The following is a 56918-nucleotide window of genomic DNA, read 5'->3' on the forward strand; positions in this document are numbered from 1 at the left end:
GTGCTGCACCGGCAGCAGGTTCAGGTAACCCTGGCGCGCACGGTCGAAGCGGTGGCCCGCAGGGCACACCACGCCGTTGTCGAGCGGTGTCAGGGCTGCCTGGCAGAGGGGGCAGGCGAGCATCAGGCGAGCAACCGGACCAGGGTCTGGTAGTAGATCTCGGTCAGCAAGTCGAGGTCGCTGGCCAGGATCCGCTCATCGACCTGGTGAATGGTGGCGTTGACCGGGCCGAGTTCGACCACCTGGGTGCCCATGGTGGCGATGAAGCGGCCGTCCGAGGTGCCGCCACTGGTGGAGGGGTGGGTATCACGGTCGGTGACGGCCTTGATGCTGGCCGACACGGCATCGAGCAACTCGCCCGGTTCGGTGAGGAACGGCAGGCCAGACAGCGCCCACTCGACGCTCCACTCAAGCTGATGCTTGTCGAGGATCGCCGCTACCCGCTGTTGCAGGCCTTCGACGGTCGACTCGGTGGAGAAGCGGAAGTTGAACAGCGCGGTCAGTTCGCCGGGTACCACATTGGTGGCGCCAGTGCCGGAGTTGAGGTTGGAGATCTGGAAGCTGGTCGGCGGGAAGAAGGCGTTGCCTTCGTCCCAGTGTTCGGCCGCCAGTTCTGCCAAGGCGGGGGCGGCGAGGTGAATCGGGTTGCGCGCCAGGTGCGGGTAGGCCACATGGCCTTGCTTGCCACGTACGGTCAGCTTCGCGCCCAGCGAGCCGCGGCGGCCGTTCTTGACCACGTCGCCGAGCAGGTTGGTGCTCGAAGGCTCGCCGACGATGCACCAGTCCAGGCGCTCGTTGCGCGCTTTCAGGCGCTCGACCACGGCCTTGGTGCCGTGGTGGGCCGGGCCTTCTTCGTCGCTGGTGATCAGGAAGGCGACCTTGCCGCGGTGGCCCGGGTAGTCACGCACGAAACGCTCGCTGGCCACCACCATCGAGGCCAGGCTGCCTTTCATGTCGGCGGCGCCACGGCCGCAGAGCATGCCGTCGGTGTCGATCAGCGCTTCGAACGGCTCATGCTGCCACTGCTGCACCGGGCCGGTCGGCACCACGTCGGTGTGGCCGGCGAAGCACAGCACCGGGCCTTCCTGGTTGCCATGGGTGGCCCAGAAGTTGTCGACGTCCTCGATGCGCATGGGTTCGAGGGTGAAGCCCACGGCGCCCAGGCGACTCATCATTTGTGCCTGGCAGTCGGCATCGACGGGGGTGACCGAGGGGCGACGGATCAGGTCGCAGGCCAGTTGAAGGGTAGGCGAGAGCTCGGCAGGGGCCGTCATGGGGAACTCCGGGGCAAGGCAAGGCGGAAAAACGAGGGGCGTTATCTTATATCAAACAAGCAGGCCGATGGGGCGCAAAGCGCCCCCGGATTTTCAGGCCTGCTGTGGCTGCGCAACCTTGTCCGCAGGCTTTGGCAGCGAAGACAGCAACGCCATCACCAACGCCGCCAGATACGGCAACGACTGCACCAGCAACATCGCCACCCAGAAGCGCATGTCCGAGCTTGGCAGCCCTTGCACCAGGAAGATGCCCAGTGCCGCGCCCCAAAGCAGCAACATGATGAACAGCTCTTCACGCGCTTCGGAGAGGGCCACCAACACCCCGTGGCTGTCGGCGTTCTTCGGCGTGCGGAAGAACGGCATGCTGCTGGTGAAGAACCCGTACAACACCGCCTTGGCGATGGTGTGCGACAACGCCAGCCCCGCCAGCGCCGCGGCGAAGGCATCCTTGAGGTTGACCCCGACCGCCCGGCGGTACAGGAAGATGATCTTGCCGACCTTGAAGAAGAACAGCGCCAGGGGCGGGATGGCGAAAATCATCAGCGGCGGGTCGACCCGGTGCGGGACGATGATCATCGCCGCCGACCACAGCAATGCGCCGACGGTGAAGAAGATGTTCATGCCGTCGGCCACCCACGGCAGCCAGCCGGCCAGGAAGTGGTAGCGCTGGCCACGGGTCAGCTCGCTGCCCTTGCCGCGCAGCAGGGCGCCGGCATGGTGCTTGATGATCTGGATGGCGCCATAGGCCCAGCGGAAGCGCTGCTTCTTGAAGTCGATGAAGGTGTCGGGCATCAGGCCCTTGCCGTAGCTGTTGTGGGCGTAGGCGGCCGACAGGCCTTTCTCGAATACCCGCAGGCCCAGTTCGGCATCCTCGCAGATGCACCATTCGGCCCAGCCGAGTTCTTCCAGGACTGTGCGGCGGGTCATGGTCATGGTGCCGTGCTGGATGATCGCGTCACGGTCGTTGCGGGTCACCATGCCGATGTGGAAAAAGCCCTTGTATTCGCTGTAGCACAGCTTCTTGAAGGCGCTTTCGTGCTGGTCGCGATAGTCCTGCGGCGACTGCACCACGGCGATCTTCGGGTCGGCGAAATGCGGCACCATGTGCTTGAGCCAGTTGCGGTCGACGCAGTAGTCCGAGTCGATCACCGCGATCACTTCGGCGTCCTTGGCGGTGTGCGGGAGCAGGTAGTTGAGTGCGCCGCCCTTGAAACCGGCCAACGGCGCGACGTGGAAGAACTTGAAGCGCTCGCCAAGCTTCTCGCAGTGCGCCTTGAGCGGCTCCCACACGGCCGGGTCCTTGGTGTTGTTGTCGATCACCAGCACTTCGTAGTCGGGGTAATCCAGCGCGGCCAGGGCATCGAGGGTCTGCTTGACCATCTCGGGCGGCTCGTTGTAGCACGGTACATGCACCGACACCTTGGGCCGGTAGGCGCTGTCGGCCTGCACCGGCAGGAACTCGCGCCGTCGCTTGTGAATCCATACCGCCTCCGCCAGTTCGTGGGCCTCGGTCATCAGCACGATGAACACGCCCAAGGCCCCCAGCGCCAGCAGCACGCCGACGGTCAGGCTGAACCAGGTGCTGTATTGCTGGCTGTAGTCGTAGGCGATCCACACCAGCACCGACCCACACAGGAAGGTGATGAAGGTCAGGAAGGTGCGGCCACGCTGGCGCAAGGCCGAACCGTCGATCAGCAGCACGGCCAGGGCAATCATCGCCAGTACCACCGACGCCACGGCCAGGGCCCGCCACTGCGGGATGGCGACCACGGGGCCATCGAAGTTGAACTTCTGCTGGCGTTCGGCGTTGAACACGCCCCAGTAGGCGCCTACCGAGCCTTCGTCACTGGCTTTCCAGGGCTGGTCGTAGGCCTCGATGACAAAGTAGTTGTAGCCACGGCGGTTGAGGGTGTTGACCAAGGTGCGCAGGTAGATGGCCTGGTCGGCCTGGGTGGCATCGGCGCCGCCGCGCATACGGCCGTTGCTTGGCCAGCCGACTTCCGACAGCAGCAGTGGCTTGCGTGGGAACTGCTGCTTGAGCTCGCGGGCGCGGTCGAGCACGAATTCCACCGAGTCCTTCATCGGCACGAATTCCCAGTAAGGCAGGATGTGCGCGGCGATCAGGTCGACGTGCTTGGCCAGCTCCGGGTTTTCCTTCCAGATATGCCATTGCTCACTGGTGGTGACCGGCACCTTGACCGCCGCGCGTACCCGGTCCAGGTACTGGATCAAGGCTTGTGGGGTGACTTCTTCGCGGAACAGCGCCTCGTTGCCCACCACTACCCGCACCACACTGCGCGAGGTGTTGGCCAGTTCAATGGCGCTGGCGATTTCGCGCTCGTTGCGCTCAAGGTCCGGGCTGATCCAGATGCCCAAGGTCACCCGCAGGCCGAATTCTTCGGCCAGGCGCGGGATATCGGCCTGGGTGCCCTCTACGGTATAGATGCGGATGCTGTCGGTCAGCTTGCTCATCTGCTCCAGGTCCTGGCGCATCTCGTCGTCGTTGGGGTATTGGCCCTTTTGCGGGCTTTCGCCCAGACGGAACGGCGAATACGAGAAGCCGGAGATCTGTTCCGGCCAGGCAGGCGCGGACACCGGGCGGTTGATCAGCGCCCAGAACCCGGTAAATAGCGCAGCGATGGCCAGGACCACGACCAGGTTGAGGCCGAATTTGCGTGATGACATTGTCGTCCAAGTCTGTCGAATTGAGTGAATATTAAAGCAGGATTGGTAGGCACTTTCCTAACGATGGAGGCTACGGGCGCCATTGGCATATAATGCGCGCCGTTTTTTGGGGTATGAGCTTCGGGGTAGCAAGATGAGCACAGAAGATCCACGCTTCGCCGGCGTTGCCCGGTTGTACGGCGACGATGGCCTGCAACGGCTGAAGTTGGCCCATGTAGCTGTCGTCGGTATCGGCGGGGTCGGCTCTTGGGCGGCCGAAGCATTGGCCCGCAGTGGCGTGGGCGAAATCACCCTGTTCGACCTCGACGATGTCTGCGTCAGCAATACCAACCGCCAGGCCCATGCCCTGGAAGGGCAGGTGGGCCGGCCCAAGGTCGAAGTCATGGCCGAGCGCCTGCGGGCGATCAACCCGGCGTGTACGGTGCATGCGGTAGCTGACTTCGTGACCCGCGAAACCATGGCCGAGTACATCACCGAAGGGCTCGACTGTGTCATCGACTGTATCGACAGTGTCATGGCCAAGGCCGCACTGATCGCCTGGTGCAAGCGCCGCAAGATCGCCATCGTCACCACCGGTGGCGCAGGTGGGCAGATCGACCCGACGCAGATCCAGGTCGGTGACCTCAACAAGACCTTCAACGACCCGCTGGCCTCGCGGGTACGCTCGACCTTGCGCCGCGACTACAACTTCTCGCGCAATGTCAGCCGCAACTACGGTGTGCCCTGTGTGTTTTCCAGCGAGCAGCTGCGCTACCCCAAGGGGGATGGCAGCGTTTGCCTGCAGAAGAGCTTCGTCGGTGAAGGCGTGCGCCTGGACTGCTCGGGCGGGTTTGGCGCGGTGATGATGGTGACTGCGACCTTTGCCATGGTGGCGGCGAGCAAGGCCGTGGAAAAGCTGGTGGCAGGTGCCAGGCGGCCTTCGGAGCGGGTCAAGCCCGAGTAAGGCGCACGATCTGTGCAGCATTTTTCGCCCGTTAACTCATTGATGAGCGTGTTCTTGTGGGAGCGGGCTTGCCCCGCGAAGCATCCGACGCCGATTCAACTGACAGAAACCAGCTCGGCCATGCGCTGCAACACCGCATGTAGCCCATTGCTGCGCGAGGGTGACAGCTGCCGTTCTAGCCCTAGCTGGTGGAACCAGGCCCGCAGATCCAGGTCAGCCAGCTCGCTGCTGGCCAAGCCCTGCACCCGCACCAGCAGCAACGCCAGCAGCCCGCGCAACAACCGTGCATCGCTGCTGGCCTTGAACTGCCACTGGCCGTCATGCTGCTCAGCCACCAGCCACACCAGGCTTTCACAGCCATGCACGCGGTTGCGCTCGCATTTGTCCGCATCGCTCAGCGGCTCAAGCCGATCACCCCACTGCATCAGCAGCCGTGCACGTTGTTCCCAGCCACGGGCCTGTTCGAACTGTTCCAGTGCTTCGCGGGCAGGTGTCGGCACATTCATCGCAACAACTCCAGCCCTTGATCCAGCGCCTCGAAGAAGCGCTGCAGGTCATCGCTGTCGTTATACAGCCCCAGCGACACTCGAATCGCCCCCTCCAGCCCCAGCCCCTTGAGCAGCGGCATAGCGCAATGATGGCCGGCACGTACGGCGATGCCTTGTTCGGTCAGCAGGTGGGCGATGTCTGCGTTATGCACCCCCTCGATGACGAAGCTGGCCAACGCCGTCTGCGGTGCACCGAGCACCCGGATGCCATCGCGGTCGGCCAGGCCACGCAGCAAGTGCTGGTGCAAGCTGGACTCATGCCGTTCGACCGCATGGGCATCGAGGCTGGCCAGGTAATCGAGTGTCGCGCCCAGGCCGATAACACCTGCGATGGGCGGGGTTCCGGCTTCAAACCCCAGTGGCGCGGGGCGGAAGCTGGCACTCTGGTACTCGGCCAGTTGCACCATTTCACCGCCAAATTGCCAGTGACGCAGCAACGCCAGCGCCTGGCTGCGGCCGTAGAGCACGCCGACACCTTCCGGGCCGTACAGCTTGTGGCTGGAAAACACGTAGTAATCGCAGGCCAACTGCTGCACATCATGACGGCCGTGCACCACGCCTTGGGCGCCATCGACCACGGTCAGCGCGCCTTGCGCCCGGGCGTGGGCCAGCAAGGCTGGCAGCGGTTGCCAGGTGCCGAGCACGTTGGACAGCTGGCTGACCGCCAGTACCCGCGTGCGTGGCCCGATCAGTTGCAGTGCCTGGTCGAGGTCGATACGGCCCTGCACGTCCAGCGGCAGGATCACCAGGCGCAGGTTGCGTCGCCGGGCCAGCTGTTGCCAGGGCAGCAGGTTGGCATGGTGCTCCAGGGCGCTGACGGCGATTTCGTCGCCGGCTTCGAAGCGGTGTTCCAGGCCGTAGGCCAGCAGGTTCAAGGCCGAGGTGGCGCCGTGGGTGAAGATGATCTGCTGCGAGTCGGCGGCATTGAGCCAGGCGGCAACCTTGTCGCGGCTGGTTTCGAACGCCTGGGTCGCCAGTGCGCCGGGCAAGTGCTGGGCACGGTGCACGTTCGCCGCGCCATGGCCGTAGTAATGGCTCAGGGCATCGAGCAGGGCTTGCGGTTTCTGGCTGGTGGCGGCGCTGTCCAGGTAGGTCTGGTGCTGCCGTTGCAGGGCGTCGATGGCGGGGAAATCGGCACGCCAGGGGGAGGGCTGGAACATGTTCGCGGGGCCTGGAATGAAAAACGGGTCTGGCATTACGCCAGACCCGATCTTATCACTTCAAACCGTGGAAGGTTCTCAGTTATGGGCGTGCAGCGCCTCGTTCAGCTCGATGGCCGACTTGTGGGTCTTGCACTCCACAGCGCCGTTCAGCGAGTTGCGGCGGAACAGCAGGTCGGTCTGGCCGGCCAGGTCGCGGGCCTTGACCACTTTGACCAGCTCGTTGTGCTCGTCCAGCAGGTTCACCTTGGTGCCGGCAGTGATGTACAGGCCGGCTTCGACGGTGTTGCGGTCGCCCAGCGGGATGCCGATACCGGCGTTGGCGCCGATCAGGCAGCCTTCGCCAACCTTGATGACGATGTTGCCGCCGCCGGACAGGGTGCCCATGGTCGAGCAGCCGCCGCCCAGGTCCGAACCCTTGCCGACGAACACGCCTGCCGACACGCGGCCTTCGATCATGCCCGGGCCTTCGGTGCCGGCGTTAAAGTTGACGAAGCCTTCGTGCATGATGGTGGTGCCTTCGCCGATGTAGGCGCCCAGGCGCACACGGGCGGTGTCGGCGATGCGCACGCCGGCCGGGACCACGTAGTCGGTCATTTTCGGGAACTTGTCTACCGAGAACACTTCCAGCAGCTCGCCCTTCAGGCGCGCTTCCAGTTGCAGTTGGGCCAGCTCGGCCAGGTCGACGGCGCCCAGGTTGGTCCAGGCAACGTTCGGCAGCAGCGGGAAGATGCCGGCCAGGCTCACGCCGTGCGGCTTGACCAGGCGGTGCGACAGCAGGTGCAGCTTGAGGTAGGCCTCTGGGGTCGAGGTCAGCGCTGTGTCTTCGGCCAGCAAGGTGGCGACCAGCGGCTTGTGGCTTTCGGCCAGGCGGGTCAGCAGGGCGGCCTGGGCGGCATCGACACCTTTCACGGCTTCGGCCAGTTGCGCCGCTTGCCCGTTGCTGAACGCAATGGCCTGGTTACCGCCTTCGTAGCCCAGGATCGGGGCAACGGCGGCGATCAGGTCGGCGCTTGGGTTGACCAGAGGTTGGGCGTAGAAGACTTCCAGCCAGGTACCCTGGCGGTTCTGGGAGCCGACACCGAAGGCCAGGCTGAACAGAGTATTGGACATGTGATTACCTCGTGCGAAATAGGGTATTGAGCGGTGACGGGCTCAGGCCAGTGCGGCGGCGTACAGGTCCGGCTTGAAGCCGACCAATGTGCGCGTGCCAAGGTCGAGTACCGGACGCTTGATCATCGACGGCTGGGCCAGCATCAGTTCGACGGCCTTGGCTTGGTCAATGTCGGCCTTGCTGGCGTCGTCGAGCTTGCGGAAGGTGGTGCCGGCACGGTTGAGGATGACTTCCCAGCCGTGTTCGTCGCACCAGCGGTTCAGGCTGTCACGGTCGATGCCTTGGGTCTTGTAGTCGTGGAATTCGTAGCCGATGGCTTTGTCTTCGAGCCAGGTGCGCGCCTTTTTCATGGTGTCGCAGGCTTTGATGCCGTAGAGCGTGTAGGTCATTGTGTACATTGAGGCCACAGGCTGCCCCAATCTCTCCATTTTCGAATGTCAGTCGCGGGATTATGCGTGAACGATCCTCGCGGCGCCACGCCCGTGGCGCCCCTGATCAGGGTGTGTCTCAAGCGACCAGGCGCTGTACCGCCCCGATGATCTCGTCGCCATGTCGCTGTTCGGCAGTTCGCAGATCAAAAGTACTCTGCAGGTTGAGCCAGAATTCAGGGGTGGTATCCAGGCAGATGGAAAGACGCAGCGCCATGTCGGCAGACACGCCGCCCCGTTCGCGCAGAATATTGTTGACAGTTGGCGTGGCGACGCCCAGCGCCCTTGCCAACGCGGCAGCACTGAAGCCCATTTCTTTCTGAAAGTCCTCACGCAGGACTTCACCGGGATGTATTGGACGCATACCGTTCTTGAGCATGATGCACCTCAATGGTAATCGACTATTTCAACGTTAACCGGACCGTTTTCGGTCCAGATAAAGCACAAGCGCCACTGGTCATTGACGCGAATACTGTGCTGGCCGTCCCGATTGCCGCTCAACGGCTCGAGACGGTTGCCAGGTGGCGAGCGAAGGTCCCGCAGCGCTGCTGCGGCATCGAGCATGGCGAGTTTGCGCTCCACAACAGACTTGATATCCGACCATCGCTGCGTCTTTCCAGTGGTAAAGAGTGCTTCCGTGTCAGCACAACTGAAGCTTCGAATCATCGGGCTTAATGCTTAACGTTATTCGTTATGCATGAGTATACGTTTATACGGCATCATTTCAAGTCTGCGGGCGCGCATCGGCATCGATACGATAGCCAAGTATCATCATGTTACATATTCAGTCGCTACCTGCGACTATCGTGCAGCGGCCTCGTTTCAGCAGTCCCCGCTAACATAGTGTTTCGTGGCGATGTTTCGCCTTGTTTGAGTTCTGGTTCACAAAGGAAGCTTTAACGGATGCAGTCAGCCTATACCGTCCTCATCCTGCTGACGCTGGTAAGCGTGTCAAAACTGGTCGGCCGAATCATTCCGCTGCCGCTGCCCTTGGTGCAGATCGCCGCCGGTGCCTTGTTAGCCTGGCCGACCCTGGGCCTGCACGTGGCCCTTGACCCTGAACTGTTCCTTTTCCTGTTCCTGCCACCGCTGCTGTTTGCCGACGGCTGGCGCATTCCCAAGCGCGAGCTGTGGCGCATTCGTGGCCCAGTGGTGGCGCTGGCCGTGGGCCTGGTGCTGTTCACCGTGGTGGGCGCTGGTTACTTCATTCACTGGCTGCTGCCCAGCATCCCGCTGGCAGTCGCCTTCGCCCTGGCGGCCGTGCTGTCGCCGACCGATGCCGTGGCGGTCTCGGCCATCGCCCAGGACCGCTTGCCGACACCGCTGATGCACATGCTGCAGGGCGAAGCGTTGATGAACGATGCCTCGGGCCTGGTGACGTTCAAGTTTGCCCTGGCCGCAGCGATTACCGGGGTGTTCTCGTTGGCCGATGCCAGCTTCAGTTTCGTCCTGGTTGCCCTCGGCGGCCTGGCGGTCGGCGTTGCGCTGAGCTGGCTGATCGGCCGGCTGCGCACCTGGATGATCGCGCGGGGCTGGGACGACCCGGCTACGCACGTGGTGTTCATGCTGCTGCTGCCCTTTGCCGCTTACGTACTGGCCGAGCGCCTGGGTGTGTCCGGCATCCTCTCGGCGGTAGCTGCCGGCATGATGCAGAGCTGGCTCGACCTGCTGCCACGCCAGACCAGCACCCGCCTGCTCAACCGCAGCGTGTGGTCGTTGCTGGAGTTTGCCTTTAATGGCTTGATCTTCCTGCTGCTCGGCTTGCAGTTGCCGGACATCATCAAGGCCGTGGTGAGCCACGAGCCCACCGTGTGGCCGACCCTGGCCTGGCGCTGCCTGGATGTGCTGGCGATCTTTGCCGCGTTGATCCTGCTGCGGTTCATCTGGGTGCAGAGCATCTGGCGGGCCATCGGGGTGGTGCGCCGTTGGCGCGGCAAGCCGGCGTTGGTGCTGATGCCAACGGCGCGTTCCTGCTGGTTGCTGACCCTTGGTGGCGTACGCGGTGCGGTCACCTTGGCCGGTGTGATGTCGGTGCCGCTGCTGATGGGGGCGGGCAAGGCCTTCCCCGAGCGTGACCTGCTGATTTTCATTGCGGCCGGGGTGATCCTGTTGTCGCTGATCAGTGCCTGTATCGCCTTGCCGATCTTGCTGCGCGGTGTGACCAAAAGCCCCGACGAGCGCCTGCATCAGGAAGTACTGGAAGTCTGGCGACGTACCGCAGAGGCTGCGATTCATGCGCTGGAGGCGGAGGAGGTAATCGACGCCAATGCACCGCAGGATGCGGCCCAGGCGACCTTGGCAACCGAGCTCAAGGCGCGGCTGATGGCGGAGTACCGCGACGAGCTGAACAGTTACAACGACACGGCCGAGGCGCGGGCCCTGGCTGAGCAGATGGACTTGCTTGAGCGGCGTTTGCGCTTGCGTGCGCTGCGGGCGCAGCGTCTGGAGTTGTACAACCTGCATCGCCAGCACCTGGTGGGCGATGAGGTGGTGCGGCAGGTGCTGGGGGAGTTGGATATGAGCGAGGCGAACCTGGGGGCCATCAGGTAGGTAGCGAAAGGGGCGCCAAGCGCCCCCTTCAGCTCAATCAGCGATTCTGCAGGAACGCGCGAATTCGCTCAGCCGCCTCGATGCATTCGGCCAACGGCGCAACCAGCGCCATGCGGACCCGGCCAGCGCCTGGGTTGACGCCATCCACTTCACGCGACAGGTACGACCCGGGTACCACGGTCACATGCTCGGCTTCGAACAGGTCGCGGGTGAACGCAGCATCGCAGCCCGGTACCTTGGCCCACAGGTAGAAGCTGCCATCGGGCCGCTGCACATCCATCACCGGCTGCAGGATATCCAGCACGGCAGCGTACTTGGCCCGGTACTGGTCACGGTTGTCGCGCACATGCGCCTCATCCTGCCAGGCCGCGATGCTGGCCAGCTGGGTTTGCACGGGCATGGCGCAGCCGTGGTAGGTGCGGTACAGCAGGAAGGGTTTGATGATTTCGGCATCACCTGCCACGAAGCCCGAGCGCAGGCCAGGCAGGTTGGAGCGCTTGGACAGGCTGTGGAACACCACGCAACGCTTGAAGTCGCTGCGGCCAAGCTCGGCGCAGGCGCTGAGCAGGCCCGGGGGTGGCGCGTCTTCGTCGAAGTACAGCTCGCTGTAGCACTCGTCGGCGGCAATCACGAAATCGTGCTCGTCGGCCAAAGCGATCAGTTTCTTCAGGGTGTCCATCGGCACCAGCGCGCCAGTGGGGTTGCCCGGCGAGCACAGGAACAGGATCTGGCAACGCTGCCAGACATCCGCTGGCACGGCATCGAAGTCCGGGTTGAAGCCGTTGTTTTCAAGGCACGGCAGGTAATGCGGGGTGGCACCTGCCAGCAGGGCCGCGCCTTCGTAGATCTGGTAGAACGGGTTCGGGCTGACCACCAGGCCATCATCGGCGCGGTTGACCACGGCCTGGGTGAAGGCGAACAGCGCTTCACGGGTGCCGTTGACCGGCAGGATGTGGCGGTCGGCATCCAGCCAGCCGGCCGGCACGCCGAAACGACGTTCGCACCACTGGCCGATGGCCTGGCGCAAGGCTGGCAGGCCGAGGGTGCTGGGGTACACCGCCAGCTTGTCGAGGTTGTCGGTCATGGCCTGGGCGACGAACGCTGGCGAGGCGTGCTTGGGCTCGCCGATCGACAGGGCGATGGCGCGTTTGTCCGCCGCAGGCTTTACGCTGCCCAGCAGGGCACGGAGTTTCTCGAACGGGTAGGGCTGAAGCTGGGTCAGGGCATGGTTCATCGGCGCAAGGTCTCGTCAATCGTTAAAAGGTCACGCGGGTAGGGCTGGCATCGCTCGCCTGGCCGGCCTGCAGCTGCTGCACGATAGCCTCCTGCAGGCGGCTGCACAGCTGCGGGTCGGACAGCGGCTGGTTGTCGGCGTCGGTGATGAAGAACACGTCTTCCACGCGCTCGCCAAGGGTGGCGATCTTGGCGTTCTGCAGCGACAGATCAAACTCCAGGAAGATGCGCCCGATCCTGGCCAGCAGGCCCGGGCGGTCGGGGGCGGTGATCTCGAGGATGGTCACCGGCCGCTGGGCATCGTTGAGGATAGTGACCTGCGGCGGGAAGTTGAAGTGCTTGAGCTGGCGCGGCACCCGGCGCTGAATGATCGTCGGATAGTCCTCGGGGTTGCGCAGCGCTTCGGTCAGGCCGTCGCGAATCTGTTTGACCCGCTGCGGGTTGTCGCCGATCGAGCCACCGTCGTTGTCGAGCACGATATAGGTGTCGAGGGTGAACTGGCTGCTCGAGGTGATGATCCGCGCGTCATGGATGTTCAGGTTGAGCTGCGACATGGCCGCCACGGTCACGGCGAAGAAGTCGTGTTGGTCGGGGGCATAGATGAAGATCTGCGTGCCGCCCTCGAACTCGCGCGAGGTGGTTTCCTTGATCAGCACCAGTGGCCCACCGTCAGCGGGCTGCTGGAGGATGGCGTCACTGTGCCAGGCCACGTCGGCAGCGGTGTGCTTGAGGAAGTAGTCGTCACCCAGCTGTGACCAGAGCTGCTCCACGTCGTCCGGGTCGGTGCCCTCGCGGATCAGGATGTCCAGTGCCGCGCTCTGGGTCTGGCGAATCTGCTCTTCACGGTCCAGCGGGTTTTCCAACCCACGGCGCAGCGCGCGCTTGGTTTCGGTGTAGAGCTGGCGCAGCAGGCTGGCACGCCAGGAGTTCCACAGGCTCGGGTTGGTGGCGTTGATGTCGGCCACGGTCAGCACGTAGAGGTAGTCCAGGCGGGTTTCGTCACCCACGTGCAAGGCGAAATCGTTGATCACCTGCGGGTCGGACAGGTCCTTGCGCTGGGCGGTGGTGGACATCACCAGGTGGTTCAGCACCAGCCAGACGATCAGGCGGCTGTCCCAGGCGGGCAACTGGTGGCGCTCGCAGAACGCTTGCGCGTCCACCGCGCCCAGCTCCGAATGGTCACCCTGGCGGCCCTTGCCGATGTCGTGGTAAAGCCCGGCCAGGTAGATAAGCTCGGGTTTGGGCAGGCGGCCCATGAGCTTGCTGGCCAGCGGGAATTTTTCGGAAACCGGCGTGTACTGCAGTTTGCGCAGGTGCTTGATCAGGTTGAGCGTGTGCGCATCGACCGTATAAATGTGGAACAGGTCATGCTGCATCTGCCCGACGATCAGGCCGAACTCCGGCAGGTAGCGGCCAAGAATGCCGTAGCGGTTCATCCGCCGCAGGTTGCGGTGGATGCCGATCTCGCACTTGAACAGCTCGATGAACAGGCTGGTGTTGCGGATATCGTGGCGGAACGTTTCGTCGATCAGGTGGCGGTGTTCGCGCAGCAGGCGCACGGTGTCGGCACGTACCCCTTTGATCTCCGGGTGCTGGGCCATCAGCACGAAAATTTCCAGCATGGCGAATGGCGTGCGCTTGAACACGTTCGGCTTGGTCGCTTCTATATAGCCGTCGTGCAGGCGGAAGCGCGCATTCAGCGGCTGAGTAGTGCCACTGTCCTCGTCGGCGAGGATGACTTCCTCGAAGTGCTGGATGATCAGGTCGCACAACTGGCTGATGCTCATCACCACCCGGTAGTACTGCTGCATGAACTGTTCAATCGCGCGCTTGGGGTTTTCGTCGCTGTAGCCCAGCAGCGCGGCGATGCTGCGCTGGTGATCGAACAGCAAGCGGTCTTCGGCGCGCCCGGCCAGCATGTGCAGGGCATAGCGCACTTTCCACAGGAAATCCTGGGACGAGGCCAGCAGTTCGTTCTCGCTTTCCAGCAAGAAGCCTTCGCCTGCCAGTGCGTGCAGGTTCAGGGTGCCGTATTGGCGGCGGGCCACCCACAGCACGGTCTGGATGTCGCGCAGGCCACCGGGTGAACCCTTGACGTTGGGCTCAAGGTTGTACTCGGTGTCGTTGTACTTGTGGTGGCGGGCCTTGAGCTCGGCACGCTTGGCCAGGAAGAACTCCTTGCTCGGCCACATGTGCTCGGTGCTGGTAACTTCGAGCATGCGCTGGCGCAACGCTTCGGGGCCGGCAATCGTGCGGCTTTCCATCATGTTGGTGATGACCGTGAGGTCCGCACGCGCCTGTTCGGCACATTCGTCGACGGTGCGCACGCTCTGGCCCACTTCCAGGCCGATGTCCCACAGCAGGGTAAGGAAGCGCTCGATGGCCTCGCGGTACTGCTCGTGCTCGGCGGCGCCCAGCAGGATCAGCAGGTCGATGTCCGAATGCGGGTGCAGTTCACCGCGCCCGTAGCCGCCCACTGCGACCAGGGCGATACCGTGCTGGTCGCCCCAGTCGAACTGGTTCCAGGCCTGCTGCAGGATGTTGTCGACGAGCCAGGCGCGGTCCTCGATCAGCCGGCGGATCTCGCGGCCATCGCGAAAACGCTTGTCGAGCACCTCGCCAGCCTGGCGGATGGCTTTCTTGAAGGCGGTGATAGGGCTCGCCTTGAGGGCCAGTTCCGCCTGGAACTGGCCGCGGTCGAACAGCTCGGGATCCACCTGGGGCATTGCGTCGCGTTCCTGTCGTGGGGTGCCTGGCGCGGACTCAGGCCGAGGTGCGCGCGATGGTGTCGTCCTTGCGCAGGGTAAAGATCTCGTAGCCGGTAGCGGTCACCACCAGGGTGTGCTCCCACTGGGCCGAGAGCTTGCGGTCCTTGGTGATGGCGGTCCAGCCGTCGCCCAGCACCTTGGTGTCGGCCTTGCCCTGGTTGATCATCGGCTCGATGGTGAAGGTCATGCCTTCTTTGAGTTCCATGCCGGTGCCGGCGCGGCCGTAGTGAAGAATTTGCGGTTCTTCGTGGAACACCTTGCCGATGCCATGGCCACAGAATTCGCGCACCACCGAGAAACCGTTCTTTTCAGCGTGCTTCTGGATCACTTCGCCGATGTCGCCCAGGCGGCAGCCAGGCTTGACCAGTTCGATGGCCTTGTACATGCATTCCTGGGTGACCTGGGACAGGCGCTCGGCCCACACGGGTACCTTGCCGACGTGGAACATGCGGCTGGTGTCGCCGTGATAGCCGTCCTTGATCACGGTGACGTCGATGTTCAGCGTGTCACCGTCCTTTAGTGGCTTGTCGTTGGGGATGCCGTGGCAGACCACATGGTTGATCGAGGTGCAGATCGACTTGGGGTAGCCCTTGTAGTTGAGCGGCGCCGGGATGGCCTGCTGGACGTTGACGATGTAGTCGTGGCACAGGCGGTCCAGTTCTTCGGTGGTGACACCGGGCTTGACGTGCGCTTCGATCATTTCCAGCACGTCGGCGGCCAGGCGGCCGGCGATGCGCATCTTCTCGATGTCTTCTGCGGTCTTGATGGTGACGGTCATTACAGGCTCTCTACGGCGCCGTGCACGGCGCGAACAAACGGGAAAGGCCGGATTCTAGCAGAGCAGGGCGGCAATCGGTCGGGATAAAGGCGGCCAAGCTGCTGTCTATAGAGGGCATTCTGGCCTGAAAGCCTGGGTGCTGCAAAAGCCGCTGACGGACGCAACAGTATTCGGGTTCCGTTCGCTCGCGGTCTGTGGTATAAAATGCGCCGCTTTCGGGGTAGACCCCGTTAGCCTTAAACCCACACACGTGTCGACACGATGACCTGGGTGCCCCGAATTGCAGAATTTGCGGGTTGGTCATTGGGATGCGTGGAGGCCCAACCCGACTTACCAAGGAACTATCATGTCCCAAGTCAACATGCGCGATATGCTGAAGGCCGGTGTGCACTTCGGTCACCAGACCCGTTACTGGAACCCGAAAATGGGCAAGTACATTTTCGGCGCGCGTAACAAGATCCACATCATCAACCTGGAAAAAACCCTGCCGATGTTCAACGAGGCTCTGGCCTTCGTAGAGCGCCTGGCCCAGGGCAAGAACAAGATCATGTTCGTCGGCACCAAGCGTTCCGCCGGCAAGATCGTCGCCGAGCAAGCTGCTCGTGCCGGTTCGCCATACGTTGACCACCGCTGGTTGGGCGGCATGCTGACCAACTACAAAACCATCCGTGCTTCGATCAAGCGTCTGCGCGACCTGGAAACTCAGGCCGAAGATGGCACCTTTGCCAAGCTGACCAAGAAAGAAGCCCTGATGCGTTCGCGCGATCTGGAAAAGCTGGACCGCAGCCTGGGTGGTATCAAGGACATGGGCGGCCTGCCTGATGCCCTGTTCGTGATCGACGTTGACCACGAGCGCATTGCTATCACCGAAGCCAACAAGCTGGGCATCCCGGTTATCGGCGTTGTCGATACCAACAGCAGCCCGGAAGGTGTTGACTACATCATCCCAGGTAACGATGACGCCATTCGCGCTATCGAGCTGTACATGACTTCGATGGCTGACGCCATCATCCGCGGCCGCAACAACGTTGCTGGCGGCACCGAAGTCTACGCTGAAGAAGCGGCTGCACCTGCTGCTGAGTAATTGACGCCTGGCGTCTACTTGGCACGCAAAAAGGGGGCTCTGCCCCCTTTTTGCCACCTTGAAATCCTGCTGTCAGCAACGGCCCCGCACTATGGGCCTGCTGAGACGAAAACAGCGGATTTGCAGAATTGAACGCCCGTGACGAGCGGGTGGAATGGTTGAAAAACTTTCCAAGAGGATTTTGAAATGGCAGAGATTACTGCGGCGCTGGTCAAAGAACTGCGCGAGCGTACCGGCGAAGGCATGATGGATTGCAAGAAGGCGCTGACCAAGGCCGGCGGCGACATCGAAAAAGCCATTGACGACATGCGTGCCTCCGGCGCCATCAAGGCTGCCAAAAAGGCTGGCAACGTTGCTGCTGAAGGCGCTATCGCCATCAAGGCCGACGAAAAGTCCGCCGTTCTGCTGGAAGTGAACTCGCAGACCGACTTCCTGGCCCTGCAAGACGACTTCAAGAACTTCGTTGCTGAAAGCGTCGAGCAAGCCTTCGCCGAGAAGCTGACCGATGCCGCTCCGCTGATCGCTTCCCGTGAAGCGGCTCGCGAAGCCCTGGTTGCCAAGGTTGGCGAGAACGTCAACATCCGTCGCCTGGTGCGCGTTGAAGGTGACGTTGTCGGTACCTACCTGCACGGCAACAAGATCGGTGTTGCTGTTGTGCTGAAGGGCGGCGACGTTCAACTGGCCAAAGAAATCGCCATGCACGTGGCTGCCAGCAACCCAGAGTTCCTGCTGCCATCGGAAGTCTCGGCTGAGGCTATCGAGCGTGAGAAGGCGGTCTTCCTGCAACTGAACGAAGACAAGATCAAAGGCAAGCCTGAGAACATCGTCGAGAACATGATCAAAGGCCGTATTTCCAAGTTCCTGGCCGAAGCCAGCCTGGTTGAACAGGCCTTCGTCATGAACCCGGAAATCAAAGTCGGCGAACTGGCCAAGAAAGCCGGCGCTGAAATCGTTTCCTTCACCTACTTCAAAGTAGGCGAAGGCATCGAGAAGCCGGTCGACAACTTCGCTGAAGAAGTTGCTGCTCAGCTGGCTGCTGCCAAGCAGTAAGACAGACCCGTCTGTCGCCCCAAAGAGGCTGCCCGCTCACGCGCGCAGCCTCTTTGTCAAAGCGGGAGTGGTTTTCAGAACCGTTCCTCGCTGACGCAGTCGCTGCGTCACGTTAGAGTTACACGCAGGCTCAAACAGCCCGCAGAATTTTACAAACGCCGCAGGAGAGATTCGCAATGGCTCAGCAGGGCAGTGGTTATCAGGCTCGCTATAAACGCATTCTACTCAAACTTAGCGGCGAGGCCCTGATGGGCTCGGAAGAGTTCGGGATCGACCCCAAGGTCCTGGATCGCATGGCGCTGGAGGTCGGCCAGCTGGTCGGCATCGGTGTTCAGGTAGGTCTGGTAATCGGCGGTGGCAACCTGTTCCGTGGTGCGGCGCTCAGTGCAGCCGGCATGGATCGCGTCACCGGTGACCACATGGGCATGCTGGCGACCGTGATGAACGCCCTGGCCATGCGCGACGCGCTGGAGCGGGCAAACATTACCGCCATCGTCATGTCGGCCATTTCCATGGTTGGCGTAACCGATCACTATGATCGCCGCAAAGCCATGCGCCACCTCAATGCCAAAGAGGTCGTGATCTTCGCTGCCGGTACCGGCAACCCGTTCTTTACCACCGACTCCGCCGCTTGCCTGCGCGCCATCGAAATCGATGCCGACGTGGTATTGAAGGCAACCAAGGTCGATGGTGTATACACTGCAGATCCATTCAAGGACCCGCATGCCGAGAAGTTCGATCATCTGACCTACGATGAAGTGCTGGATCGCAAGCTGGGTGTGATGGATCTGACGGCAATCTGTCTGTGCCGCGACCACAAGATGCCGTTGCGCGTCTTCAACATGAACAAACCCGGCGCCTTGCTGAACATCGTGCATGGCGGCGCGGAAGGAACTCTGATCGAGGAAGTTCAAAAATGATCAACGCTATCAAGAAAGACGCCCAGGACCGCATGGGCAAGTCCATCGAGGCGCTGGGTCGCCACCTGGCAGCTATCCGCACCGGTCGCGCCCACCCAAGCATCCTGGACAGCGTCAAGGTGACTGCCTGGGGTAGCGAGATGCCGCTGAACCAGGTGGCTGCGATTTCCGTCGAAGACGCCCGCACCCTGAAAATTGTCGCCCACGACAAGAACCTCAGCGCAGCCATTGAAAAAGCCATCCTGACTTCCGACCTGGGCCTGAACCCGTCCAGCGCCGGTACCACCATCCGCGTACCGATGCCGGCCCTGACCGAGGAAACCCGCAAGGGTTACACCAAGCAGGCCAGCGGCGTTGCCGAAGATGCCAAGGTTGCCGTGCGTAACGTGCGCCGCGATGCCCTCGCCGACCTGAAGAAGCTGACCAAGGACAAGGAAATCAGCGAAGACGAAGAACGTCGCGCTGCTGACGAGATCCAGAAGCTCACCGACAAGTTCGTCGCTGACATCGACGCGGCGTTCAAAGCCAAGGAAAAGGACCTGTTGGCCGTTTAAGGCCGAGGTTTTTTAATGGAAAAGACCAAGCCAGCGGCGCCGTCCTCGGTGCCGCGACACGTCGCGATCATCATGGATGGCAACAACCGTTGGGCGAAGAAGCGCCTGTTGCCCGGTGTTGCCGGGCACAAGGCTGGCGTCGATGCCGTTCGCGCGGTCATCGAAGTCTGTGCCGAATCGGGGGTCGAGGTCCTGACCCTGTTCGCCTTCTCCAGCGAGAACTGGCAACGCCCCGCCGAAGAGGTTGGTGCGCTGATGGAGTTGTTCTTCTCGGCCCTGCGCCGTGAGGCTCGCCGCCTCAACGAGAACAACATCTGCTTGCGCATCATCGGCGATCGCTCACGCTTCCATCCCGAGCTGCAGGCTGCCATGCGTGAGGCCGAAGCGCTGACCGCCGGCAACAAGCGCTTCATCCTGCAGATCGCGGCCAACTACGGCGGCCAGTGGGACATTGCCCAGGCTGCCCAGCGCCTGGCGCGGGAAGTACAGGCCGGCCATCTGCGCCCGGACGACATTACGCCGGGTCTGCTGCAAACCTGCCTGTCCACGGGCGAGTTGCCGCTGCCCGACTTGTGTATCCGTACCGGCGGCGAGCGGCGCATCAGCAATTTCCTGCTGTGGCAGCTGGCCTATGCCGAGCTGTATTTCTCCGACCTGTACTGGCCGGACTTCAAACACGAGGCCATGCGCAATGCCCTGGCCGATTTCGCTTCGCGCCAGCGCCGCTTCGGTAAGACCAGCGAGCAGGTCGAGGCTGGAGCTCGTGCTTAATGCTTAAACAACGCATCATTACCGCGCTGATCCTGTTGCCGGTCGCGCTGGGTGGCTTCTTCCTGCTCAATGGTGGGGATTTCGCCCTGTTCATCGGCTTCGTGGTCACCCTCGGGGCCTGGGAGTGGGCGCGCCTAGCCGGTTTGATGGCCCAGCCGCTGCGCATTGCCTATGCCGCCGTCGTCGGCGGTGCGCTGATGCTGCTGCACCTGATGCCTGACCTGGCGCCCTGGGTGCTCGGTGCGTCGGTGATCTGGTGGGCACTGGCTACCTGGCTGGTGCTGACCTACCCGCGCAGCAGCGAACTGTGGGCGAGTGCGGCCTGTCGCCTGCTGATCGGCCTGCTGGTATTGCTACCGGCGTGGCAGGGCCTGGTGCTGCTCAAGCACTGGCCGCTGGGCAACTGGCTGATCCTGTCGGTGATGGTGCTGGTATGGGCCGCCGACATCGGTGCCTATTTCTCCGGTCGGGCCTTCGGCAAGCGCAAGCTGGCGCCGCAGGTCAGCCCGGGCAAGAGCTGGGAAGGCGTCTATGGCGGCCTGGCCGTCAGCCTGGTCATCACCCTGGCAGTCGGTATCAGCCGCGACTGGGGCATCGGCCAGATTTTGCTGGGTCTGCTGGGCGCCGCGCTGGTGGTCATGGCCTCGGTGATCGGTGACCTGACCGAAAGTATGTTCAAGCGCCGTTCCGGCATCAAGGACAGCAGTAACCTGCTGCCCGGCCATGGTGGCGTACTTGACCGCATCGACAGCCTGACCGCAGCCATCCCGCTGTTTGCGGTGCTGCTGTGGGCTGCCGAATGGGGTGTGATGTGAGTGCGGTGCAACGCATCACCGTGCTTGGCGCCACAGGCTCCATTGGCCTGAGCACGCTGGATGTGATCGCGCGTCACCCCGAGCGTTACTCGGTTTTCGCATTGAGCGGTTACTCGCGCATCGATGAGCTGCTGGCGTTGTGCGTGCGCCATCGTCCCGAGTTTGCGGTGGTGCCAAGTGCCGAGGGGGCTGCACGTTTACGTGACGGCCTGGCGGCAGCGGGTTGTGCCACGCAGGTGCTGGAAGGCGAGGCGGGGCTGTGCCAGGTGGCTGCGGCGGCGGAAGTGGATGCGGTCATGGCGGCAATCGTGGGCGCGGCCGGGCTGCGACCGACCTTGGCGGCCGTCGAGGCGGGCAAGAAGGTGCTGCTGGCCAACAAGGAGGCGCTGGTGATGTCTGGCGCGCTGTTCATGGAGGCGGTGCGGCGCAGTGGTGCCGTGCTGTTGCCGATCGACAGCGAGCACAATGCGATCTTCCAGTGCCTGCCGGGTGACTATGCCCGTGGCCTGAGCCAGGTGGGTGTGCGCCGCATCCTGCTCACCGCGTCGGGCGGCCCGTTCCGCGAAACACCGCATGCGGCGCTCGCCGATGTCACTCCGGAACAGGCCTGTGCCCATCCCAACTGGTCCATGGGTCGCAAGATTTCCGTGGATTCGGCCAGTATGATGAACAAGGGCCTGGAGTTGATCGAGGCGTGCTGGTTGTTCGATGCCTCGCCCGCCAAGGTCGAGGTGGTGGTGCACCCGCAGAGCGTGATCCACTCGCTGGTGGATTACGTGGACGGTTCGGTCCTCGCCCAGTTGGGTAACCCCGACATGCGCACGCCTATCGCCAACGCGCTGGCCTGGCCAGAGCGTATTGATTCCGGGGTTGCCCCGCTGGACTTGTTCGCCATCGCGCGTCTGGATTTCCAGGCCCCTGACGAACAGCGCTTCCCTTGCCTGCGCCTGGCGCGGCAGGCTGCCGAGGCCGGCAACAGCGCGCCCGCAGTGCTCAACGCGGCCAATGAAGTGGCGGTCGAGGCATTTCTGCAGCGGCGTATCCGCTTCCCGGAGATCGCGGGTATGATCGAACAGGTGCTCGATCAGGAGCCCGTAGTGCCACTGGCATCGTTGGACGCGGTATTTGCCGCCGACCAGCGTGCCCGGGAGTTGTCCCGCGAGTGGTTGAGGCGTCACGGTCACTGATGCAGGCCTGCCAGGGCTTGTGCGAAACGTCGTTCTGCTGAACGTCATCTGGAGAAAGATATGACTGCGCTCTACATGATTGTCGGCACCCTGGTGGCGTTGGGTGTTCTGGTCACGTTTCACGAATTCGGCCACTTCTGGGTGGCCCGACGCTGCGGCGTCAAGGTGCTGCGTTTTTCGGTAGGCTTCGGCACGCCGCTGCTGCGCTGGCATGATCGGCAGGGTACCGAGTTCGTGGTGGCAGCGATCCCGCTGGGTGGCTACGTCAAGATGCTCGATGAGCGCGAAGGCGATGTACCGCCTGCGCTGGCCGACCAGTCGTTCAACCGCAAAACCGTGCGTCAGCGCATTGCCATCGTCGCAGCAGGGCCGATTGCCAATTTCCTCTTGGCCATCGTGTTCTTCTGGCTGCTGGCCATGCTCGGCACCCAGCAGATCCGCCCGGTCATCGGTGGGGTCGAGGTAGACAGCCTGGCAGCCTCGGCAGGCCTGGCCGCCGGTCAGGAAATCGTATCCATCGATGGCAAACCGACCAGCGGTTGGTCAGCGGTCAACCTGCAACTGGTGCGCCGCCTGGGCGAGAGCGGCACCCTGCAGGTGGGCGTGCGCGATGAAGGCGCCAGCGCCGAGCGTCAACTGCAGATCAAGCTGGACCACTGGCTGAAAGGCGCTGACGAACCGGACCCTATCCAGTCCCTGGGCTTGCGCCCCTGGCGCCCGGTGATCGTGCCGGTGTTGGCCGAAATCGAATCGAAAGGGCCGGCCGCAGCGGCGGGCCTGAAGACGGGTGACAAGTTGCTGGCCATCGACGGTGCGGTCGTCTCCGAATGGCAGCAGGTGGTCGATGCCGTACGCGCCCGCCCGCATGCCAAGGTGGTGGTACGTGTCGAGCGCGACGGCGCTGCCCTGGATGTGCCGGTAACCCTGGCGCAGCGGGGTGAGGGCAAGGCCTCGGGCGGCTACCTGGGGGCAGGGGTAAAAGGTGGCGAATGGCCTGCCAACATGCTTCGCGAAGTCAGTTATGGCCCGCTGGAAGCGGTAGGCGAGGGCTTGTCGCGCACCTGGACCATGAGTGTCCTGACCCTCGAGTCGCTGAAGAAAATGCTGTTCGGAGAGCTCTCGGTAAAAAACTTGAGCGGACCGATAACCATTGCTAAAGTGGCGGGCGCTTCAGCCCAGTCCGGCGTGGGGGATTTCCTGAATTTCCTGGCCTACCTGAGCATAAGCCTGGGGGTTCTTAACCTGCTGCCCATTCCAGTACTGGATGGGGGGCATTTGCTGTTTTACCTGGTTGAGTGGGCGCGCGGTCGTCCGCTGTCGGACCGGGTACAAGGTTGGGGGGTCCAGATCGGTATCAGTTTGGTCATAGGGGTGATGTTGCTCGCCCTGATCAACGATCTGGGTCGACTTTAAAAGCTTCGCTCAATTGCGAACCCGCCGTCTTTTCGCGGCGGGTTGTTTATTGCCAGTTGGAATAAAAGGACTTCATGAAACGTCTGCTGCTAACTGCGGTCCTCTCCGCACTGATGATCGCTGAAGTTCACGCCGAGTCCTTCACCATCTCCGATATTCGTGTCAACGGCCTGCAGCGGGTATCCGCCGGCAGCGTCTTCGGTGCCTTGCCCCTGAACGTGGGCGACCAGGCCGACGATCGGCGCCTCGTGGACTCGACCCGTTCCCTGTTCAAGACCGGTTTCTTCCAGGACATCCAGCTGAACCGCGATGGCAATGTCCTGATCATCAACGTGGTCGAGCGCCCGTCGGTGTCGAGCATCGAGATCGAAGGCAACAAGGCGATCAGCACCGAAGACCTGATGAAGGGCCTGAAGCAGTCGGGCCTGGCCGAAGGTGAAATCTTCCAGCGCGCCACCCTCGAAGGTGTGCGTAACGAGCTGCAGCGCCAGTACGTGGCCCAAGGCCGCTACTCGGCCGAGGTCGACGCCGAAGTCGTGCCGCAGCCGCGCAACCGCGTCGCGCTGAAAATCAAGATCAACGAAGGCACCGTCGCCGCCATCCAGCACATCAACGTGGTGGGCAACAACGTCTTCGACGACGAAGAGCTGTCGCAGCTGTTCGAGCTGAAAACTACCAACTGGCTGTCGTTCTTCAAGAACGACGACAAGTACGCCCGTGAAAAACTGTCCGGTGACCTGGAGCGTCTGCGTTCCTACTACCTGGACCGCGGCTACATCAACATGGATATCGCCTCTACCCAGGTGTCCATCACGCCAGACAAGAAGCACGTCTACATCACCGTCAACATCAACGAAGGCGAGAAGTACACCGTCCGTGACGTGAAGCTCTCCGGTGACCTCAAGGTCCCTGAAGACCAGGTCAAGTCGCTGCTGCTGGTGCAGCCGGGCCAGGTATTCTCGCGCAAGGTGATGACCACCACGTCCGAGCTGATCACCCGTCGCCTGGGTAACGAAGGCTATACCTTCGCCAACGTCAACGGCGTGCCGCAGCCCAACGATGAAGACCACACCGTCGATATCATGTTCGTGGTCGACCCGGGCAAGCGTGCCTACGTCAACCGCATCAACTACCGCGGCAACACCAAGACCGAAGACGAAGTGCTGCGTCGCGAGATGCGCCAGATGGAAGGCGGCTGGGCTTCGACCTACCTGATCGACCAGTCCAAGACCCGTCTTGAGCGTCTGGGCTTCTTCAAGGAAGTCAACGTCGAAACGCCACCGGTGCCTGGCACCGATGACCAGGTCGACGTCAACTACAGCGTCGAAGAACAAGCCTCCGGCTCGATCACCGCCAGCGTCGGTTTCGCCCAGAGCGCCGGCCTGATCCTCGGCGGCTCGATCAGCCAGAGCAACTTCCTGGGTACCGGTAACAAGGTGTCCATCGGCCTGACCCGTTCCGAGTACCAGACCCGATACAACTTCGGCTTCGTCGACCCCTACTTCACTGCCGACGGCGTCAGCCTGGGCTACAACGCCTTCTACCGCAGCACCGACTACGACGACCTCGATGTCGACGTTGCCAGCTATGCGGTCGACAGCCTTGGCGCCGGCGTCAGCCTGGGTTACCCGATCAGCGAGACCTCGCGCCTGACCTACGGCCTTAGCGTGCAGCAGGACAAGATCAAGACCGGCAAATACACCGTTGACGAGATCTTCAATTTCCTCGAAGAAGAGGGCGATAGCTTCCTCAACTTCAAAGCGTCGATCGGCTGGTCCGAGTCGACCTTGAACAAAGGCGTGTTGGCTACCCGTGGTCACTCCCAAAGTTTGACCCTGGAATCCACCATTCCGGGCAGCGACCTGTCGTTCTACAAGCTCGACTACCGTGGCCAGCTGTTCAAGCCGATCAATAACGACTACACCCTGCGCCTGCACACTGAACTGGGCTATGGTGATGGTTTCGGTGGCACTTCCGGCCTGCCGTTCTACGAGAACTACTACGCGGGTGGCTTCAACTCCGTCCGTGGTTTCAAGGACAGCAGCCTGGGCCCGCGCAGCACGCCGAGTAAGGGTACCAACCCGGGCACTATCGAAGACCCGGATCAGGACCCGCTGCCGTTCGGTGGCAACGTGCTGGTCCAGGGTGGTGTAGAACTGCTGTTCCCGCTGCCGTTCGTCAAAGACCAACGTTCGCTGCGCACTTCCGTGTTCTGGGACGTGGGTAACGTGTTCGACACCAATTGCGGTTCCAAGCCTGATTGCGCCAAGGTCGGTTTCTCGGACATGGCCAGCTCCGTGGGCCTGGGTGTGACCTGGATTACTGCGCTGGGCCCGTTGAGCTTCAGCCTGGCGATGCCGATCAAGAAACCGGACGACGCCGATACCCAGGTGTTCCAATTCTCTCTGGGCCAGACCTTCTAAGGTCGGCCCTTGCATAACGACAACGGTTTATCCAGGAGTGCATCGTGCGTAAGTTGACTCAACTGGCCATCTTGGCCGCGGCGCTGGTCGCCACCCCGGCTTTCGCCGAAATGAAGGTTGCCGTCCTGAACTATCAGATGGCCCTGCTTGAATCGGATGCCGCCAAGAAGTACGCGGTCGATGCCGAGAAAAAATTCGGCCCGCAACTGACCAAGCTCAAGAGCCTGGAAAGCAGCGCCAAGGGCATCCAGGACCGCCTGATCAAAGGCGGCGACAAGATGCAGCAGCAGGAGCGTGAGCGCCTGGAGCTCGAGTTCAAGCAAAAGGCCCGCGACTTCCAGTTCCAGTCCAAGGAACTGAACGAAGCCAAGGCCGTTGCTGATCGCGACATGCTCAAGCAGCTCAAGCCCAAGCTGGACGGCGCTGTCGAGGAAGTGATCAAGAAGGGCGGTTTCGACCTGGTCCTTGAGCGTGGCGCGGTCATCGATGTCAAACCTCAGTACGACATCACCCGCCAAGTCATCGAGCGCATGAACCAAGCCCGTTGATATGACCTTGACCATGACGCTTGGCCAGCTGGCCGAAGCCCTCGGGGCCACCCTCAAGGGGCCCGAGGCGCTGCAGATTACCGGGCTGGCCACCTTGCAGGAGGCCGGGCCCGGTCAATTGAGCTTCCTCGCCAACCCGCAGTACCGCAAATTCCTGGATAACAGCCAGGCGGCAGCGGTACTGCTGAAGGCTGCGGATGCTGAAGGCTTTGCCGGCAACGCACTGATCGTCGCTGATCCGTACCTGGCCTATGCACGCATTTCCCATCTGTTCGATCCCAAGCCCAAGGCTGTGGCGGGAGTTCATCCCAGCGCCGTGGTAGCTGAAGATGCGCAGGTGGATGCCAGTGCCAGCATCGGCCCGTTTGCGGTCGTCGAGAGCGGTGCGCGGATTGCGGCCAATGTCAGCATCGGTGCTCATTGCGTGGTCGGTGCCCGCTGCGTCATCGGCGAGGGTGGTTGGCTGGCGCCACGGGTCACCCTGTACCATGACGTGACCATCGGCAAGCGTGTCGTCATCCAGTCGGGTGCGGTGATCGGTGGCGAAGGCTTCGGCTTCGCCAACGAGAAGGGCGTGTGGCGCAAGATTGCCCAGATTGGCGGCGTGACCATCGGTGATGATGTGGAAATCGGCGTCAATACAGCCATTGACCGTGGTGCGCTGTCTGACACGCGCATTGCCGACGGGGTCAAACTCGACAACCAGATCCAGATCGCCCATAACGTCCAGATCGGCGAGCACACGGCCATGGCTGCCTGTGTTGGCATTTCCGGCAGCACGCGCATCGGTAAGCACTGCACCATTGCTGGCGGTGTCGGCATGGTGGGCCATATTGACGTCTGTGATAACGTTTTCGTGTCTGGCATGACCATGGTGACCCGATCGATCACCGAACCGGGTGCCTATTCTTCCGGCACAGCCATGCAGCCATTGGCTGACTGGCGCAAGAGCGCCGCGCGTATCCGCCACCTGGACGACATGGCCAAGCGTCTCCAGCAGGTGGAAAAGCGCATCGATACCGTGACCTCAGGTGGCCAGCCGGCATCAGAAGGCTGATACCATTCCCTGAGCAAGAGTGAACAGACGCTAGCTGGCTCCTCTTTGGACTGCAAAAGGAGCGCGTGGTCAGCACCTGCGCTCCCTATTCTTATTACAGGCTTCCCCCCGAAATGATGGACATCAACGAGATTCGCGAATACCTGCCTCACCGTTACCCGTTCCTGCTGGTGGACCGCGTGACGGATCTGGACTTCGAGGCCCAGAGCATTCGTGCCTACAAGAATGTCAGCATCAACGAGCCGTTCTTCAATGGCCATTTCCCGGCCCACCCGATCATGCCGGGCGTTCTGATCATCGAGGCCATGGCCCAGGCGGCCGGTATTCTCGGTTTCAAGATGCTTGATGCCAAGCCGGCTGATGGCACCCTGTACTACTTTGTCGGTTCCGACAAACTGCGTTTCCGTCAGCCGGTATTGCCGGGTGACCAGCTTGTGCTGGAAGCCAAGTTCCTCAGCCGCAAGAGCATGATCTGGAAATTCGAATGCCGCGCCCTGGTCGACGGCAAGCCTGTATGCTCGGCACAGATCACCTGCGCGGAACGCTCCCTATGAATTCGATTGATCCACGGGCCATCATCGACCCATCGGCCAAGCTGGCCGATGGTGTCGAGGTGGGCCCGTGGTCGATCGTAGGCCCCGATGTCGAAATCGGGGAGGGCACCATCATTGGCCCGCATGTGGTGCTCAAAGGGCCGACCCGTATCGGCAAGCACAACCGTATCTACCAGTTTTCCTCGATCGGCGAAGACACCCCTGACCTCAAGTACAAGGGTGAGCCGACCCGTCTGGTGATTGGCGATCACAATGTGATCCGCGAGGGCGTGACCATTCACCGCGGTACCGTTCAGGACCGTGCCGAAACCACCCTGGGCGATCACAACCTGATCATGGCCTATGCGCACATCGGTCACGACAGTGTCATCGGCAATCATTGCATTCTGGTGAACAACACCGCGTTGGCCGGGCATGTGCACGTCGGCGACTGGGCGATTCTGTCCGGGTACACCCTGGTGCACCAGTACTGCCATATCGGTGCTCATGCGTTTTCTGGCATGGGTACGGCGATCGGTAAGGACGTGCCGGCCTTCGTCACGGTGTTCGGCAGCCCGGCCGAAGCCCGAAGCATGAACTTCGAAGGCATGCGCCGCCGGGGTTTCAGCGACGAGGTCATTCATACCCTGCGGCGTTGCTACAAGATCGTCTATCGCCAGGGCCTGACCGTCGAAGATGCAATCAAGGCGCTGGACGAGCCGGCAGCCCAGCACCCCGAGGTCGAGCTGTTCCGTCAGTCGATCCTTAATTCCGCACGCGGCATCACGCGCTGACATGGCCCAGCTTTGCGTAGCCCTGGTCGCGGGTGAGGCCAGCGGCGATATTCTCGGTTCCGGCTTGATGCGCGCCCTCAAGGCCCGCCATCCCGACGTACGGTTCATCGGCGTTGGCGGCCCCTTGATGGAAGCCGAAGGCCTGCAGTCCTACTTCCCCATGGAACGCCTGGCCGTGATGGGCCTGGTCGAAGTGCTGGGGCGCCTGCGCGAGCTGCTCAAGCGCCGTAAACTGCTGATCCAGACGCTGATCGCCGAAAAGCCCGATGTGTTTATCGGCATCGACGCCCCGGATTTCACCCTCAATATCGAATTGAAATTGCGTCAGGCCGGCATCAAGACCGTGCACTACGTCAGCCCTTCCGTGTGGGCCTGGCGGCAGAAGCGCGTGCTGAAGATCCGTGAAGGCTGCGACCTGATGCTGACACTGCTGCCGTTTGAGGCGCGGTTCTACGAAGAGCAGGGTGTGCCGGTGCGCTTTGTCGGCCACCCGCTGGCCGACACCATCCCCCTCGAAGCGGATCGGCAGGCGGCGCGCAGTGAGCTTGGCCTGGGCCATGGCCCTGTGGTTGCATTGATGCCAGGCAGCCGTGGCGGTGAGGTCGGGCGCCTGGGGGCGCTGTTCCTCGATGCGGCCGAGCGCTTGCGCGAGCGGGTGCCAGGTGTGCGCTTCGTGCTGCCGTGTGCCAATGCCGCGCGGCGTGCCCAGGTCGAGCAGATGCTCGAAGGGCGCGAGCTGCCGCTGACCCTGCTCGACGGCCAGTCGCACCAGGCCTTGGCGGCCTGTGATGCGGTGCTGATTGCGTCAGGTACCGCCACCCTGGAGGCCCTGCTGTACAAGCGGCCCATGGTGGTGGCCTACCGCCTGGCGCCGCTGACCTACTGGATTCTCAAGCGCCTGGTGAAAAGCCCCTACGTGTCGTTGCCCAACCTGCTGGCCCAGCGTGCGCTTGTGCCTGAGCTGCTGCAGGATGACGCCACCAGCGAAGCCCTGGCGCAGACCTTGGCCCCCTTGGTGGCCGACGGCAGCCAGCAGACCGAACGTTTCGACGAGATTCACCGCACCCTGCGCCGGGACGCCTCAAACCAGGCGGCCGAGGCGGTGCTGGCTTTGCTCAAGGACCGCTGACATGCAAATAGGACTGGATTTCAACCTGGTCGAAGACCTGGTCGCCGGTGTCGATGAAGTCGGCCGTGGCCCGCTGTGCGGGGCGGTGGTCACCGCTGCCGTGATCCTCGATCCGGCACGGCCGATTCTGGGCCTGAATGATTCGAAGAAGCTCACCGAAGCCAAGCGCGAAGCGTTGTTCGACGAAATCTGCGAAAAGGCACTGAGCTTTTGCATTGCCCGCGCCGAGGTCGACGAAATCGACCGCCTGAACATCCTTCAGGCCACCATGCTGGCGATGCAGCGCGCGGTCGAGGGCCTGCACGTTACGCCCAAGCTGGCACTGATCGACGGCAACCGTTGCCCGAAACTCGCAGTGCCTGCGGCGCCGGTGATCAAGGGCGATAGCCAGGTGCCGGCGATCGCGGCGGCGTCGATCCTGGCCAAGGTGACACGTGACCGGGAGATGAGCGCGTTCGAGCTGATCTACCCCGGTTATGGCATCGGTGGGCACAAGGGCTACCCGACGCCGGTGCACCTTGAGGCCCTGGCGCGGCTTGGGCCGACGCCCATTCATCGGCGTTCCTTCGCGCCTGTGCGGGCGGCCTGGGAAGCGCGTGAAGGCGTTGTCGATTCCTTGATTTAGCCTGTCAGTGCCGCTGCGCGGCCCTTCGCGGGGCTGCACAGTAGCCGCAAAATACCCTCGCTTTTACGCTACAATCCCGCCCTTGTCGTTCTGCTACAGGATCATCCATGTCGGTTCCCTTCGTTCACCTTCGCGTGCACTCCGAATTCTCGCTGGTTGACGGTCTGGTGCGGATCAAACCGCTGGCCAAGGCGCTGGCGGGGATGAACATGCCGGCGGTGGCGATCACCGACCAGAGCAACATGTGCTCGCTGGTGAAGTTCTACAAGACCGCCATGGGCGCTGGGATCAAGCCGATCTGTGGTGCCGACCTGTGGCTGGCCGGGGCCGACCCGGAAGCACCGTTGTCGCGCATCTGCTTCCTGGCGATGAACCCGACGGGCTACCGCAACCTCACCGAGCTGATTTCGCGGGGCTGGGTCGAAGGCCAGCGCAATGGCCTGGTGATTCTGCAGCGTGAATGGATCGCCCCCGCCAGCGAGGGCCTGATCGCCTTGTCCGCCGGCAAGGAAGGTGACATCGGCGCGGCGCTGCTGGGTGGCAGGGTTGAAGAGGCCGAAGCGCTGCTGCGCGATTGGCTGGGCATGTTCCCCGAGCGCTTCTACGTCGAAGTGCAGCGCACCAACCGCGCGCGCGACGAAGAATACGTGCACGCCGCCGTGGCTCTGGCCGACAAGGTTGGCGCACCGCTGGTGGCGACCAACGATGTGCGCTTTATCAAGCAGGCCGACTACGATGCCCACGAAACCCGTGTCTGCATCGGTGAGGGCTGGACCCTGGACGACCCGCGTCGCCCGCGTAACTACAGCGACCAGCAGTACCTCAAGAGCTCGGACGAAATGGCCGAGCTGTTCAGCGACCTGCCCGACGCCATCGCCAACACCGTCGAAATCGCCAAGCGTTGCAACATCCAGGTGCAGTTGGGCAAGCACTTCCTGCCCGACTTCCCCACGCCCAACGGCATGGGCATCGACGATTATCTGCGCCATGTCTCCCATGAAGGCCTGGAGGAGCGCCTGGCGGTGCTCTGGCCCAAGGAGACCACGCCAGACTATGAAGAAAAGCGCCAGGTCTACCTGGACCGCCTGAAGTTCGAGCTGGATATCATCATCCAGATGGGCTTCCCGGGCTACTTCCTGATCGTTATGGACTTCATCAAGTGGGCCAAGAACAACGGTGTGCCGGTGGGCCCGGGCCGGGGTTCGGGTGCCGGTTCGCTGGTCGCCTACGTGCTGAAGATCACCGACCTCGACCCGCTGGCCTACGACCTGCTGTTCGAGCGCTTCCTCAACCCTGAACGTGTATCCATGCCCGACTTCGACGTCGACTTCTGCATGGATGGCCGCGACCGGGTCATTGAATATGTGGCTGATGCCTACGGGCGTAACGCGGTCAGCCAGATCATCACCTTCGGTACCATGGCCGCCAAGGCGGTGGTGCGCGACGTGGCGCGGGTGCAGGGCAAGTCCTACGGCCTGGCCGACCGCCTGTCGAAGATGATCCCCTTCGAAGTCGGCATGACCCTGGAGAAGGCCTACGAGCAGGAAGAAATCCTGCGTGACTTCCTCAAGGGCGACGAAGATGCCCGCGAGATCTGGGACATGGCCCTCAAGCTCGAGGGCGTCACCCGTGGCACCGGCAAACACGCCGGTGGCGTGGTAATCGCCCCGACCAAACTCACCGACTTCTCGCCGATCGCCTGTGACGAAGAAGGCGGCGGCCTGGTGACCCAGTTCGACAAGGACGATGTCGAGGCCGCCGGGCTGGTCAAGTTCGACTTCCTCGGCCTGCGCACACTGACCATCATCAAGTGGGCGATGGAGACGATCAACCGTGAGCAGGCCAAGCAGGACCTGCCGGACCTGAACATCGACTTCATTCCGCTGGATGACCGCAAGACCTACGAGCTGCTGCAAAAAGCCGAGACCACGGCGGTGTTCCAGCTCGAATCGCGCGGCATGAAGGAGCTGATCAAGAAGCTCAAGCCGGACTGCCTGGAAGACCTTATCGCACTGGTGGCGCTGTTCCGCCCGGGCCCGCTGCAGTCGGGCATGGTGGACGACTTCATCAACCGCAAGCACGGCCGCGCCGAGCTGGCCTACCCGCACCCGGATTACCAGTATGACGGCCTGCAGCCGGTACTGGCGCCGACCTACGGCATCATCCTGTATCAAGAACAAGTGATGCAGATTGCCCAGGTCATGGCCGGCTATACCCTGGGCGGTGCCGACATGCTGCGTCGTGCCATGGGTAAGAAAAAGCCCGAGGAAATGGCCAAGCAGCGCGGCGGTTTCATCGAAGGTTGCGCCAATAACGGCATTGATGGTGACCTGGCAGGTAACATCTTCGACCTGGTAGAGAAGTTCGCCGGTTACGGTTTCAACAAATCTCACTCTGCCGCCTATGGCCTGGTGTCGTACCAGACCGCCTGGCTCAAGACCCACTACCCGGCGCCGTTCATGGCGGCGGTGTTGTCGGCGGATATGCACAACACCGACAAGGTGGTGGTGCTGATCGAGGAAGTGCGCAGCATGAAGCTGCGCCTCGACGCGCCCGATGTGAACACCTCCGACTTCAAGTTCACCGTCAACGACGATGGCCGTATCGTCTATGGCCTGGGCGCGATCAAGGGTGTGGGCGAGGGGCCGGTCGAAGCCATCGTCGAAGTGCGTGCGCAGGGCGGGCCGTTCAAGGACCTGTTCGATTTCTGTGAGCGCGTGGACCTCAAGCGCGTCAACAAGCGCACCCTCGATGCGCTGATCCGCAGTGGTGCACTGGACCGCCTCGGCCCGTACTTCCATGACGAAATCAAGGCCTACCAGGCCAACATCGACCGCAACCGCGCAACCTTGCTGGCGGCGCTGGAAGAGGCGGTCAAGTCTGCCGAGCAGACCGCACGTACCGCCGACAGTGGCCATGTCGACCTGTTCGGCGGGTTGTTCGTGGAGGCCGATTCGGACGTCTATGCCAACCACCGCAAGGTCCGCGAACTCACCCTCAAAGAGCGCCTCAAAGGCGAGAAGGACACGCTTGGCCTGTACCTCACCGGCCACCCGATTGATGAGTACGAAAGCGAGATACGCCGTTTCGCCCGCCAGCGCATCATCGACCTGAAGCCGTCCCGTGAGTCGCAGACGATCGCCGGCATGATCATTGCCCTGCGGGTAATGAAGAACAAGAAGGGTGACAAGATGGGTTTCGTCACGCTTGATGACCGCTCTGGGCGTATCGAGGCGTCGCTGTTTGCCGACTCCTTCATGGCTGCCCAGTCACTGTTGCAGAACGATGCCATGGTCGTGGTCGAAGGCGAGGTCAGCAACGATGACTTCTCCGGTGGCCTGCGCCTGCGGGTCAAGCAGGTGATGACCATGGAAGATGCCCGCACGCGTCTGGCCGAAAGCCTGCGCCTGAAAGTCGCCCATGACGCGCTCAAGGGCGACCGCCTGAACTGGCTGGGTGAGCTGATCACCCGGCACCGCGGCGGCTGCCCGATCACCCTGGAGTACACCGGCAGTGACGCCAAGGCCATGCTGCAGTTCGCCGATGAATGGTCGATCGACCCGGCGGACGGCCTGATTCAGGCGCTGCGTGACCAGTTCGGGCGTGAGAACGTCTTCCTGCAATATCGTTGAATCGACGAATTTTAATCTCGACCTGAATGCGCCCGATCCCTTAAGGTAGGGCGCCAAACGGATCAACCGGCCGGCCGCCTGGCCGTAGACCCAAGACGGATGCCTATGAACCCGAATTTCCTCGATTTCGAACAGCCGATTGCCGACCTGCAAGCCAAGATCGAAGGGCTGCGCCTGGTGGGTAACGACAACTCGCTGAACATCAGCGATGAAATTGCCCGTCTGCAAGACAAGAGCAATACCCTGACCGAAAGCATCTTCGGCAACCTGACCAGCTGGCAGATCGCCCGCCTGGCCCGTCACCCGCGTCGTCCATACACCCTGGACTACCTGCAGCACATCTTCACCGAATTCGAAGAGCTGCACGGTGACCGCCACTTCTCCGACGACGCCGCGATCGTGGGCGGTACCGCGCGCCTGGATGGCCAGGCGGTGATGGTCATCGGCCACCAGAAGGGCCGTGAAGTGCGTGAGAAAGTGCGCCGCAACTTCGGCATGCCACGCCCAGAGGGCTACCGCAAGGCGTGCCGCCTGATGGAAATGGCCGAGCGCTTCAAGATGCCGATCCTGACCTTCATCGACACACCGGGCGCCTACCCGGGCATCGACGCCGAAGAGCGCAACCAGAGCGAAGCGATCGCCTGGAACCTGCGCGTCATGGCGCGCCTGAAGACGCCAATCATCGCCACCGTGATCGGTGAGGGTGGTTCTGGCGGTGCGCTGGCCATTGGTGTGTGCGATCAGCTGAACATGCTGCAGTACTCCACCTACTCGGTGATCTCGCCAGAAGGTTGCGCTTCGATCCTGTGGAAGACCGCCGACAAGGCTGCCGATGCCGCCGAGGCCATGGGCATCACGGCCGAGCGCCTGAAGAGCCTGAACATCGTCGACAAGGTGATTCAGGAGCCGCTGGGCGGCGCCCACCGTGACCCGGCGCAGATGGCGGAAAGCATTCGTGCCGACCTGGTGCAGCAGTTGGACATGCTTGGCAAGCTCGATAATGACGCGCTGTTGGCCCGTCGCTACGAGCGTCTGATGAGCTACGGCCTCTGATGCATCACTGGGGCCGCTTTGCGGCCCCAGCGATTCCAAGCCGTGTGAGGCCCTCATGCTCAACCTCACCCCCTGGCTTCAAGCCCCCGCCTGGCACATCGCTTTCTCCGGCGGCCTCGACTCCACCGTCCTCCTGCACCTGCTGGCCGATTACGCCCGTACTCACCCAGCGCCTCCTCTGCACGCCATCCATATCCATCATGGCCTACAGCCTGCGGCTGACGCCTGGCCTGCGCACTGCACGCATGTCTGCGCCACGCTAGGCATCCCGCTCAGCGTGATACACGTCCAGGTCGCGCCCGGTGCCAGCCTCGAGCAGGCTGCCCGCGATGCCCGTTACGCGGCATTCAAGCAACGGCTCGGCCCCGGTGAAGTGCTATTCACCGGGCAACATCGCGAAGACCAGGCAGAAACCTTGCTCTTTCGTCTGTTGCGCGGCAGCGGCCTGCGCGGTTTGGCCGCGATGCCGGCCCAGCGGGCGCTGGGGCAGGGCACCCTGGCCAGGCCATTGCTCGGGATTGCGCGCCAACAGTTGCAGGCGTATGCCCAAATCCAGGGGTTAAGCTGGATTGAAGACCCCTCTAACAGCGACACCGCCTTTGCCCGCAACTATTTGCGCGGCAAAGTGTTCCCCGTGCTGCAGCAGCGTTGGCCGCAGGCTAGCCAGAACCTGGCCCGTTGCGCCGAGCACCTGGGTGAAGCGCTGGGGCTGCTGGATGAAGTGGCCCAGGCCGATCTGGCCAAGGCCGGGGAGGGCGCTGCTGCGCCCTGGGCGCGGCTGGATTCCCTCGACCTTGCAGTGCTCACGGCGCTGACGCCCGCTCGTCAGCGCAATGCCCTGCAATACTGGCTCAGCATTCGCACCCGGTTGCCCGACGCGCGTCACTGGGCTGGCTGGGCCGATCTGCGTGATGCCGCAGCCGACGCCCAGCCGGTCTGGCGCCTGGCCGACGGCCGGTTGCTGCGCAGCAACGGCCGTATCTGGTGGTTGAGCGGTGACTGGTTGCAGGCACCGCAAGGCGAGTTCGCCTGGCCCGAGCCCTCTGAGGTGCTGACATTGCCAGGCAACGGCAGTGTGCGGTTGACCGCGCCCCTGCCCCTGGCCGGGCTGTGCATCCGCTATCGCCAGGGCGGTGAAGTGCTTGAACTTGCAGGGCGCGGCCGGCGCGACCTGAAGCGTTTGCTCAACGCGCTGCAGGTGCCGTATTTCGTGCGTGCGCGCCTGCCGTTGCTCTATCAGGGCGAGCGCTTGCTGGCAGTGGCCAATCTGCCCGAACTCGGTCAGGCGGATTGCCAGCTGCATTGGCTGTCTCCGACGAACGCGCAAGGTTTGAGCTGAAGGGTACATTCCGGTAGACTACCCTCCCTTCTTGATACAACTTCTGTGCGTTCCTCGAAAACACAGCAGTTGCCGATTACCACGCAGTTTTTTGCTGGGCTGATTCTGGAAATGACGAGCGAGCTCCATGCCGGGGATACCCTGGTTTGTACAGACGCGGCAGTTTTTCGAGATGCACTGTGATTGACGCAGGTGATCGGGGGCTTCGGCCTTCCTTCGCTTTCTCCGGCGGCGCTGGCCGCCTTAACGCAGACTTCTAGGGTTTTTCATGACGCGCTACATATTCGTCACGGGCGGTGTTGTTTCTTCATTGGGGAAAGGCATTGCCTCGGCTTCCCTGGCGGCCATCCTGGAAGCGCGGGGGCTCAAGGTCACCATGCTCAAGCTGGATCCGTACATCAACGTCGATCCTGGCACCATGAGTCCGTTCCAGCACGGTGAAGTCTTCGTCACCCATGATGGCGCCGAGACTGACCTTGACCTGGGCCACTACGAGCGGTTCATCCGCACGACCATGACCCAGAACAACAACTTCACCACTGGCCGCATCTACGAGCACGTGCTGCGCAAAGAGCGTCGTGGTGACTACCTGGGCGCGACCATCCAGGTCATCCCGCACATCACCGACGAGATCAAGCGTCGCATCATCAAGGGTGCCGGCGATGCCGACGTGGCCCTGGTGGAAATCGGCGGTACCGTCGGCGACATCGAGTCGCAGCCGTTCCTCGAGGCCATCCGCCAGTTGCGTTTCGAAGTCGGCGCCAAGCGCGCGATGCTGATGCACCTGACGCTGGTTCCGTACATCGCCACTGCTGGCGAGACCAAGACCAAGCCTACCCAGCACTCGGTCAAGGAGCTGCGCTCAATCGGCCTGCAGCCTGACGTGCTGGTATGCCGCTCCGATCACCCGATCGACAGCTCGTCGCGTCGCAAGATCGCCCAGTTCACCAACGTTGAAGAGCGTGCGGTGATTGCGCTGGAAGACGCCGATACCATCTACAAGATCCCGGGCATCCTGCATGCTCAGGGCCTGGATGATTTCGTCACCGAGCGCTTCGGCCTGCAGTGCAACAGCGCCGACCTGTCCGAGTGGGACAAAGTGGTCGACGCCAAGCTCAACCCAGAGCACGAAGTGACCATCGCCATGGTCGGCAAGTACATGGAGCTGCTGGATGCGTACAAGTCGCTGATCGAAGCGATGAGCCACGCCGGCATCACCAATCGCACCAAGGTCAACCTGCGCTACATCGACTCCGAAGACATCGAGAACCAGGGCACCAGCCTGCTCGAAGGCGCCGATGCCATCCTGGTACCGGGCGGTTTCGGCCTGCGCGGCGTCGAAGGCAAGATCACTGCGGTGCAATACGCCCGTGAGAACAAGGTGCCGTACCTGGGTATCTGCCTGGGCATGCAGGTTGCCGTGATCGAGTTCGCCCGTAACGTGATGGGCTGGAAAGACGCCAACTCCACCGAGTTCGACCGCAACAGCGGCCACCCGGTCGTCGGCCTGATCACCGAGTGGGCCGATGCCACCGGTGCCGTCGAGACCCGCACCGAAGCGTCCGACCTGGGCGGCACCATGCGCCTGGGCGCACAGGATTGCCAGATCGTCTCGGGTTCCAAGGTTCACGACTGCTACGGCAAGGACGTGATTACCGAGCGTCACCGTCACCGCTACGAAGTGAACAACAACCTGCTGCCACAGCTGCTCGACGCCGGCCTGGTGGTCTCCGGTCGTTCCGAAGACGGCGCGCTGGTGGAAGTGGTCGAGTCCAAGGACCACCCATGGTTCGTCGCCTGCCAGTTCCACCCGGAGTTCACCTCGACCCCGCGTGACGGCCACCCGCTGTTCAGTGGCTTCGTCAAGGCAGCCCTGGCTCAGAAGAACAAGGCCTGATCAATGACCCAGAAGATCATTCGCGTCGGTAACATCGAGATCGCCAACGACAAGCCGTTCGTCCTGTTCGGCGGCATGAACGTTCTGGAGTCCCGTGACCTGGCCCTGAAGGTCTGCGAAGAGTACGTGCGGGTGACCGAGAAGCTCGGTATTCCGTACGTGTTCAAGGCCAGCTTCGACAAGGCCAACCGTTCGTCTGTGGCGTCCTACCGTGGCCCGGGCATGGAAGAGGGGCTGAAGATCTTCGAAGAGATCAAACGCACCTTCAACGTGCCGGTAATCACCGACGTGCACGAGCCCTACCAGGCCGAGCCGGTGGCCAAGGTCTGCGACATCATCCAGTTGCCGGCCTTCCTGTCGCGCCAAACCGACCTGGTGGTGGCCATGGCCAAGACCGGCGCGGTGATCAACATCAAGAAGGCCCAGTTCCTCGCACCCCAGGAGATGAAACACATCCTGGCCAAGTGCGAAGAGGCCGGTAACGATCAGTTGATCCTCTGCGAGCGGGGTTCGAGCTTCGGCTACAACAACCTGGTAGTGGACATGCTCGGCTTCGGCGTCATGAAGCAGTTCGAGTACCCGGTATTCTTCGATGTGACCCACGCCCTGCAAATGCCGGGCGGCCGCTCGGACTCTGCCGGTGGCCGCCGCGCGCAGGTCACCGACCTGGCCAAGGCCGGCATGAGCCAGGGTCTGGCTGGTCTGTTCCTCGAGGCCCACCCCGATCCGGACAACGCCAAGTGCGATGGTCCATGCGCCCTGCGCCTGGACAAGCTGGAGCCGTTCCTGGCCCAGCTCAAGCAATTGGACGACCTGGTGAAAAGTTTTCCGACGGTAGAAACCGCGTAAAGCTCATTTCTCGGGTAAAGTACCGCCCGTTCTCTCCCTGACCGTTTGGTCAGGGAGTGCTTTTATCAGGCCTGCCTGCTGCATACCCCGCCTGGTGAAGTGCAAGGATTTCCTAAGCTGCGTTGTTTTCGTCAATTCTGGAGTGCTTACAACAATGGCAAAAATCGTCGACATCAAAGGTCGTGAAGTTCTCGATTCGCGTGGCAACCCCACCGTGGAAGCCGATGTACTGCTCGACAACGGCATCATCGGTAGCGCTTGCGCGCCGTCCGGTGCTTCCACCGGCTCGCGCGAAGCGCTGGAGCTGCGTGATGGCGACAAGAGCCGTTACCTGGGCAAGGGCGTGCTGAAGGCCGTCGCCAACATCAACGGCCCGATCCGCGACCTGCTGCTGGGCAAGGACCCTTCCGACCAGAAGGCTCTGGACCGCGCCATGATCGACCTGGACGGTACCGAGAACAAAGCCAAGCTGGGCGCCAACGCCATCCTGGCTGTTTCCCTGGCTGCCGCCAAGGCCGCTGCCCAGGACCAGGACCTGCCGCTGTACGCGCACATCGCCAACCTGAACGGCACCCCGGGCCAGTACTCGATGCCGGTTCCGATGATGAACATCATCAACGGCGGCGAGCACGCCGACAACAACGTCGATATCCAGGAGTTCATGGTGCAGCCGGTTGGCGCCAAGACCTTCTCCGACGGCCTGCGCATGGGCACCGAAATCTTCCATCACCTCAAGGCGGTACTGAAGGCTCGCGGCCTGAACACTGCCGTTGGTGACGAAGGCGGCTTCGCGCCGAACCTGGCTTCCAACGAAGACGCCCTGGCCGCCATCGCTGAAGCCGTGGAAAAAGCAGGCTACAAGCTGGGCACCGACGTGACCCTGGCCCTGGACTGCGCGGCTTCCGAATTCTACGAAGACGGCAAGTACAACCTGTCCGGCGAAGGCAAGTCGTTCGACGCCGAAGGCTTTGCCGACTACCTGAAAGGCCTGACCGAGCGCTTCCCGATCATCTCGATCGAAGACGGCCTGGACGAGTCCGACTGGGCTGGCTGGAAGATCCTCACCGACAAGATCGGCGAGAAGGTGCAACTGGTCGGTGACGACCTGTTCGTGACCAACACCAAGATCCTCAAGGAAGGCATCGAAAAGGGCATCGGTAACTCGATCCTGATCAAGTTCAACCAGATCGGTTCGCTGACCGAAACCCTGGAAGCCATCCAGATGGCCAAGGCTGCCGGCTACACCGCGGTGATCTCGCACCGTTCCGGTGAAACCGAAGACTCGACCATCGCCGACCTGGCCGTGGGTACTGCTGCTGGCCAGATCAAGACCGGTTCGCTGTGCCGTTCCGACCGCGTTTCGAAGTACAACCAACTGCTGCGCATCGAAGAGCAACTGGGTGCCAAGGCGGTTTACCGTGGTCGTACCGAGTTTCGCGGTTAAGCAAGAGATGGTAAAAAGACAGCAGCCGGAGCTGTAGGAACATTCGTACTGAATGTTCCTACACTTCCAACGGGTTTCTGTCGACGAAGCCTGGCCTCGGCCAGGCTTCGTGCTATTCGAGGCCCCGAAGTGAACAGTACGCGGCGGTCTTTTTAACCTGGATACCTTGATGCGCAGTCCCTATTGGTTGTTCCTCGTTCTGCTTCTGCTGTTGGGTGGCCTGCAGTACCGCCTTTGGGTGGGCAACGGCAGCCTGGCGCAAGTGACCGAGCTCAAGCAGCAGATCGCCGAGCAGCATGCCGAAAACGAGCGTCTGCTTGAACGTAACCGCGTGCTTGACGCAGAAGTCCTGGAGTTGAAGAAAGGTATGGAGACCGTGGAAGAACGGGCTCGTCATGAATTGGGGATGGTCAAAGAGGGCGAAACCCTCTTCCAGTTGCCGCAAAAATGACTGATACATTACCGGCCTTCTGGGCCGTGATTCCTGCTGCGGGCGTTGGTGCCCGCATGGCTGCCGACCGCCCCAAGCAGTACCTGGAGCTGGCCGGGCAGACTATTCTCGAGCATAGCCTCGACTGTTTTCTTGGCCACCCCACGCTCAAGGGCATGGTGGTCAGCATTGCCGAAGATGACCCGTACTGGCCTGGCCTGCGCTGCGCCAGCGACCCGCGCATCCAGCGCGCGGCGGGTGGCCGCGAGCGCGCCGACTCGGTGCTCAACGCCTTGCTGCTGCTGCATGCGCAAGGGGCTTCGGACAACGACTGGGTACTGGTGCACGATGCTGCGCGACCGAACCTTGCGCGTACCGACCTGGACAAACTGTTGTCAGCGTTGGCCAATGACCCTGTTGGCGGCCTGTTGGCAGTACCGGCGCGCGATACATTGAAGCGTGCCGATGCTACGGGCCGGGTCACGGCCACCGTAGACCGCAGCACCATCTGGCAGGCCTATACACCGCAGATGTTCCGCCTCGGCGCCTTGCACCGAGCGCTGGCCGAGTGCCTGGTTTCCGATGTGGTGGTCACTGACGAGGCGTCAGCCATCGAATGGTCCGGCCAGGCGCCGCGGCTGGTCGAGGGCCGCAGCGACAACATCAAGGTGACCCGGCCGGAAGATTTGGAGTGGTTGCGCCAGCGCTGGGCTGGGCGGCGCTGAAGTCAGCCCAGTCGATACTCCGGCAACCCCGCCAGCCCTTCTTTCAGGTAATCCACCAACCGCCGAACCTTCGGCGACAGATGCCGTTGCTGTGGGTACAGCGCCCACACTGCCGTATTCGGTGGTTGATGCGCCTCCAGCAGGGATACCAGCGCACCACTGTTGAGGTGCTCCAGCACGTAATAGTCCGGCAACTGGCACAGGCCCATCCCCAGCAAAGCCGCGTCCAGCACGGCTTGCCCGCTGTTGCAGCGCCAGTTGCCCTGCACCCGCTGGCTGATCTCGCGGCCGTCCTGCAGCAGCGCCCACAGGTCCGAACTGCCAATCAGGCAGTTGTGCCGGGCCAGTTCCGACAGGCTGTGCGGCCGACCGTAGCGCTCCAGGTAAGCCGGCGAGGCGCACAGGAACATGCGCCGCGGTGCCAGGCGGGCGGCAACCAGCCTGGAGTCGGCCAGCCGGCCAAGGCGAATGGCCAGGTCCATGCCTTCATGCAGTAGGTCCAGCGTGCGGTTGCTCAGTTCCACTTCAACCCGCAGTTGCGGGTACTGCGCCATGAAGCGCGTCACCAGTGGCACGATGAAGCGCTCGCCATAGGCCACTGCACAGGTCATGCGCAGCAAGCCCTTGGGCTCGCTGGCCAGGTCGCCCATCGCGCGCAGGGCTTCTTCACGGCCATCCTGCAGGCGTTGGCAGTGCTGCAGGAACGTCTGCCCGGCTTCGCTCAAGGTGACGCGCCGGGTGCTGCGGTACAGCAGGCGCGTCTGCAGGCGCTCCTCCAGCCGCGCGATCTGACGGCTGATATGCGAGGACGACACACCCAGGCGCTCAGCTGCGGCGGTGAACTGGCCAGACTCGGCCACCGCAACGAATTCGTCGATGCCTTCCCAGCGGCTGCTCATTGATTATCCCTGCTTGGCAATAATGTTTTGTCTTTGCCTGGATTATTCATCAAAAAAGCATGAATTACACTGCGAGACTGAACTGACCTTCTGTCTGGAGACCTTTGATGATCAAGTCCCGTGCTGCCGTAGCCTTCGAAGCCAAGAAACCCCTGGAAATCGTCGAAGTGGACGTGGCCATGCCCAAGGCTGGCGAAGTGCTGCTGCGCGTGGTTGCCAGCGGTGTCTGCCACACCGACGCCTACACCCTGTCCGGTGCTGACCCGGAAGGGATCTTCCCCTCGATCCTTGGCCACGAAGGTGGCGCGATCGTCGAGGCGGTGGGCGAGGGCGTGACCTCGGTGGCCGTGGGCGATCATGTCATTCCGCTCTACACCCCGGAGTGCGGCCAGTGCAAATTCTGCCGTTCGGGCAAGACCAACCTGTGCCAAGCCATTCGCGCCACCCAGGGCAAGGGCCTGATGCCCGACGGCACCACGCGCTTCTCCTACAAAGGCCAGCAGCTGTTCCACTACATGGGCACGTCGACCTTCTCCGAGTACACCGTGCTGCCGGAAATTTCCGTGGCCAAGATCCAGAAGGAAGCCCCGCTGGAGAAGGTCTGCCTGCTCGGTTGCGGCGTCACCACCGGTATCGGTGCCGTGCTCAATACCGCCAAGGTCAAGCCCGGTGATACCGTGGCCATCTTCGGCCTCGGCGGCATCGGCCTGTCGGCGATCATTGGCGCAGTCAAGGCCAAGGCCTCGCGCATCATCGCCATCGACATCAACCCGGCCAAGTTCGAAATCGCCCGCCAGTTGGGTGCCACCGACTGCATCAACCCGAAAGAGTACGACCGCCCGATCCAGGAAGTGATCGTCGACCTCACCGACGGCGGCGTGGACTTCTCCTTCGAGTGCATCGGTAATGTGCAACTGATGCGCGCGGCCCTGGAGTGCTGCCACAAGGGCTGGGGCGAGTCGGTCATTATCGGTGTTGCCGGTGCCGGCCAGGAAATCGCCACCCGTCCGTTCCAACTGGTGACCGGTCGCGTCTGGCGCGGTTCGGCGTTCGGTGGCGTGCGCGGGCGCAGCGAGCTGCCAAGCTACGTCGACATGGCCGAGAAGGGCGAGATCCCGCTGGATACGTTCATCACCCACACCATGGGCCTGGAAGACATCAACAAGGCCTTCGACCTGATGCATGAAGGCAAGAGCATCCGTAGCGTGATCCACTTCTGAGGTCTGCCATGAGCCTGGACAACATCTCTTGCCAGAAGAGCTTCGGCGGCTGGCACAAGCGGTACCGTCATCACTCCAAGGTGCTCGGCTGCGACATGGTGTTTGCCGTGTACCTGCCGCCACAGGCCGAACAGGGCGCGAAGCTGCCGGTGCTGTACTGGCTCAGCGGCCTGACCTGCACCGACGAGAACTTCATGCAGAAGGCCGGCGCCCAGCGCCTGGCTGCCGAGCTTGGGCTCATCATCGTCGCACCCGACACCAGCCCGCGTGGCGAGCAGGTGCCCGGCGACCCCGACGGCGCGTGGGACTTTGGCCTGGGGGCCGGCTTCTACCTCAATGCCACCCAGCAACCCTGGGCGCAGCATTACCGCATGCATGACTACGTGGTGGAGGAGCTGCCAGCCCTGATCGAGGCGCACTTCCCGGCGTCCGACCAGCGCAGCATCAGTGGCCACTCGATGGGGGGGCATGGCGCATTGGTGTGTGCCTTGCGCAACCCGGGGCGCTACCGCTCGGTATCGGCGTTTTCGCCCATCAGCAACCCGATGGATTGCCCGTGGGGCGAAAAGGCCTTCAGCCGCTTCCTGGGTGACGATCGTGCACGCTGGCGCGAGTGGGATGCCAGTGTGCTGCTGGCGGAAACGCCTGCAGGCAGCTGCCCACCGTTGCTGGTGGATCAGGGCGACCGTGACGACTTCCTCGAGAAGCAGCTCAAGCCCGAGGCGCTGGAGCAAGCGGCGCGCAAAGGTGGGCATGAGCTGACCCTGCGTCTGCAGCCTGGCTATGACCACAGCTACTACTTCATCGCCAGCTTCATCGACGCGCACTTGCGCCATCACGCGGCGGCACTGGGGCGGGTATAAGCGCAGCCCCAATACGGCACAAAGCAGGTAGAATCACGCCCTGACTCAATCAGGGCGTTTTTCTATGCGTATTGGCCATGGCTACGATGTGCACCGTTTCTGTGACGGTGATTTCATTACCCTGGGCGGGGTCCGTATCCCCCACAAACATGGCCTTCTGGCCCACTCCGACGGTGACGTGCTGCTGCACGCCCTCAGCGATGCCTTGCTCGGTGCCGCTGCGTTGGGTGACATTGGCAAGCACTTCCCCGATACCGACCCGCAGTTCAAGGGCGCCGACAGCCGTGCCTTGTTGCGCCATGTGGTCGGCATCGTCCAGGGCAAGGGCTGGAAGGTGGGCAACGTCGACGCCACCATCGTCGCCCAGGCACCGAAAATGGCGCCGCACATCGAGACCATGCGCCAGTTGATCGCCGAGGACCTGCAGGTGGAACTCGACCAAGTCAACGTCAAGGCCACCACCACCGAGAAGCTGGGCTTCACCGGCCGTGAGGAGGGTATCGCCGTGCACGCGGTGGCCCTGCTGCTGCCAGCATGACCGAACTGGAACTGCTGGGCCCGCGCGCATCGGGCGAACCCCTGGGGACTGCGGTACTCAAGGCCGTGGCTGAAGACTTCCAGGTCGACGAGGTGCTGGACATTCCGTTGTCCGGCCAAGGTGAGCACCTGTGGCTGTGGGTTGAAAAACGCGACCTCAACACCGAAGAAGCCGCCCGCCGACTGGCTCGCGCCGCTGGCGTACCGGCCCGTTCGATCAGCTATGCCGGGCTCAAGGACCGCCAGGCCCTGACCCGCCAGTGGTTCAGCCTGCACCTGCCCGGCAAGGTCGACCCCGACCTGTCGCGTGCCGAGGATGCCAGCCTGCGCGTGCTCAAACAGGTACGCCACCAGCGCAAGCTGCAGCGTGGCGCGCATTCGGCCAACGGCTTCACCCTGCGCCTGACCGGCCTTGCCGCCGATCATCAGGCGCTGGACGCGCGCCTGGAAGCGCTCAAGCAGCACGGTGTGCCGAACTACTTCGGCAGCCAGCGCTTCGGCCATGCTGGTGGCAATGTCCACGACGCGCTCGACTGGGCCGCACGCAAAGCCCTGCCCGAGCAGCGCAACGTGCGTTCGCGCCTGCTCTCGGCGGGGCGCAGCTACCTGTTCAACCAGATCCTCGCGGCCCGTGTTGCAGACGGTAGCTGGGCACGTGCGCAGGTCGGTGACCTCCTGGCATTCACCACTAGCCGTAGTTTCTTTCCTGCTACAGAGCAGGAATGTTCAGATCCGCGGCTGGATATTCTCGATCTGCATCCCACCGGTGCGTTGTGGGGCGAGGGCGAAACGCCCGCCGCAGGCGCCACTGGCGAGTTGGAAGCGGCAATTGCGGCACGGCAGCCGGCACTTTGCCATTGGCTGGCCCAAGCGGGCATGGATCACGAACGGCGCATTCTGCGGCTCCCTATTGGCGGCCTGACGTGGCATTATCCGGAGCCTGATATCCTGCAACTGGAATTCGTCCTTCCGGCCGGATGCTTCGCCACTGTAGTAGTGCGCGAAGTCGTGGATCTGGTGCCGGCAGGGCAGACGGACAGCCCATGCGTATTCTGATTTCGAACGACGACGGTGTTACCGCACCAGGCCTCGCCGCGCTGCATGCTGCGCTGGTGGATTACGCCGAGTGCGTGGTAATTGCCCCGGATCAAGACAAGAGCGGCGCCAGCAGTTCGCTGACGCTGGACCGGCCGCTGCATCCGCAGACCCTGGCCAACGGCTTCATCAGCCTCAACGGCACGCCGACCGACTGCGTGCACCTGGGGCTCAACGGGCTGTTGGCGCAGACGCCGGACATGGTGGTGTCGGGGATCAACCTGGGGGCCAACCTGGGCGACGACGTGCTGTATTCGGGCACGGTCGCCGCCGCGCTGGAAGGCCGCTTCCTGGGCAACACGTCGCTGGCGTTTTCGTTGCTGTCGCGCCAGCCCGACAACCTGCCCACCGCAGCCTACATCGCCCGGCGCCTGGTGGAGGCGCAGTCGCGCCTGCAGTTGCCGCCGCGTACCGTGCTCAACGTCAACATTCCCAACCTGCCGCTGGAGCATATCCGTGGCATCCAGCTCACCCGCCTCGGTCACCGGGCGCGGGCGGCGGCACCGACCAAGGTGGTCAACCCGCGCGGCAAGGAAGGTTACTGGATTGCCGTGGCTGGTGATGCGGAGGACGGTGGCCCTGGCACGGACTTCCACGCGGTGATGCAAGGCTACGTATCGATCACCCCGCTGCAACTCGACCGCACCTTCAACGATGCTTTCGAACAGCTCGACGGTTGGCTGGAGGGCCTGCTCTGATGCGCGAGGACGATATGCTGCGCCGGGGTATCGGCATGACCTCCCAGCGCACCCGGGAGCGGCTGATACAGCGCCTGTGCGAAGAGGGCGTGTCGAACACCAAGGTGCTCGATGCGATCCGCCGTACCCCGCGCCACCTGTTCGTCGACGAGGCCTTGGCGCATCGCGCCTACGAAGACACCGCACTGCCTATCGGCCACAACCAGACCATCTCGCAGCCGTTCATGGTGGCGCACATGAGCGAACTGCTGCTAGAGGCAGGGCCGCTGGACAAGGTGCTGGAGATCGGCACTGGCTCGGGTTACCAGACGGCGATACTTGCCCAACTGGTCGAGCGGGTGTTCTCGGTGGAGCGCATCAAGGTGCTGCAGGATCGCGCCAAGGAGCGCCTGGTGGAGCTGAACCTGCGTAACGTGGTGTTCCGCTGGGGGGATGGTTGCGAGGGCTGGCAGGCGTTGGCACCCTACAATGGCATCATCGTCACCGCAGTGGCGCCCGAAGTGCCACAAGCACTGCTCGACCAGTTGGCGCCAGGCGGGCGCATGGTGATTCCGGTGGGCCCGGCAGGCGAGGCGCAGCAGTTGATGCTGATTGTGCGCGAGGAACACGGGTTCTCCCGGCGTGTCCTCGGGGCCGTGCGCTTCGTGCCGTTGCTCAATGGCCCGCTGGCCTGAACCACGGAATATTTACGGCAGCGACGAATTCTTGCGCCATCGCCCTGTCTATCTGGCGGGGTGATTCGCTATGGCGCTGCCGGTAGCGGGCTTTTGCAGCCGCCCACCTAATGCAGGTGGGCTCGGTTATAATTGCAACAATATTGCATTTCTTATCGTTATTTCGGTATTCGGCACCATGAGGGGAGCGCGGGTGGGGCACACAGGCATTCGGCAGCGCAAGGATTGGGCGGGTTTCAAGCTTCTGGTGCTTGCACTGGCCATGGGCACCTTGCTGGCGGGTTGCTCCAGCACCAGCTCGACGAGTGCGCGGGTGGTCGACCGTAACAATGCAGCGCCCAAGCGGCCGACGGTGACCTCCGGGCAATACATCGTCAAGCCGGGCGATACGCTGTTCTCCATCGCCTTCCGTTATGGCTGGGACTACAAGGAGCTGGCTGCCCGTAACGGCATCCCGGCGCCGTATACCATTCGCCCCGGCCAGCCGATTCGATTCAGCAGTGGTTCCACGGGCAGCACCACGGTGGTGTCCAGCCCGTCGTCCTCGAGCAAGACCACGGTCATCCGTCGGCCTGTTGGCAGCGCCGGCAGCGCACCTGCCAGTGCCACCAAGCCGGCAACCACGGTCCCGACAACCCCTGCGCCGGTGGTGGCTACCGTGCCGGCTGCAGAGCGTGCGGTAGGGGGCTGGACCTGGCCGGCCAACGGCGTGCTGATTGGAAAATTTGCTTCAAACGGTAGTTTGAATAAAGGCATTGATATCGCCGGTGATTTGGGACAGCCTGTTTTTGCTGCGTCTGGTGGTGCAGTGGTCTACGCCGGGAGTGGCTTGCGGGGCTACGGCGAGCTGATCATCATCAAGCACAGCGATACCTACGTCAGTGCCTACGGTCACAACCGCAGGCTTTTGGTTCGGGAGGGGCAGCAGGTCAAGGCTGGGCAGTCGATTGCTGAAATGGGGTCCACGGGCACTGATCGGGTGAAGCTGCATTTCGAGATTCGCCGCCAGGGCAAACCCGTCGATCCACTCCAGTTCCTGCCACGCCGTTGATTGTTGTACCCGGCCTGTTCCTGTGATGTAGAGGGGACAGGCTCCAGCGCTGCCAGGGATACAGGTGCCGCTCGAGTCTGAGTTCGAACTCAGCAAAGGACTATAACAATGGCTCTCAATAAAGAAGCGCCGGAGTTTGACATCGACGATGACGTCCTCCTAATGGAGACGGGCATCGTTTTGGAAACGGATGTGGTGTCAGACGAACCTGCTGTACCTTCGGTTCGGACCAGGGCCAAGTCCGGCTCTTCGCTCAAGCAGCACAAGTACATCGATTACACTCGGGCACTTGATGCTACCCAGTTGTACCTCAACGAAATCGGCTTCTCGCCTCTGCTGTCGCCGGAGGAGGAAGTGCATTTTGCGCGCCTGTCGCAAAAAGGCGACCCCGCCGGCCGCAAGCGCATGATCGAAAGCAACCTGCGCCTGGTTGTCAAAATTGCCCGTCGTTACGTGAATCGCGGCCTGTCGTTGCTCGACCTGATCGAGGAAGGCAACCTGGGGCTGATCCGCGCGGTCGAGAAGTTCGACCCGGAGCGTGGTTTCCGTTTCTCGACCTATGCGACCTGGTGGATTCGCCAGACCATCGAGCGGGCGATCATGAACCAGACCCGCACCATTCGCCTGCCGATCCATGTGGTCAAGGAACTCAACGTTTACCTGCGTGCCGCGCGGGAGCTGACCCAGAAGCTCGACCACGAGCCTTCGCCAGAAGAAATCGCCACCTTGCTGGAGAAGCCTGTCGCTGAGGTCAAGCGCATGCTGGGGCTCAATGAGCGGGTTTCGTCGGTGGACGTTTCCCTTGGCCCAGACTCGGACAAGACGCTGCTCGATACCCTCACCGATGACCGCCCGACCGACCCGTGTGAGCTGCTGCAGGATGACGACCTGTCGCAGAGCATCGATCAGTGGTTGGGAGAGCTGACCGACAAGCAGCGCGAGGTGGTAGTGCGTCGCTTTGGTCTGCGCGGGCACGAGAGTAGCACCTTGGAGGATGTTGGCCTGGAGATCGGCCTGACCCGTGAGCGTGTACGGCAGATCCAGGTAGAGGGGCTCAAGCGTCTGCGCGAGATCCTCGAGAAGAACGGTCTGTCCAGCGAGTCGTTGTTCCAGTAACACGCTGTTCGCAAACACAAAACGCCCCGATAGTTCGGGGCGTTTTTGTATGCGCGCAACAGCACTGCTGCACCGTATCTGCCAGCTGGCATTGTGTAATGCGCCACCCCAGTAACATTGCGTGTAAGCGATTGCTTACTTGTTGTGTAAGCAATCTATGCAACCATCAGTAAATCATTGTCGTTTTCAGATCCGGTTTAATCCTAACTCATTGAAAAACATGATTTATTTGGATGCGAGGAAATGTGTCCACGGCAATATCCTGTGAGGTTCTGCGGTTGTCTGCCCCCCTGAAATCGCTAGTATTCGAACTGTGCACACGGACATGCACAGGCTTTCAGGGAGAAGGCCAAGGACATCGCAAGAAGCGATTTCATCAGGACGATGTTTGGGACAATCAGGGACTACGGAAAAAATGTGGGCGGGTCAAACCGCCCCTTTTTTTTGCCTGCTGAAAATGAAAAAAGGCCCGCATGGGCCTTTTTCGTTTCCGGGCGCTATCAGCGCTCCAGGTCTGCAATCTTGCCAGTCTTGCCATCCCATTCTTCAGCGTCGGGCAGGGCGTCCTTACGCTCGGTGATGTTTGGCCAGATTTCCGCCAGTTCGGCGTTCAGCTCGATGAAGTTCTCCATGCCCGATGGCACTTCGTCTTCCGAGAAGATGGCTTGCGCTGGGCATTCCGGCTCGCACAGTGCGCAGTCGATGCACTCGTCCGGGTGGATGACCAGGAAGTTCGGGCCTTCGTAGAAGCAGTCCACCGGACAGACTTCCACGCAGTCGGTGTATTTGCATTTGATGCAGTTGTCGGTGACGACGAAGGTCATTTCTAGTTCTCTCCTCAGGCGACGGCGGCGGCCCTTCCTCTCAGGGCCGCGCGGTTTACGGGTATGTGGCTGCAGGCCAGGCTAATAACCTGCAGCACCAGCAAACCGCGGCGGATTCTACCAGCTTGTAGTGGGCGCCGTTATAACAGGTTCTTTAGTTGATATAGCATTTCGATAGCTTGGCGCGGGGTCATGTCGTCCAGGTCCAGCTTGCCCAGCTTCTCGATGGCCGGGTGTGGCAGGCTGGCGAACAGATCGCTCTGGTGCGGGACGTGTAGCGCGTCCTTGGCCTTTGTGCTGTGCGGCTGCTCGTGCGGCAGGCTCGCCGTTTCCAGGCGGCCCAGGTGCTCGCGGGCACGCTGGATCACGGCAGTGGGCACCCCGGCCAGTTGGGCCACGGCCAGGCCATAGCTTTGGCTGGCAGGGCCTGGCAGTACGTGGTGCAGGAAGACGATTCGCTCGTTGTGCTCGGTGGCATTCAAGTGCACGTTGGCCACCAGCGGTTCGCTCTCCGGTAGTACCGTGAGTTCGAAGTAGTGCGTGGCGAACAGCGTGTAGGCGCGCAGCTGGGCCAGGCGCTCGGCGGCGGCCCAGGCCAGCGACAGGCCGTCGAAGGTGCTGGTGCCGCGGCCTACTTCGTCCATCAGCACCAGGCTGCGGTCGGTGGCGTTGTGCAGAATATTGGCGGTTTCACTCATCTCGACCATGAAGGTCGAGCGCCCGCCGGCCAGGTCATCACTGGAGCCGATACGGGTGAAGATACGGTCCACCAGCGACAGCTCGCACTGGGCTGCCGGTACGAAGCTGCCGATGTGCGCCATCAGCACGATCAGTGCGGTCTGGCGCATGTAGGTGGACTTACCGCCCATGTTCGGGCCGGTGATGATCAGCATGCGGGTGCTGTTGTCCAGGCCCAGGTCGTTGGCCACGAACGGCGTGGTCAACACTTGCTCGACCACCGGATGCCGGCCCTGTTCGATGCGCAGGCACGGCTCGTCGACGAAGCGGGGGCAGTTCAGGTCGAGGTTCAGTGCGCGCTCGGCGAGGTTGCTCAGCACGTCCAGCTCGGCCAGGGCGGCGGCGCTGTCCTGCAGCGGTGCCAGGTGGCTGATCAGGGTTTCGAGCAAGGCATCGTAGAGCATCTTCTCGCGGGCCAGGGCGCGGCTCTTGGCCGACAGTGCCTTGTCCTCGAACGCCTTGAGCTCCGGCGTGATGAAGCGCTCTGCGCCCTTGAGGGTCTGGCGGCGAATGTAGTCGCCCGGGGCCTGTTCGGCCTGCTTGGTCGGCAGTTCGATGAAGTAGCCGTGCACGCGGTTGTAGCCGACCTTGAGGTTGGCAAGGCCGGTACGGGCCTTCTCGCGGGCTTCCAGGTCGATCAGGAACTGGCCAGCGTTCTCGCTGATCGCCAGCAGCTCGTCCAGCTCATTGTCGTAGCCGGCCTTGAGCACGCCGCCGTCACGGATCACCGCCGGCGGGTTGTCGACCACTGCCCGCTCCAGCAGGCTGGCCAGCTCCGGGTAGGTGCCGGTGATGGCCGCCAGGCGCGCCAGGTGCGGCGCTTCCAGTTCGGCCATGGCGTTCTGCAGCTCGGGCAGGGCGCCGAGGGCATCACGCAGGCGGGCGAGGTCGCGTGGGCGGGCATTGCGCAGGCCGATACGGGCGAGGATCCGCTCGATGTCGCCGATTTCCTTGAGCTGCGGCTGCAGCTTTTCGAAGCGGTAGCCGTCGAGCAGGCAGCGGATAGAGTCCTGGCGCGCCTGCAGCACCTTGAGGTCACGCAGCGGGCGGTTCAGCCAGCGGCTCAGCAAGCGGCTGGCCATGGCGGTTTGGCAGCGGTCGATCACCGACTGCAGGGTGTTGTCGCGCCCGCCCGCCAGGTTGATGTCCAGCTCCAGGTTGCGGCGGCTGGCGCCGTCGAGGATCACCGTGTCGTCCAGGCGTTCGTGGCGCAGGCTGCGCAGGTGCGGCAGGGCAGTACGCTGGGTTTCCTTGGCGTAGGTCAGCAGGCAGCCGGCAGCGCCAATGGCCAGGGTCAGCTTGTCGCAGCCAAAGCCCTTGAGGTCTTTGGTTGCGAACTGCTGGCACAACGCCTTGCGTGCCGAGTCGCGGTCGAAGTCCCAAGGCGCACGGCGGCGCGCGCCGGGGCGCTTCTCGGCGGGCAGGTCGCGCGGCCAGTCGTCGGGGATCAGCAGCTCGACCGGGTTGATGCGTTCGAGCTCGGCCAGCAGGTTTTCCCAGCCCTTGATCTCCTGCACGCTGAAGTTGCCACTGGTGATATCCAGCACCGCCAGGCCAAACAGGCGCTCATCGCCCAGCAGCGCGGCGATCAGGTTGTCGCGGCGCTCGTCGAGCAGCGCTTCGTCGCTGACCGTGCCGGGGGTGATGATGCGCACCACCTGGCGTTCCACCGGGCCCTTGCTGGTGGCTGGGTCGCCAATCTGCTCGCAGATCACCACCGATTCGCCGAGCTTCACCAGTTTGGCCAGGTAACCTTCGAGCGAATGGAAGGGAATGCCGCACATGGGGATGGACTGGCCCGCCGACTGACCGCGCGCGGTCAGCGTGATATCCAGCAGTTTCGCGGCTTTCTTCGCATCTTCGTAGAAGATCTCGTAAAAGTCGCCCATGCGGTAGAACATCAGCTGGTCCGGGTGCTGGTGCTTCAGCTTCCAGTACTGCTGCATCATCGGGGTGTGTGCGGAGAGATCAGACATTCAGGGCCTTACAGCGGGTGATCTGGTTGGCGATGGTAAAACCGGCAATGGTACAGGCTTTTTCATCCAGATGCAGGCGGCTGCGGTAGGGCATGTGCGCGCAGTTCGGCGGGCAGTGATGGAGCTTCGCCGATTACTCCACTAGAATGCTCGGCCTTTTTGCCTGCCCCCAGCCGTGACGTAGATGAACCTGTCCAGCAGTGTCCCTTATGTAAAGCAACAGCTGATCTACCTCCTTTATGGTGAGCGCCGGATTTATCAGCTAGAGGCCAAGTTCAGCATCCTCACAGCCCTGGCTCGCTGCAAGCCGGCCGAGCTGCCGGTGATCCGTGTGCTGACCGACCAGCCGCAGGCCTTCGCAGGGTGGCCCGTCGAGGTGATCGCGCTGGATGAGCAGACGCTGCACGCCTGGACCGGGGACGGTGGCTACACGCATCGGCGCAAGGCCTGCGCCATTGCCTATGCCGGGCAATGGGCGGACAAGACGGTGTTCATCGATACCGACACGGTCTTCCTGCAAACGCCGCAGAAGCTGTTCAGCCAAGTAGATGTCGGGCAGTACCTGGTGGACGAAATCGAGATGAGCTGGGCCGAGGCGTCACGCAGTGACTACTACCGGGGCTTCACCACAGGGCTTGCCCGTGATGGCGCTGCGCCGGCCGACGAGCTGCTGCTGTGCAACAGCGGCGTCATGGGCTTTACCCGTGACAACGCCGGTATCGCCGAGCGTGCGATCCAGCGTATCGATGCATGGACACCCTACGCGCAAGCGTTGCACACCATCGAGCAGATCGCTTTCTCGTTCGAGTTGCACGGTGCGCAGATCAACCAGGCGCGTGGCGTGATCAGCCACTACTTTGCAATGAAGCAATACATCCACGCCATCCTCGAGATCTTCTTCGCCCGTCACGGTGAACATTTTGCTGCCAAGATGCCTGGCCTGGCCTTGAAGGTGCCGGCGCATCGCCCGGTGCCGTCCTGGCTCAACCGGCTATCGGTCAAGTGGAGCCTCAAGCGCGTGCCACCAGAGCTGCGCGGTATCGGCCGCAAGCTTCTTTATGGCAGTGTCATCGGCAGTGACGATTACCAGCGTGCTTGCAAGGTGATCTGGTGGCGTTCGGCGATCGAGGACATGCGCAAGCTGGGCGGCCTGGATTGGACCCAGGAGTGGCCAGCCGGGCTGCCTCGCCTTGGGCCGCGCGACGAGCTTGCGTTCAGTGCGATTGCCCGGGACAGCCTGAAGGTTTCCTGAGGCTGTACTGGTCATGGGGTGGTAGGGTAGTGCCCAGTCTTCAAGGAGCCTGACATGGACCCGATCACCACGCTTGCCGCCCGCCTGGGCGAACACCTGCGCCGCTTCAACGCCCAGGTGACCACCGCCGAATCCTGCACCGGCGGCGGCATCGCCGAGGCCATCACCCGCATTCCCGGCAGTTCGGCCTGGTTCGAAGCCGGCTACGTGACCTACTCCAATGCCCAGAAAACCCGCCAGCTGCGGGTGCCCGAGGCGCTGTTCGGCCAGGTGGGTGCGGTCAGCCAGGAAGTGGTCGAAGCCATGGCCCGGGGGGCGCAAGCCGCCAGCGGCGCACGGTTTGCGGTGGCGGTGAGCGGGGTGGCTGGGCCAGACGGTGGCTCGCCGGCCAAACCGGTGGGCACCGTGTGGCTGGCCTGGGCCGATGGCAGCCATGTCTTCAGCGAACGCCGCCAGTTTGACGGCGACCGCAATGCGGTGCGCCGACAAACGGTGATCGCCGCGCTAGACGGCTTGTTACAGCTTGGTGCCGAGTAAATCGACGACAGGGGTTTGCTCGCGCGCTTCGCTGTGGAATAATACTGGCTACTTATACAGGTATTCCGGCCATCAGGGCCAAGTCGAACACGTGAGGATTTCAATGGACGACAACAAGAAACGCGCCTTGGCTGCGGCCCTGGGTCAGATCGAACGCCAATTCGGCAAGGGCGCGGTCATGCGCATGGGCGACCACGAGCGCACTGGCATCCCGGCCATCTCCACCGGTTCCCTGGGCCTGGACATTGCCCTCGGTATCGGCGGCCTGCCAAAAGGCCGTATCGTCGAAATCTACGGCCCGGAGTCCTCGGGTAAAACCACCCTGACCCTGTCGGTCATCGCCGAAGCCCAGAAGAACGGCGCCACCTGCGCCTTCGTCGACGCCGAGCACGCCCTCGACCCGGAATACGCCGGCAAGCTGGGTGTCAACGTCGACGACCTGCTGGTTTCGCAGCCGGACACTGGCGAGCAGGCCCTGGAAATCACCGACATGCTGGTGCGTTCCAACGCGGTTGACGTGATCATCGTCGACTCCGTGGCTGCTCTGGTCCCCAAGGCCGAGATCGAAGGCGAGATGGGTGACATGCACGTGGGGCTGCAGGCCCGTCTGATGTCGCAGGCGCTGCGCAAGATCACCGGTAACATCAAGAACGCCAACTGCCTGGTCATCTTCATCAACCAGATCCGTATGAAGATCGGCGTGATGTTCGGCAGCCCGGAAACCACCACCGGTGGTAACGCCCTGAAGTTCTACGCCTCCGTGCGCCTGGACATCCGCCGTACCGGCGCGGTCAAGGAAGGCGATGAAGTGGTCGGCAGCGAAACCCGCGTCAAGATCGTCAAGAACAAGGTCTCGCCGCCGTTCCGTCAGGCCGAGTTCCAGATCCTCTACGGCAAGGGCATCTACCGCAACGGCGAGATCATCGACCTGGGTGTTTCTCAGGGGCTGGTGGAGAAATCCGGTGCCTGGTACGCCTACCAGGGCAACAAGATCGGCCAAGGTAAAGCCAACGCCGCCAAGTACCTGGCTGAGAACCCGGCCATTGGCGCCGAGATCGAGAAGCAGATCCGCGAGAAGCTGCTCAAGGCTGGTGCTGCCGCCGAAGCAGGCAAGGCTGCCGCAGTCGAGGCCAAGGCCGACGACGTGGCTGATGCCGAAGCCGGTTATTGATAGCGGTTGTAGTTAGCCGATTATGTCCGCCGTACTCGACACCCCCGTCGCCATTCGGCGGACAGCCATGGACCTGCTCGCGCGACGTGAGCATGGTCGCGTCGAGCTGACGCGCAAGTTGCGTCAGCGCGGCGCTTCGGATGAGTTGATCGAGCCTGAGCTCGACCGGCTCGCCGAAGAAGGGCTGCTCAGCGAAGTCCGCTACCTCGAAAGCTTCATCCGGTATCGCTCCAATTCCGGCTATGGCCCTGCGCGTATACGCGAAGAGCTTGGCCAGCGCGGCCTGGCGCGTGGCGATATCGATCAGGCATTGCGTGAAAGCGGTGTGGACTGGGCGCAGCGGCTCATGGATGTCTGGCAGCGCAAGTTTGCCGGCCAGCGCCCCCATGACCCCCGCAGCCGTGGCCAGCAGACCCGCTTTCTGGCCTACCGTGGTTTCTCCATGGAGATGATCAGCCGGTTGCTTAGTGGTCGCGACCTCGACGATTACTGAAACCTCACGGTTCCCTGTAGG

The 56918-nt window shown here is 62.6% G+C and carries 52 protein-coding genes (1 of these 52 only partly in view); 37 read left to right on the forward strand and 15 right to left on the reverse strand.

The window, feature by feature from the left end:
* The 3 genes from HU766_RS05795 to HU766_RS05805 form a co-directional block, all read right to left on the reverse strand.
* A protein-coding gene (locus HU766_RS05795) for a putative RNA methyltransferase (protein WP_186654446.1) crosses the window boundary here: on the reverse strand, nucleotides 1-123 show its 5' portion. The gene continues 690 nt to the left of window position 1, outside the view; 123 of the gene's 813 nt are visible here — the first part of the coding sequence; it begins with the start codon at nucleotides 121-123; its stop codon lies beyond the left edge, outside the window.
* Nucleotides 123-1274, reverse strand: coding sequence for a succinyl-diaminopimelate desuccinylase (gene dapE, locus HU766_RS05800; RefSeq protein WP_186654456.1), 1152 nt, complete (start codon nucleotides 1272-1274; stop codon nucleotides 123-125). Before dapE ends, HU766_RS05795 begins: the two co-directional genes overlap by 1 nt.
* Nucleotides 1275-1367: 93 nt before the next feature.
* On the reverse strand, nucleotides 1368-3959 hold the full coding sequence (locus HU766_RS05805; protein ID WP_033700895.1) for a glycosyltransferase: 2592 nt from the start codon (nucleotides 3957-3959) through the stop codon (nucleotides 1368-1370).
* 133 nt (nucleotides 3960-4092) lie between these two features.
* Here HU766_RS05805 and tcdA point away from each other — a divergent pair, with 133 nt between their 5' ends.
* On the forward strand, nucleotides 4093-4902 hold the full coding sequence (gene tcdA, locus HU766_RS05810; protein ID WP_095064085.1) for a tRNA cyclic N6-threonylcarbamoyladenosine(37) synthase TcdA: 810 nt from the start codon (nucleotides 4093-4095) through the stop codon (nucleotides 4900-4902).
* A 95-nt stretch (nucleotides 4903-4997) separates the two neighbouring features.
* Here the strand turns inward: tcdA and HU766_RS05815 are convergent, their stop codons facing one another.
* The 6 genes from HU766_RS05815 to HU766_RS05840 all read right to left on the reverse strand — a co-directional run bounded on the left by HU766_RS05815 (nucleotide 4998) and on the right by HU766_RS05840 (nucleotide 8818).
* Nucleotides 4998-5408, reverse strand: coding sequence for a SufE family protein (locus HU766_RS05815; RefSeq protein ID WP_186654460.1), 411 nt, complete (start codon nucleotides 5406-5408; stop codon nucleotides 4998-5000).
* Nucleotides 5405-6610, reverse strand: a complete 1206-nt coding sequence (locus HU766_RS05820) for a cysteine desulfurase (protein WP_186654462.1) — start codon at nucleotides 6608-6610, stop codon at nucleotides 5405-5407. The genes HU766_RS05815 and HU766_RS05820 overlap by 4 nt, the downstream gene beginning before the upstream one ends.
* A 78-nt stretch (nucleotides 6611-6688) precedes the next feature.
* A complete protein-coding gene (dapD, locus tag HU766_RS05825; RefSeq protein WP_186654464.1) occupies nucleotides 6689-7723 on the reverse strand; it encodes a 2,3,4,5-tetrahydropyridine-2,6-dicarboxylate N-succinyltransferase in 1035 nt (344 codons plus the stop codon).
* Between the two features lie 42 nt (nucleotides 7724-7765).
* On the reverse strand, nucleotides 7766-8113 hold the full coding sequence (locus HU766_RS05830) for an ArsC family reductase (protein ID WP_077068598.1): 348 nt from the start codon (nucleotides 8111-8113) through the stop codon (nucleotides 7766-7768).
* A gap of 118 nt (nucleotides 8114-8231) precedes the next feature.
* On the reverse strand, nucleotides 8232-8531 hold the full coding sequence (locus HU766_RS05835) for a HigA family addiction module antitoxin (protein ID WP_186654466.1): 300 nt from the start codon (nucleotides 8529-8531) through the stop codon (nucleotides 8232-8234).
* Between the two features lie 8 nt (nucleotides 8532-8539).
* Nucleotides 8540-8818 carry a type II toxin-antitoxin system RelE/ParE family toxin gene (locus HU766_RS05840; protein ID WP_186654474.1) on the reverse strand — a complete coding sequence of 93 codons (279 nt, stop codon included), beginning with the start codon at nucleotides 8816-8818 and terminating at the stop codon, nucleotides 8540-8542.
* Between the two features lie 237 nt (nucleotides 8819-9055).
* On the opposite strand from HU766_RS05840, the gene HU766_RS05845 reads away from it, so the two are divergent.
* Complete coding sequence (locus HU766_RS05845; RefSeq protein ID WP_186654477.1) at nucleotides 9056-10702, forward strand: Na+/H+ antiporter; 1647 nt, start codon at nucleotides 9056-9058, stop codon at nucleotides 10700-10702.
* 37 nt (nucleotides 10703-10739) lie between these two features.
* On the opposite strand, the gene dapC is transcribed toward HU766_RS05845, so the two are convergent.
* From dapC to map, 3 genes are read right to left on the reverse strand one after another with little or no spacing between them, the layout of a single operon-like run.
* A complete protein-coding gene (dapC, locus tag HU766_RS05850; RefSeq protein WP_033700888.1) occupies nucleotides 10740-11936 on the reverse strand; it encodes a succinyldiaminopimelate transaminase in 1197 nt (398 codons plus the stop codon).
* 22 nt (nucleotides 11937-11958) lie between these two features.
* Nucleotides 11959-14661: a [protein-PII] uridylyltransferase gene (locus tag HU766_RS05855; protein WP_033700887.1), complete on the reverse strand. Its 2703-nt coding sequence runs from the start codon at nucleotides 14659-14661 to the stop codon at nucleotides 11959-11961.
* Between the two features lie 37 nt (nucleotides 14662-14698).
* Nucleotides 14699-15481 carry a type I methionyl aminopeptidase gene (gene map / locus HU766_RS05860; RefSeq protein WP_033700886.1) on the reverse strand — a complete coding sequence of 261 codons (783 nt, stop codon included), beginning with the start codon at nucleotides 15479-15481 and terminating at the stop codon, nucleotides 14699-14701.
* Between the two features lie 346 nt (nucleotides 15482-15827).
* Here map and rpsB point away from each other — a divergent pair, with 346 nt between their 5' ends.
* From rpsB to ispD, 23 genes are all read left to right on the forward strand, one after another.
* Entirely contained in the window at nucleotides 15828-16565 is a 738-nt protein-coding gene (gene rpsB, locus HU766_RS05865) for a 30S ribosomal protein S2 (protein ID WP_027595792.1), read from the forward strand.
* Nucleotides 16566-16751: 186 nt separating this feature from the next.
* A complete protein-coding gene (gene tsf, locus HU766_RS05870) occupies nucleotides 16752-17615 on the forward strand; it encodes a translation elongation factor Ts (protein ID WP_033700885.1) in 864 nt (287 codons plus the stop codon).
* 176 nt (nucleotides 17616-17791) lie between these two features.
* Complete coding sequence (pyrH, locus tag HU766_RS05875; RefSeq protein ID WP_016392310.1) at nucleotides 17792-18535, forward strand: UMP kinase; 744 nt, start codon at nucleotides 17792-17794, stop codon at nucleotides 18533-18535.
* Nucleotides 18532-19089 (forward strand): ribosome recycling factor, encoded by a 558-nt coding sequence (gene frr / locus HU766_RS05880; RefSeq protein ID WP_186654479.1) that lies wholly within the window; start codon nucleotides 18532-18534, stop codon nucleotides 19087-19089. The genes pyrH and frr overlap by 4 nt, the downstream gene beginning before the upstream one ends.
* A 15-nt stretch (nucleotides 19090-19104) precedes the next feature.
* Nucleotides 19105-19860: a polyprenyl diphosphate synthase gene (uppS, locus tag HU766_RS05885; protein WP_186654481.1), complete on the forward strand. Its 756-nt coding sequence runs from the start codon at nucleotides 19105-19107 to the stop codon at nucleotides 19858-19860.
* Nucleotides 19860-20675, forward strand: a complete 816-nt coding sequence (locus HU766_RS05890; RefSeq protein WP_186654483.1) for a phosphatidate cytidylyltransferase — start codon at nucleotides 19860-19862, stop codon at nucleotides 20673-20675. The genes uppS and HU766_RS05890 overlap by 1 nt, the downstream gene beginning before the upstream one ends.
* Nucleotides 20672-21862: a 1-deoxy-D-xylulose-5-phosphate reductoisomerase gene (gene ispC / locus HU766_RS05895; RefSeq protein WP_033700880.1), complete on the forward strand. Its 1191-nt coding sequence runs from the start codon at nucleotides 20672-20674 to the stop codon at nucleotides 21860-21862. Before HU766_RS05890 ends, ispC begins: the two co-directional genes overlap by 4 nt.
* A 60-nt stretch (nucleotides 21863-21922) precedes the next feature.
* A complete protein-coding gene (rseP, locus tag HU766_RS05900; RefSeq protein WP_186654485.1) occupies nucleotides 21923-23275 on the forward strand; it encodes an RIP metalloprotease RseP in 1353 nt (450 codons plus the stop codon).
* A gap of 74 nt (nucleotides 23276-23349) precedes the next feature.
* Nucleotides 23350-25698 carry an outer membrane protein assembly factor BamA gene (gene bamA / locus HU766_RS05905; RefSeq protein ID WP_186654487.1) on the forward strand — a complete coding sequence of 783 codons (2349 nt, stop codon included), beginning with the start codon at nucleotides 23350-23352 and terminating at the stop codon, nucleotides 25696-25698.
* Between the two features lie 44 nt (nucleotides 25699-25742).
* Nucleotides 25743-26246 (forward strand): OmpH family outer membrane protein, encoded by a 504-nt coding sequence (locus HU766_RS05910; protein WP_027595800.1) that lies wholly within the window; start codon nucleotides 25743-25745, stop codon nucleotides 26244-26246.
* Between the two features lies 1 nt (nucleotide 26247).
* The gene (gene lpxD / locus HU766_RS05915) at nucleotides 26248-27303 is read left to right on the forward strand and encodes a UDP-3-O-(3-hydroxymyristoyl)glucosamine N-acyltransferase (protein WP_033700876.1); all 1056 of its coding nucleotides are present in this window, start codon (nucleotides 26248-26250) and stop codon (nucleotides 27301-27303) included.
* A 113-nt stretch (nucleotides 27304-27416) separates the two neighbouring features.
* A complete protein-coding gene (fabZ, locus tag HU766_RS05920; protein WP_008094893.1) occupies nucleotides 27417-27857 on the forward strand; it encodes a 3-hydroxyacyl-ACP dehydratase FabZ in 441 nt (146 codons plus the stop codon).
* Nucleotides 27854-28630 carry an acyl-ACP--UDP-N-acetylglucosamine O-acyltransferase gene (lpxA, locus tag HU766_RS05925; RefSeq protein WP_033700874.1) on the forward strand — a complete coding sequence of 259 codons (777 nt, stop codon included), beginning with the start codon at nucleotides 27854-27856 and terminating at the stop codon, nucleotides 28628-28630. Before fabZ ends, lpxA begins: the two co-directional genes overlap by 4 nt.
* 1 nt (nucleotide 28631) lies before the next feature.
* Entirely contained in the window at nucleotides 28632-29759 is a 1128-nt protein-coding gene (gene lpxB / locus HU766_RS05930) for a lipid-A-disaccharide synthase (RefSeq protein ID WP_047581622.1), read from the forward strand.
* 1 nt (nucleotide 29760) lies between these two features.
* On the forward strand, nucleotides 29761-30384 hold the full coding sequence (gene rnhB, locus HU766_RS05935) for a ribonuclease HII (RefSeq protein WP_033700872.1): 624 nt from the start codon (nucleotides 29761-29763) through the stop codon (nucleotides 30382-30384).
* 107 nt (nucleotides 30385-30491) lie between these two features.
* A complete protein-coding gene (gene dnaE / locus HU766_RS05940) occupies nucleotides 30492-34016 on the forward strand; it encodes a DNA polymerase III subunit alpha (protein WP_186654489.1) in 3525 nt (1174 codons plus the stop codon).
* Nucleotides 34017-34121: 105 nt separating this feature from the next.
* Entirely contained in the window at nucleotides 34122-35069 is a 948-nt protein-coding gene (locus HU766_RS05945) for an acetyl-CoA carboxylase carboxyltransferase subunit alpha (protein WP_033700869.1), read from the forward strand.
* A 55-nt stretch (nucleotides 35070-35124) separates the two neighbouring features.
* Nucleotides 35125-36408: a tRNA lysidine(34) synthetase TilS gene (tilS, locus tag HU766_RS05950; protein WP_186654498.1), complete on the forward strand. Its 1284-nt coding sequence runs from the start codon at nucleotides 35125-35127 to the stop codon at nucleotides 36406-36408.
* 268 nt (nucleotides 36409-36676) lie between these two features.
* Nucleotides 36677-38305: a CTP synthase gene (locus tag HU766_RS05955; protein WP_033700866.1), complete on the forward strand. Its 1629-nt coding sequence runs from the start codon at nucleotides 36677-36679 to the stop codon at nucleotides 38303-38305.
* A gap of 3 nt (nucleotides 38306-38308) precedes the next feature.
* Entirely contained in the window at nucleotides 38309-39154 is an 846-nt protein-coding gene (gene kdsA, locus HU766_RS05960) for a 3-deoxy-8-phosphooctulonate synthase (RefSeq protein WP_033700864.1), read from the forward strand.
* A 154-nt stretch (nucleotides 39155-39308) separates the two neighbouring features.
* Complete coding sequence (gene eno, locus HU766_RS05965) at nucleotides 39309-40598, forward strand: phosphopyruvate hydratase (RefSeq protein WP_033700863.1); 1290 nt, start codon at nucleotides 39309-39311, stop codon at nucleotides 40596-40598.
* A gap of 169 nt (nucleotides 40599-40767) precedes the next feature.
* On the forward strand, nucleotides 40768-41049 hold the full coding sequence (gene ftsB, locus HU766_RS05970) for a cell division protein FtsB (RefSeq protein WP_004375443.1): 282 nt from the start codon (nucleotides 40768-40770) through the stop codon (nucleotides 41047-41049).
* Nucleotides 41046-41753, forward strand: a complete 708-nt coding sequence (gene ispD, locus HU766_RS05975; RefSeq protein ID WP_186654500.1) for a 2-C-methyl-D-erythritol 4-phosphate cytidylyltransferase — start codon at nucleotides 41046-41048, stop codon at nucleotides 41751-41753. The genes ftsB and ispD overlap by 4 nt, the downstream gene beginning before the upstream one ends.
* A gap of 2 nt (nucleotides 41754-41755) precedes the next feature.
* On the opposite strand, the gene HU766_RS05980 is transcribed toward ispD, so the two are convergent.
* Nucleotides 41756-42652 (reverse strand): LysR substrate-binding domain-containing protein, encoded by an 897-nt coding sequence (locus HU766_RS05980; RefSeq protein WP_186654503.1) that lies wholly within the window; start codon nucleotides 42650-42652, stop codon nucleotides 41756-41758.
* A gap of 107 nt (nucleotides 42653-42759) precedes the next feature.
* Between HU766_RS05980 and HU766_RS05985 the strand changes: the two genes are divergently transcribed.
* The 8 genes from HU766_RS05985 to rpoS all read left to right on the forward strand — a co-directional run bounded on the left by HU766_RS05985 (nucleotide 42760) and on the right by rpoS (nucleotide 49906).
* Nucleotides 42760-43872 carry an S-(hydroxymethyl)glutathione dehydrogenase/class III alcohol dehydrogenase gene (locus HU766_RS05985; RefSeq protein WP_033700860.1) on the forward strand — a complete coding sequence of 371 codons (1113 nt, stop codon included), beginning with the start codon at nucleotides 42760-42762 and terminating at the stop codon, nucleotides 43870-43872.
* A gap of 8 nt (nucleotides 43873-43880) precedes the next feature.
* Complete coding sequence (fghA, locus tag HU766_RS05990) at nucleotides 43881-44735, forward strand: S-formylglutathione hydrolase (protein WP_186654505.1); 855 nt, start codon at nucleotides 43881-43883, stop codon at nucleotides 44733-44735.
* A 64-nt stretch (nucleotides 44736-44799) separates the two neighbouring features.
* A complete protein-coding gene (gene ispF / locus HU766_RS05995; protein ID WP_033700858.1) occupies nucleotides 44800-45273 on the forward strand; it encodes a 2-C-methyl-D-erythritol 2,4-cyclodiphosphate synthase in 474 nt (157 codons plus the stop codon).
* Nucleotides 45270-46328: a tRNA pseudouridine(13) synthase TruD gene (truD, locus tag HU766_RS06000; protein ID WP_186654507.1), complete on the forward strand. Its 1059-nt coding sequence runs from the start codon at nucleotides 45270-45272 to the stop codon at nucleotides 46326-46328. Before ispF ends, truD begins: the two co-directional genes overlap by 4 nt.
* Nucleotides 46316-47065, forward strand: coding sequence for a 5'/3'-nucleotidase SurE (surE, locus tag HU766_RS06005; RefSeq protein WP_033700856.1), 750 nt, complete (start codon nucleotides 46316-46318; stop codon nucleotides 47063-47065). The genes truD and surE overlap by 13 nt, the downstream gene beginning before the upstream one ends.
* Before the next feature lie 35 nt (nucleotides 47066-47100).
* Nucleotides 47101-47739, forward strand: a complete 639-nt coding sequence (locus HU766_RS06010; RefSeq protein WP_186654682.1) for a protein-L-isoaspartate(D-aspartate) O-methyltransferase — start codon at nucleotides 47101-47103, stop codon at nucleotides 47737-47739.
* Nucleotides 47740-47932: 193 nt separating this feature from the next.
* Nucleotides 47933-48790, forward strand: coding sequence for a peptidoglycan DD-metalloendopeptidase family protein (locus HU766_RS06015; protein WP_186654510.1), 858 nt, complete (start codon nucleotides 47933-47935; stop codon nucleotides 48788-48790).
* Between the two features lie 108 nt (nucleotides 48791-48898).
* A complete protein-coding gene (gene rpoS / locus HU766_RS06020; RefSeq protein ID WP_033700853.1) occupies nucleotides 48899-49906 on the forward strand; it encodes an RNA polymerase sigma factor RpoS in 1008 nt (335 codons plus the stop codon).
* Nucleotides 49907-50406: 500 nt separating this feature from the next.
* On the opposite strand, the gene fdxA is transcribed toward rpoS, so the two are convergent.
* Both fdxA and mutS read right to left on the reverse strand, forming a co-directional pair.
* Nucleotides 50407-50730, reverse strand: a complete 324-nt coding sequence (gene fdxA, locus HU766_RS06025; RefSeq protein ID WP_027595821.1) for a ferredoxin FdxA — start codon at nucleotides 50728-50730, stop codon at nucleotides 50407-50409.
* A 140-nt stretch (nucleotides 50731-50870) separates the two neighbouring features.
* On the reverse strand, nucleotides 50871-53444 hold the full coding sequence (mutS, locus tag HU766_RS06030; protein ID WP_033700852.1) for a DNA mismatch repair protein MutS: 2574 nt from the start codon (nucleotides 53442-53444) through the stop codon (nucleotides 50871-50873).
* A 184-nt stretch (nucleotides 53445-53628) separates the two neighbouring features.
* On the opposite strand from mutS, the gene HU766_RS06035 reads away from it, so the two are divergent.
* From HU766_RS06035 to recX, 4 genes are all read left to right on the forward strand, one after another.
* Nucleotides 53629-54696: a hypothetical protein gene (locus tag HU766_RS06035; protein WP_186654513.1), complete on the forward strand. Its 1068-nt coding sequence runs from the start codon at nucleotides 53629-53631 to the stop codon at nucleotides 54694-54696.
* A gap of 54 nt (nucleotides 54697-54750) precedes the next feature.
* Nucleotides 54751-55233, forward strand: a complete 483-nt coding sequence (locus HU766_RS06040) for a CinA family protein (RefSeq protein ID WP_186654515.1) — start codon at nucleotides 54751-54753, stop codon at nucleotides 55231-55233.
* A gap of 103 nt (nucleotides 55234-55336) precedes the next feature.
* On the forward strand, nucleotides 55337-56404 hold the full coding sequence (gene recA / locus HU766_RS06045) for a recombinase RecA (RefSeq protein ID WP_033700849.1): 1068 nt from the start codon (nucleotides 55337-55339) through the stop codon (nucleotides 56402-56404).
* A 22-nt stretch (nucleotides 56405-56426) separates the two neighbouring features.
* Nucleotides 56427-56897, forward strand: coding sequence for a recombination regulator RecX (gene recX / locus HU766_RS06050; protein ID WP_186654519.1), 471 nt, complete (start codon nucleotides 56427-56429; stop codon nucleotides 56895-56897).
* Nucleotides 56898-56918: the final 21 nt, after the last annotated feature.

It is taken from the genome of Pseudomonas sp. SWRI77 (assembly GCF_014269105.1).
Taxonomy (GTDB): Bacteria; Pseudomonadota; Gammaproteobacteria; order Pseudomonadales; family Pseudomonadaceae; genus Aquipseudomonas; species Aquipseudomonas capeferrum.

Excerpts from the sequence above, each read along its gene's own strand:
- lpxB (WP_047581622.1), top strand. The coding sequence starts at position 28,632 with ATGGCCCAGCTTTGCGTAGCCCTGGTCGCGGGTGAGGCCAGCGGCGAT.
- HU766_RS05835 (WP_186654466.1), bottom strand. The coding sequence starts at position 8,531 with ATGCTCAAGAACGGTATGCGTCCAATACATCCCGGTGAAGTCCTGCGT.
- HU766_RS05945 (WP_033700869.1), top strand. The coding sequence starts at position 34,122 with ATGAACCCGAATTTCCTCGATTTCGAACAGCCGATTGCCGACCTGCAA.
- rnhB (WP_033700872.1), top strand. The coding sequence starts at position 29,761 with ATGCAAATAGGACTGGATTTCAACCTGGTCGAAGACCTGGTCGCCGGT.
- dnaE (WP_186654489.1), top strand. The coding sequence starts at position 30,492 with ATGTCGGTTCCCTTCGTTCACCTTCGCGTGCACTCCGAATTCTCGCTG.
- frr (WP_186654479.1), top strand. The coding sequence starts at position 18,532 with ATGATCAACGCTATCAAGAAAGACGCCCAGGACCGCATGGGCAAGTCC.
- kdsA (WP_033700864.1), top strand. The coding sequence starts at position 38,309 with ATGACCCAGAAGATCATTCGCGTCGGTAACATCGAGATCGCCAACGAC.
- tsf (WP_033700885.1), top strand. The coding sequence starts at position 16,752 with ATGGCAGAGATTACTGCGGCGCTGGTCAAAGAACTGCGCGAGCGTACC.
- fdxA (WP_027595821.1), bottom strand. The coding sequence starts at position 50,730 with ATGACCTTCGTCGTCACCGACAACTGCATCAAATGCAAATACACCGAC.
- rpsB (WP_027595792.1), top strand. The coding sequence starts at position 15,828 with ATGTCCCAAGTCAACATGCGCGATATGCTGAAGGCCGGTGTGCACTTC.
- lpxA (WP_033700874.1), top strand. The coding sequence starts at position 27,854 with ATGAATTCGATTGATCCACGGGCCATCATCGACCCATCGGCCAAGCTG.
- HU766_RS05815 (WP_186654460.1), bottom strand. The coding sequence starts at position 5,408 with ATGAATGTGCCGACACCTGCCCGCGAAGCACTGGAACAGTTCGAACAG.
- fghA (WP_186654505.1), top strand. The coding sequence starts at position 43,881 with ATGAGCCTGGACAACATCTCTTGCCAGAAGAGCTTCGGCGGCTGGCAC.
- HU766_RS05890 (WP_186654483.1), top strand. The coding sequence starts at position 19,860 with ATGCTTAAACAACGCATCATTACCGCGCTGATCCTGTTGCCGGTCGCG.
- ispD (WP_186654500.1), top strand. The coding sequence starts at position 41,046 with ATGACTGATACATTACCGGCCTTCTGGGCCGTGATTCCTGCTGCGGGC.
- ftsB (WP_004375443.1), top strand. The coding sequence starts at position 40,768 with ATGCGCAGTCCCTATTGGTTGTTCCTCGTTCTGCTTCTGCTGTTGGGT.
- HU766_RS05830 (WP_077068598.1), bottom strand. The coding sequence starts at position 8,113 with ATGACCTACACGCTCTACGGCATCAAAGCCTGCGACACCATGAAAAAG.
- dapE (WP_186654456.1), bottom strand. The coding sequence starts at position 1,274 with ATGACGGCCCCTGCCGAGCTCTCGCCTACCCTTCAACTGGCCTGCGAC.
- fabZ (WP_008094893.1), top strand. The coding sequence starts at position 27,417 with ATGATGGACATCAACGAGATTCGCGAATACCTGCCTCACCGTTACCCG.
- HU766_RS05840 (WP_186654474.1), bottom strand. The coding sequence starts at position 8,818 with ATGATTCGAAGCTTCAGTTGTGCTGACACGGAAGCACTCTTTACCACT.
- HU766_RS05985 (WP_033700860.1), top strand. The coding sequence starts at position 42,760 with ATGATCAAGTCCCGTGCTGCCGTAGCCTTCGAAGCCAAGAAACCCCTG.
- pyrH (WP_016392310.1), top strand. The coding sequence starts at position 17,792 with ATGGCTCAGCAGGGCAGTGGTTATCAGGCTCGCTATAAACGCATTCTA.
- ispF (WP_033700858.1), top strand. The coding sequence starts at position 44,800 with ATGCGTATTGGCCATGGCTACGATGTGCACCGTTTCTGTGACGGTGAT.
- map (WP_033700886.1), bottom strand. The coding sequence starts at position 15,481 with ATGACCGTCACCATCAAGACCGCAGAAGACATCGAGAAGATGCGCATC.
- truD (WP_186654507.1), top strand. The coding sequence starts at position 45,270 with ATGACCGAACTGGAACTGCTGGGCCCGCGCGCATCGGGCGAACCCCTG.
- HU766_RS05820 (WP_186654462.1), bottom strand. The coding sequence starts at position 6,610 with ATGTTCCAGCCCTCCCCCTGGCGTGCCGATTTCCCCGCCATCGACGCC.
- HU766_RS05980 (WP_186654503.1), bottom strand. The coding sequence starts at position 42,652 with ATGAGCAGCCGCTGGGAAGGCATCGACGAATTCGTTGCGGTGGCCGAG.
- tcdA (WP_095064085.1), top strand. The coding sequence starts at position 4,093 with ATGAGCACAGAAGATCCACGCTTCGCCGGCGTTGCCCGGTTGTACGGC.
- tilS (WP_186654498.1), top strand. The coding sequence starts at position 35,125 with ATGCTCAACCTCACCCCCTGGCTTCAAGCCCCCGCCTGGCACATCGCT.
- eno (WP_033700863.1), top strand. The coding sequence starts at position 39,309 with ATGGCAAAAATCGTCGACATCAAAGGTCGTGAAGTTCTCGATTCGCGT.
- HU766_RS05845 (WP_186654477.1), top strand. The coding sequence starts at position 9,056 with ATGCAGTCAGCCTATACCGTCCTCATCCTGCTGACGCTGGTAAGCGTG.
- HU766_RS05805 (WP_033700895.1), bottom strand. The coding sequence starts at position 3,959 with ATGTCATCACGCAAATTCGGCCTCAACCTGGTCGTGGTCCTGGCCATC.
- dapD (WP_186654464.1), bottom strand. The coding sequence starts at position 7,723 with ATGTCCAATACTCTGTTCAGCCTGGCCTTCGGTGTCGGCTCCCAGAAC.
- lpxD (WP_033700876.1), top strand. The coding sequence starts at position 26,248 with ATGACCTTGACCATGACGCTTGGCCAGCTGGCCGAAGCCCTCGGGGCC.
- mutS (WP_033700852.1), bottom strand. The coding sequence starts at position 53,444 with ATGTCTGATCTCTCCGCACACACCCCGATGATGCAGCAGTACTGGAAG.
- HU766_RS06010 (WP_186654682.1), top strand. The coding sequence starts at position 47,101 with ATGACCTCCCAGCGCACCCGGGAGCGGCTGATACAGCGCCTGTGCGAA.
- HU766_RS05955 (WP_033700866.1), top strand. The coding sequence starts at position 36,677 with ATGACGCGCTACATATTCGTCACGGGCGGTGTTGTTTCTTCATTGGGG.
- recX (WP_186654519.1), top strand. The coding sequence starts at position 56,427 with ATGTCCGCCGTACTCGACACCCCCGTCGCCATTCGGCGGACAGCCATG.
- rseP (WP_186654485.1), top strand. The coding sequence starts at position 21,923 with ATGACTGCGCTCTACATGATTGTCGGCACCCTGGTGGCGTTGGGTGTT.
- rpoS (WP_033700853.1), top strand. The coding sequence starts at position 48,899 with ATGGCTCTCAATAAAGAAGCGCCGGAGTTTGACATCGACGATGACGTC.
- dapC (WP_033700888.1), bottom strand. The coding sequence starts at position 11,936 with ATGAACCATGCCCTGACCCAGCTTCAGCCCTACCCGTTCGAGAAACTC.
- HU766_RS06040 (WP_186654515.1), top strand. The coding sequence starts at position 54,751 with ATGGACCCGATCACCACGCTTGCCGCCCGCCTGGGCGAACACCTGCGC.
- bamA (WP_186654487.1), top strand. The coding sequence starts at position 23,350 with ATGAAACGTCTGCTGCTAACTGCGGTCCTCTCCGCACTGATGATCGCT.
- recA (WP_033700849.1), top strand. The coding sequence starts at position 55,337 with ATGGACGACAACAAGAAACGCGCCTTGGCTGCGGCCCTGGGTCAGATC.
- uppS (WP_186654481.1), top strand. The coding sequence starts at position 19,105 with ATGGAAAAGACCAAGCCAGCGGCGCCGTCCTCGGTGCCGCGACACGTC.
- HU766_RS06035 (WP_186654513.1), top strand. The coding sequence starts at position 53,629 with ATGAACCTGTCCAGCAGTGTCCCTTATGTAAAGCAACAGCTGATCTAC.
- HU766_RS05855 (WP_033700887.1), bottom strand. The coding sequence starts at position 14,661 with ATGCCCCAGGTGGATCCCGAGCTGTTCGACCGCGGCCAGTTCCAGGCG.
- surE (WP_033700856.1), top strand. The coding sequence starts at position 46,316 with ATGCGTATTCTGATTTCGAACGACGACGGTGTTACCGCACCAGGCCTC.